Below are 52526 nucleotides of genomic sequence, written 5' to 3'. Positions count from 1 at the left end.
ACATACGCTCGATGATATTGCGCTGCCGGTACTTGGGACGATCAAACAGCCTTGGCAAGCCAGGCTTAGGTTTGCGCTTCATGCTGCGCAGGGGAATTACTGGCTGCATCCGATACCGGTCGCAGTAGCGACGTAAGGCTTCGGTGTCATAGCCTTTGTCCGCCAGCAACCATCGGCAGCGTTTGCGGGGGCGCCCGCGCAAGCTGGGGATATACGCCTCATCAAGTAACGGCTGGGCGTAAGCGATATCGCTGGCCTGTCCGCCCGACAACAAAAAATTCAGCGGGACGCCGTTGGCATCGCACAGCATGTGGATTTTGATCGTCAGGCCGCTCCGGCTGCGCCCGAGCGCATAATCTTGCGGTTCTTCAGGCCCCCTTTTTTCCCGGCGCCAGAAGAGGCTCGGGTTGCGCGTACCGCGGTGGAATCAATCATCCAGGTCTCCAAATCAATTAGCCCTTGCTCGTTGAGCTTGATATGCAGCCGCTTGAGCATTTGGTCAAACGACCCGCGATTACGCCAGTCACGAAATCGCTGATAGACCGTCGACCAGGGACCGAAGCGTTCAGGCATGTCGCGCCAAGCGGCGCCCGAACAAAGCACCCAAAGTACGCCGTTAAGCAACAAGCGATCATCTCTTCTCGGACGTCCACTACGGCGAGGTTCGTCGAAGATATCCGCAACCAAATCCCAGGCTGCGTCGGGAAGTTCGTACCATTTGGCCATCGTGGGCTCCTGCCTTTGATGGTCGCGGACTTTACTGAATCTCAACGTCCGTGGAATTCAATTTGGTTTCGGCGGATTTCGTACAGAACCTAGTTTCTGCTGGTGATTCATATCCCGTAACGACCCCACTTTTGACTGTCCCACGACATCGCCTAACTTTGGGAGGCAGCTTCGGAAAAGCTGCTTCCTCAAACGATGTCATGGAGCTTCAACTATGCGTAAAGGCTATCTCTCTTCCCTGGTATTTGCCCTGCTCACCAGTCTCTCTACTGCCGCAATCGCGGCACCCGCGGTCAAACCAGAAGCTGTCAGCGCGCCGATGAGCCAGGATATGGCGCCGAAGGCTCAGACCGGAAAAATTGATCTCAACGGTGCTGATGCACCCACGCTGCAACGTGAACTCGCGGGTGTCGGTGAAGCGAAGGCCAATGCGATTGTTGCGTATCGTGACATTAATGGACCTTTCGCATCGGTGGATGAGTTGCTCGAAGTGAAGGGTATCGGCAAGGCGATCCTGGATCGCAACCGCGAGAAGCTGGAAGTGAACTAAGCTTTCTGTTCAACGCCAAGGGGCCGGTCATTGACCGGCCTTTTTGCATGTTGGCGGACGCTAAGAAAGACGCCTCCTGTCGGGGAGCTAAAAATTACGGCTATCATATTCATGTTAAATTATGCCTATAATCAATAGGCCATTCCCCCCGACGCTTTGAATTCCAGGCGTTTGGTTTCCTCTAAAGCACTCCCCAGGAGCACACCTATGAATCCCGCCAAGTCCCAAGGTACAGCCCTCATCACCGGCGCTTCTTCCGGTATCGGCGCGGTTTACGCGCAGCGCCTTGCCTCCCGTGGTTTTAATCTGTTGCTGGTCGCTCGCGATCAACAACGACTGGACGAGGCAGCCACCAAGCTGCATGCCGAACATGGCATTCAGGTCGAAGTGCTCAAGGCTGACCTCACGCAAAAAGACGACGTGCTCAAGCTTGAGCAACGCCTGCGCACCGACTCGAGCATCAGCCTGCTGGTAAACAACGCCGGTATGGCAGCGGATGGCTTGCTGGCCAACGCTGACACCGATCAGCTTGAGCGAATGATTCAGCTGAACATCACCGCAGTCACGCGCCTGGCTTCTGCTGCCGCGGCCGGTTTTGCCAAGGCGGGCCGAGGCACGATCATCAATATTGGCTCTGTGGTGGCCCTGTTCCCTGAACGTTTCAACGCGACCTACAGTGCCAGCAAGGCATACGTTCTGAGCCTGAGCCAATCGCTGAATGCTGAACTGCAGGGCACCGGCGTCAAGGTTCAGGCCGTGTTGCCAGGCGTAACACGTACCGAGATCTGGGAACGCTCCGGTATCGATGCTTCACAGATTCCGGCGGACATGGTCATGGAAGCAGGGGAGATGGTCGACGCCGCGCTGTCGGGGCTGGATCAGGGGGAGTTGGTCACCATCCCTTCGCTTCCGGATGCCGCCGACTGGGATGCTTTCGTCGCCGCGCGTCATGTGATGGCGCCCAACCTTTCCAAAAGCAAAGCCGCCACGCGTTACAAATGAAGCGCGACAAAAGCCGAGAAGAGGTGATGCGGGATGAGTGATCGTCGTGTAGTTGTAACGGGCATGGGCCTGGTGTCTCCACTGGGCAGTGGTGTTGACGCAGTCTGGGCACGCCTGCTGGCCGGGCGCTCCGGGATCAGGAACCTGCCGGATGATGTCGTGGCCGATCTGCCGACCAAGGTCGGTGGCGCAGTGCCGACTATCGCTGATGATTCCGAAGCAGGTTTTGACCCGGACCTTGCAACAGCGCCCAAGGAACAGAAGAAGATGGATCGCTTCATTCTGTTCGCCATGGAGGCGGCCCGTCAGGCGCTGGAGCAGGCTGGCTGGCAAGCGCAGACCACTGACACCCAGGAGCGCACCGCGACCATCATCGGTTCCGGCGTCGGTGGTTTCGGGGCGATCGCCGATGCGGTGCGGACCACCGACACCCGTGGTCCACGACGTTTATCACCGTTCACCATCCCGTCTTTCCTGGTCAATCTGGCGGCCGGGCATGTGTCGATTCAGCACGGTTTCAAAGGCCCGTTGGGTGCACCGGTGACAGCCTGCGCCGCCGGGGTCCAGGCGATTGGTGATGCTGCTCGGCTGATTCGTGCCGGCGAAGCGGACATCGCGATATGCGGTGGCGCGGAGGCGGCAATCGATCGGGTCAGCCTTGCCGGGTTCGCCGCGGCTCGCGCTTTGTCCAGCGCATACAACGACACTCCGGAACGCGCTTCACGCCCCTTCGACAGTGGTCGCGATGGCTTTGTGATGGGCGAGGGCGCCGGTCTGTTGGTGATCGAATCCCTGGAACATGCCCTGGCTCGCGGTGCCAAACCCATTGCAGAGATCGTTGGTTACGGCACCAGCGCCGATGCCTATCACCTGACCGCCGGCCCCGAGGACGGCAGTGGTGCGCGCCGCGCAATGTCGCTGGCTTTGGCTCAGGCGGGTGTTACACCGCAACAGGTCCAGCATCTCAATGCCCACGCCACATCAACCCCGGTTGGGGACTTGGGGGAACTGGCGGCGATCAAATCGCTGTTCGGCGCAGATAACAAGATCGCGGTGACTTCCACCAAATCCGCCACCGGCCACTTGCTCGGTGCGGCAGGGGGGATCGAAGCGATTTTCACCCTGTTGGCGATCCGTGATCAGGTCGTGCCCGCGACGCTCAACTTCGACAACCCGGACCCAGCCGCCGAAGGCGTGGATATCGTTCACGGTCAGGCCAGGCCGATGCCCATTGAATACGCGTTATCCAATGGCTTCGGGTTTGGTGGGGTCAACGCCAGCGTGCTGTTCAAGCGCTGGGAACGTTAATCCAGGTTCTTTTTGAGTTGCTCGCGGGTGACGTCGAGGATGCGCTGGGCACAATCGGCGTCGGCGACACAGCGTGACAAAAGCAAAGCGCCGGCGAGCGCAGCCATGATGACGATGCTGCGTTCGTCGGCGTTTTCGCCTTCCAGGGTGTTCTCGATCTGATCGAGTCGCGCCTTCAATATCACATCGCTGGTTGGGCTCGGTTGGCCGCGCAGGCCCAGTTCGGAGGAAATGGTCACCAGCGGGCAGCCTTCGTGTGGCGAAGTCTGGTGCCACTCGGAAAGATAGGTGTCAATGAACGCTTCGAGCGGATGTTCCTCGGCAAACAGTTGTGCGCAAAGTCCATCCACTTGTTCGCCTGCTTCATGTAGCGCCTTTTCCACCAATTCGTCCTTGGACTTGAAGTGCGAGTAAAAGCCACCGTGAGTCAAGCCCAGCGCCTTCATCAGAGGTTGCAGGCCGGTCGCGCCGATGCCGTCACGGCGAAAGCGCTCCGATGCTTCCTTGATGATGCGTTGGTGGGTCTGGGCTTTGTGGTCCTGCGAGTAACGCATCTGATTTCTCCAGCATCAATGCGCCATATTAACCAATGAAAATTGGATGGTGACTGTACTTCTACTTCTGAAAAGCACACAGATGCGTCGAACTTGTATTAAACGCCCGTATTAGTGGCACGAATAGTGATTACTCATTGGCAGATGATTGTTGAACAATCCTTGAGGCGATGAGCATGAGCAGCGGACTGTCACTGGCCGATCACATTACTTTGGAGTTGCGTGCCGACATTATCGGCGGGCGCTTGCTGCCGGGCATGGCCCTGGTCGAAAACGATCTGGTGTCCGCCTATAACGCCTCGCGCAATACCATTCGTGAAGCCTTGCATCGGCTGGGCCAGGAGGGCCTGGCCCGCTATGTGCGCAACAAGGGCGTGATGGTGCGCCGCCTGGGTCCTGATGATGTGCGGGACCTGTTCAAGGTCCGACGCACGCTGGAACTGCAGGCCATCCATACCAGTCGCCCGCTGCGCGACTATCAATCCGACCGTATGCAGGAAGCCCTCGAAGCCACGGAGCTGGCCCGGGAGCGCGAGGATTGGCGCGCCGTCGGCACCCACAGCCTGGCCTTTCATCAACACATCGTCGGGCTGATGCACAGCCCGTTGTTCGATGAGTTCTTCACCAATGTCGTCGCGCAATTGCGTCTGGTGTTTTGCATGGCGCCTGACGAATCGCGTTTTCAGTCGCCCTGGCTGGCGCGTGATCGGCAGATACATGAACTGCTGGTCGAGGGCGACAAACACGGAGCCGAAGGAGCGCTGAGCCTTTATCTCGACGACTCCGAACATCTGTTGTTGCAAATGCTTGCCTCCACTTCGCGTCACTGAACGAGGAATCGCGCCATGTACAAAGATTATCCAGCGGCCTATCAAGTCAGCAAAGGCTCGGCCTTGCAGGTGGACAAGGCCTTCTATGAACGGGTGCGCGACGCGAAGGACGGGCGCACGCTGATCGAGTCGTTCGAAGTGCCGATCCGCAGCGGTCGAGCGTGGAAGGTGCCCGCCGGTCATGTCTTCAGGGTCACCACTCCGGTCGGCCCGCAGGTGGGCGATTTCAACGTGTGGAACGCCCATGATCCGCGTGAACGTCTGTGGGCTTCGCGCACTCGTCAACTGCAAGGCGCGCACGTCAGCACCCATGACCGGCTCTGGTCGAACCTGCCATTTCTACGCCCCTTGGTGACCATCACCGATGACAGCCTCGCCGATTACGGCATCGATGAGCATGGCGGACGTTTGCATGATCTGCTCGGCACTCGCTGCGATCCCTATGTGAACAAAATGCTCACCGGCGAGGATTTCCATCACCACTGCCATTCCAACCTGACCCGCGCTGTATTGCCTTTCGGCCTGACCGAGTTCGATGTGCATGACGTGCTGAACATCTTCCAGTGCACGGGCCTGAACCATGACGACATGTACTTCATGAAGGCCTGTCCGGCGCAGAAGGGCGACTACCTGGAGTTCTTCGCCGAGATCGATCTGCTGTGCGCGTTATCGACCTGCCCGGGCGGTGATCTGTCGTTGGCCATGTGGGGGCCGGATGCGCAGGATCCGCTGAGCGTGTGTCGCCCGTTGGGGGTGGAGATTTATCGTCTGGAGGATTCGTTGCTGGAGGGCTGGAGCCAACCGGAGCGTGCGGCGTATAACGGGTTGCATGGTTTGCATATCGCCAAGGCCGATTGGGAATAACGGATGACCTGTAGCAGCTGGCGAAGCCTGCGTCCGGCTGCGAAGCAGTCGTAAAGTCAGCGAATGCGGTGTGTCAGATAGGTCGCGTTCACCGAATTTACGACTGCTTCGCAGCCGGACGCAGGCTTCGCCAGCTGCTACAGGGGCTGCGTTTGTCTCGGGATCGTCAACGGTCCTGCGCATCCTTGGCATCCGCCTCGGCATTGCGCTCGGCAACGCGTCGGCGCTGTTCCTCCGTCAACTCGACCTTGTTGGCGGTGTCACGCAGCATCATCAATCCGCCAACGATTGAGCCAATTGCAACGATCAGTATCAACCAGGCATACCAGGGCATGGGGCTCTCCTTCAGGACAGGCCGAGTGGCGGGGGCGCCAGTCGTTGTTGCATACAGTATTGAGCAATTTGAGTTCGCAGTGGTTCCATTCTGAGCCGGATCCATGGGATTGCGTTCTGACTAATGGGCTGTCCAAGTCATCGAGTTCTCCTTCCCAAAAAATGTATAAGGCCGGTGCTTAGGTGCAGCATTTAGCTCCCATGTTGTGATCATTCCCGATCTTCATCGAGAAACGCTGAGGTGCGATAAATTACTAGAAGCCCGTAGCCATGAAGGCAGGGGCAGCTTGAGTGAAGCTCCGATCGCACCATGTCTGAAATTTCCGAATGCATCGAAATGGATGCAATGTCTCGTCACATTTAGGTTTGGCAACCTGGGAGGATGGTGTGAGTGACGTTGCCAGTTTGTTCCGGGTGTCCCTTGAGCGGAAAATGTGGCAAGATCCCACGCGGAAGGCGGCGTTCAGCTATGATCGCTAGTTGAATTTTATATCGTTTCGCAAAAAGCAAAATATCAATTAGGAGTAAGTTTGCGTGGCCGATATTAGAGATATCGTTGTTAAAGCAATTGTCGATGCAGCAGTGCCAAATGCTGGAAGCCTGCGAGACGATGTTAGCCTTACTGATCAAGGCGTGGATTCATTAGGTGTATTTACAGTTGTAATGAACATTCAAGATGCATGCGAAATTGAAATCCCTGACGGTGACCTCGATCGCTTGAAGACAATCAATGACTTTGTTGAGTATCTAACTGGAAGGCTTGCCTGACAGAGTCTATATAGGCCAGTTTAGGCTGGCTTATGTGGCGAGTGATTTGTAGGAGTGAGTCTGTGTGCGTTTTGGTGTGCTCATGCCTTATTTCGAGTTATGTTGATCTTTAACTTCGAGCATCCGAAATGCCTGCTATTTTAGCAAAGTTGTTTGTCGCAATCGCCATAGGTTTGTTTTTGGCGCTGAAGTTTGATATCAAACTCGCTGACTTGATTGCGGATTTTTCTGATTGGCGTTTTATCGCGATAGCAGCTTTGTTGCCTGTCACAGTTACTGCTTTTTTGTCCGCAAATCGATGGCAGGTTTTTCTTCGTCAAAGTGGCATAGACGAACGACTGAGTACGCTTTGGCGGATTAGCCTGATATCTCAGTTTCAAGGCTTGGTTCTACCATCATCACAAGGCGCTGATGCTTTTCGAATTTTTCACATCGAGAAACGCAATCCTCACAAGCGTGGCATTGCAGGCAGCACTGTCATAGTTGAGAGAATGATGGGCCTTCTGGTGCTCTGTTCATTTACACTAATCGCACTACCTTTTCTTCCTTCCTCAGATGATTATCTGACGCTCGTAGCAATCGTTTTGATGATTAGTGCATGCGCTGTCGCGGTGCAGTTCATCTTACTTAGTAGAGCAATTCACCGGCTTTACAATGGTGTCCAGTATCGGAGTCGCATTGTTGGGAAAGCATTGGGTTACGTCGAAAAACTGCACGCTGGTACGATTCATTTCCCTTATAAAAGTGCATTGCTTCCTTCTGTTCTTCTGATTAGTGGTTATCAGGTGTCACTTATTTTGGTGGTTTACCTGGTTTTCCGAGCGTACGGTTATGATATTCCGTTTATGCAGCATCTTGCTCTCTACCCCGTCATTTCTATACTGACTCTGATCCCGATTACCATTGCGGGCTTTGGAGTTCGAGAGGGTTTTTTTGTTTATTTTTACGCGATGATAGGGGTGCCAGCACATGTAGCGGTAGGGGTGTCCCTAGTTAACTATGCTCTCATGGCCCTTGTTCCGGCAGCATTGGGTGCGGTGGTTTACATGTCAAGTAGCTTCCGGGAAAATCCTCGGAATGAATCAAGATGACGGCGAGTGAATATGATGAGTTCTGGACACACACCTTTTCCCAAAGCGGCTTTCGAATCCTTAGCTTCATCAGAGGCCAGTCATTGGTGGTTTCGAGCAAGAAATCGCTTGATTGTGTGGGTCCTGAAGTCCCGCTCAGTCAAGTTCCGAAATTTTCTGGAAATTGGCTGTGGGACCGGGTTTGTGCTGGAGGGAATCTCTCGTAATTTTCCGGAGGCTGAGCTGTTCGGTACGGAGTATTTCGAAGAAGGTCTGGCCCATGCACGTGGACGTATTCCCACGGCGACTTTCGAGCAGATGGATGCTCGCTTGCTGAATGATGTTGAGCGCTACGACTTGATAGGCGCGTTTGATGTGATCGAGCATATCAATGAGGATGAGGCTGTAATTTCCAATATCTCACGAGCCCTTCATAAAAACGGGTGCCTGTTGCTGACCGTTCCGCAGCACCGCTGGCTGTGGTCGGAAGCGGATGAGCGTGCATGTCATGTGCGCCGTTACACCCGTGCAGAGCTCATTGGAAAGGTTAGAAAAGCAGGGCTGGAGGTCCAATACGTTACCTCTTTCGTGAGTTTGCTGGTCCCTCTTATGTGGTTATCACGCCAGCGACGTGGTCAGAAATCCGCCGAAAAAAATAGCGAGTTCGATATTTCCGATACAACCAATCGAATACTTGAGTTTGCTATGAAAGTGGAGCTCAAATTAATACAGCTAGGTTTATCTCTACCGTTTGGCGGATCTCTGCTTGTGCTGGCAAAAAAAGCGGGCTCCTAGTTTTCAAACGACGTCGCGGGCCTTCCCGACTGGGGAGCAATATCCAATCAAGCTGACTTGTTCTCGGGATGAGAGCTCAGTCTGTTTAACGAATAATCGGATAATCGAGATGAGGTCCAGCGTGGTGAATAAAGCTGTTTCCATCAGCCTCGTTGTCCCCGTTTATCGAAGCGGGAGTACACTGGCTACTTTTTATGAAAGAGCAAGCGAGGCACTGCAAAAAATTAGCAGTGATTGGGAAATGATCCTTGTAGATGATGCTAGCCCAGATGAAACCTGGTCCGCGGCATTGGCTCTACGCGAACAAGATGCGCGGGTTAAAGTTATTCGATTCGCGAAAAACAAGGGGCAGCAACATGCTACGCTTTGTGGACTGGGCTATGCTACTAAGCGATATGTGGTGACTATCGATGACGACTTGCAATGTTTTCCTGAGGATTTGCATTTATTTATTGAGCAGTTGAATGCAGGAAAGCATGTCGTTATCGGGAAAATCCTATCTGCTGAAAAAAAACACAGCGCGTGGCGCAACTTGGCGTCTCGAATAAATCAGAAATTAATCAGCAAAATAATGGGGAAACCCACAACGTTTGCGCTTTCCAGTTATCGAGCAATGAGCTTGGCGGTGGTCAGGCAACTTGTGAAGTATCAAGGTTCCCATCCCCATATCGCAGCGATGATTTTCAACTCTGTTCCGGTCACAATGATGACCAATGTCACAATTCGACATTCTGATCGCGCAGACGGTGATGTCAGTACTTACACATTTAAGAAGTTATTAAAAACAATTTCTTTTTTAATTGTGAACTACTCTTTGCTGCCTCTGCGCTACGTATCGATTTGGGGTTTTTTTGTAAGTATTTCCAGTATATTGTTTGCTGTGTTCATTATGTTGCGGACCCTGCTGACAGATCATGCTGTTCCGGGATGGGCATCGTTGGCGATATTGATATCATTTCTGGCGGGAAATATATTGTTGGCATTGGGTATTCAAGGTGAATACCTCGGTAGGCTCGTGGAAAATGCCTCGAGTCTCAGCCAATTCCCAATTATCGAAGAACACCTGGATTGACTATGATATTCACATACCGAGCGCATGATTATTTTTCGAGTGAAAACATTTTCAATCGTGGTGGCTTTTCCCATCTTGATGAAACTGACGCAATGTCCCCTGGAGCCCTTGTCTACTGTCAAAATCTGCATTATCTAGAAATTGCTCTAATGACGGATAATGTTAGCTGCATCTTATGTCCGAGTTCCCTCAGAGGTGAAAGTTTTAAAACAGAAAAAACTCTTATTTACAGCGACGACCCGCGCATGGCTTTCTTTGGTCTTTATCAAAGACTTTCGTCTGACTCTAATTTTGACAATGCGGACCGGCCAGTCATGGGCGAGAACTGTATTATCCACCCAAGTGCGGTCATTTCTCCTCGTGCATCATTGGGTAACAATGTAGAAGTCTCGGCCAATGCTGTTATCGAGCATAACGTTGTAATTGGTGACAACGTTTACATCGGCTCCAATGCCGTCATAGGGGCAGAAGGTCTTATTACGCTGCGTAACGTTGATGGAACTTTGATGACTGTTAAGCATCAAGGTGGTGTAAAGGTGGGGGCCGGCTGCCAGATATTGGCTGGCGCGGTTATTGCCAAAGCGTTGTTTCAAAAGCCCACGACGATCGAAGAGAACTGCCAAATTGGGATTATGACTAATATTGGTCACGGCGCTAATATTGGCAAAAATACTGTAATTTCCGGCAATACCGTTGTCGCTGGCCGAACTAGGGTCGGCGCAGGAGTTTGGATGGGCACATCTTGTTCGGTGGCTCAGGGATTGGATATTGGAGATGGCGCTCAAATAAAAATGGGCTCCGTCGTAATCTCCAATGTGGCAGCAGGAGCTGTCGTTTCCGGTAACTTCGCTATTAGCCATCGAGTCAATATGACCGCACATTTGAGGAAGTCACAGTGATCAACTCTACAGAACTTTCGCTCTGTCTGAGAGGCAGCAGAGAATACATTCAAGGCACTAATATGCTCGACGCTGCGATGGTGGCGATCGCTTGTGGCACGGAAGCGCGAATTGAGAATCTAAGCTTTTCGATCGGCAGGATGACGTCAAAAAATCTTTTGTGCAACTGGTGGGAAGCGGGCAGTATCGTCGCCGATCAATGCGATTCAGTTTCTACGTTTTTATTCACTTCGACAGGCGTGCCCTATGAGGGACGCCTTGTCGAGCTTGAAGAATACGTCAAGAAACGTATGCCGTTTGACGAGTCTGTAATCACTAAGTGTTGTGTATTTGCACCAGGGGAAAAGCGGGTCACGCTTGCAGAGATGCCATTGGGGGTTTCGCCGATCGAGGTTTTGGTTTCGATGAATAAGGCTTTGCATCATGAAATATACAAAATCGCCAGTAACAGTCAGTGGGTATTCTGCCGCTGGGAGAGCTCTGTGTGGCCTCTCCCGAATGAATTGGGTGGAGTTAGCCTTACCATTGAGCAGAGCTTGGGCACCCGTTTAACAAGGGCTCGGATAGAATGTAACAATAAGTTGGTCGGAAGAATGTATTTCAGTGCCAAAAATTCCGAGGCTTAAATAGAAAGGCATGGTGGGCCTTCTCGTAAGAAAAGCGCATTAACCATGCCTCAGTCGCCATCTTACAAGCTATTTTCCAAGGCGCGTGATGGATGGTGTGAGCAATCGAGTATTTTTATTCGATTGGCGGATTACTTTATGGCAGCTAACAGGCACTCAGTAATCTTTTCTTGTTGCAATTCACTCAGGCCCACCCACAGAGGCAGTCTGATCAAGCACTCTGACTGCCGGTCAGTCATGGGCAAAGATCCATGTGTCCGACCATAGCGCTGCCCGGCGGGTGAAGAGTGTAAAGGAACGTAGTGAAATACTGCGTCAATGGCGTTTTCTTTTAATTTGCGTAGCACTGTTTGCCGATCGATCTCAGAGTTGAGCAAGACATAATACATGTGAGCGTTATGTTGACATTCTGCAGGTATGATCGGACGACGCAGATCGCCTTGTGTTTCTGCAGAGGCTAGCAGTTGGTGGTAATAGTCCCAACTCGCCAAGCGTTGTGACGTGATGTCTTTCGCCTCTTCCAGTTGCGCCCAGAGAAAAGCTGCAATCAGTTCGCCCGGAAGATAAGAGGAGCCGACTTCCTGCCAAGTGTATTTGTCGACTTCCCCACGGAAAAAGCGACTTCGATCGGTTCCTTTTTCACGAATAATTTCAGCGCGTACAGCCAAAGTGGCATCATTCACCAAGAGCGCGCCGCCTTCACCAGATATGACATTTTTGGTTTCGTGAAAACTATAAGCTCCCAACTGACCTATGCTTCCCAATACCCGACCTTTATAGGTTGACATCACACCTTGCGCGGCATCCTCCACTACCATGAGGCCATGGCGGCGGGCGATATCCATGATGGTGTCCATTTCACACGCGACGCCGGCGTAATGAACCGGAACAATTGCTCTGGTTCGAGGTGTGATTGCTGCTTCAATCAGGCGTTCGTCAAGGTTCAGGGTGTCTTCGCGTATATCCACGAATACAGGAACTGCACCGCGCAATACGAATGCGTTTGCAGTCGATACGAAGGTATAGGACGGCATGATAACTTCGTCACCTGGTTGGATATTCAGCAATAGTGCTGCCATCTCAAGTGCCGCAGTACATGAGTGTGTAAGTAGTGTTTTTACGGATCCGGTTGTTTGCTCCAGCCAGGCATGACATTTTTTAGTGAAGGGACCATCTCCAGCGAGCTTGTTGCCAAGCTTCGCCTGTTCAATGTATTTAAACTCCTGACCTGTCATATATGGTCGGTTGAACTGGATTTTTTCGACGGTCACGTAATGTCTCCGGACAAATAATTTTGTGGCTTATAAGTCAGCGATTAGTTCTTGCTCTAATTTATAAACTGCTTTCAGGCGTCGATGGATGCTCCCATGCCGCCGCTCGCAGTGCCCGCTTGGTGTTGATCATATATTAAGCTCGCCTCGTACGCGCGGATGGTTGCGGCATCGACAGCAAGTGCTATGGCTTTGCCTGTTCAGAAAGACACTCCTGCAAACCTGTTTGCCAATCCGGCTGGCTAACGTCCCATTCGCGCAACAGTAGGCCGCAATCCAGGCGTGAATTGTGCGGTCGCATTGCGGGGGTTGGATACTCGTCGCTGGTGATGGGTACTAGCTCTGCACAAGCAGAGTTCTGTCGTAGTAATGCTTCTCTGATCACCTGAGCAAATTGAAACCAGGAAGTTTCACCCATGGCGGTCAGATGATACGTGCCCCATTTAGCAACGCCACCTGTTTGCCAACGTTCTATAAGCGCCAGCGTGCTGGTGGCAACCGTGCCAGCCCAGGTCGGCGCACCTATCTGATCGGAGACTACCCGCAGTTCAGGCTTCTCCCGCAACAAGCGTTGCATGGTCAGCAGAAAGTTGCGGCCATGGGTTGAATATATCCAGCCCGTTCGCAGGATCAAGTGTTTATCGCATGCCTCGGCGATGGCACGTTCTCCTGCCAGTTTGCTCTGACCATAAACACTCAGAGGGTTGGGAAGGTCATCCTCGGTGTAGGGGGTGGCCTTGCTGCCGTCGAACACATAGTCGGTGGAGTAGTGAATCAGCGGTATATCGAGTGCCAGCGCTTCTTCGGCAAAGATGCCGGGGGCGACCGCGTTGATGGCGAAGGCCGTCTGCTGCTCGCTTTCAGCCTGATCGACCGCTGTATAGGCCGCGGCATTGATGATCAGGTCGGGATGAAGGTTGCGAACGCACTTGCGAATTTGTCGGGGTAGTGCCAGGTCGAGCTGGTCGCGACCTGGTACAAGCAGTTCGTATGACGACGCAAGCCGACGCTGCAACTCACGCGACACTTGGCCATTCTGACCGCTGATAAGGATTTTCATAGTTGCACATCAGACTCGAACGTCCCGCACTCGATGATCACACTATTAAAGCTAATCGCCGGTGAACTCCTCTCCTGCCAACTTGGCAAGGTACTGACCATACCCCGTCTTGCCGAAATATCTGGAGCGCTCCAGCAACAAGTCACGGCTGATCCAGGTGTTCAGATATGCAATCTCCTCAAGGCAGGCAATTTTGAGGCCTTGGCGGTGCTCAATGGTCTGAACATATTGCGAGGCTTCAAGCAAACTGTCATGAGTACCGGTGTCCAGCCAAGCGAAACCACGCCCGAAGCGTTCTACCTTCAGATCCCCACGCTTCAAGTAGGCGTTATTGATGTCTGTGATTTCCAACTCGCCGCGAGGCGAAGGTTTGACGGACTTGGCAATCTCTATCACGTCGTTATCGTAGAAATACAGGCCGGTGACCGCATAGCTTGATTTTGGGTTTGCCGGCTTTTCTTCAATCGATAATGCACGTCCCTCGCGGTCGAAGTCGATCACACCAAAACGCTCCGGATCTTTGACCCAGTAGCCAAACACGGTGGCGCCAGACGAGCGTTTGGCAGCATTTTTTAGCTGCCCGCCAAAGTAGGAACCGTGAAAGATGTTGTCACCCAGAATCAGACACACCGAATCATTGCCGATGAAGTCTTCCCCTATGAGAAACGCTTGGGCCAGTCCATCTGGCGACGGCTGTTCGGCATAGCTGAAGTTCACGCCGAACTGACTGCCATCCCCCAGCAGGTTCTGATATTGGGGGAGATCCTGGGGAGTCGAAATCACTAAAATATCCCGAATTCCGGCTAGCATCAGCACCGAAATGGGATAGTAGATCATCGGTTTGTCGTAAACCGGCAAGAGTTGCTTTGATACACCCAGCGTGATGGGGTGCAGGCGTGTGCCGGAGCCGCCCGCTAAAACGATACCTTTCATGCGAGCATTTCCCTTGAGTCAATCGTGCCTAGTCGTTCGCCCTTGTAACTTCCATCCTGAACCCGGCGACACCAATCCATATTGTTCAAATACCATTCAACGGTCTTGCGTAGGCCGCTGGCGAATGTCTCCTGAGGAACCCACCCCAGCTCGCGTTCAATTTTGCTCGCATCAATCGCATAACGCTGATCATGCCCTGGCCGATCCTGGACGAAGGTAATCAGATCTTCGTAATGCGCAATTCCCTCAGGTTTTAGTGGTGCGAGTTCCTCAAGCAATGCACAGATACCGCGCACGACTTCGATATTTTTCTGTTCGTTGTGGCCGCCAATATTGTAGGTCTCGCCGACCTTGCCTTCGGCGACGACCTTGATCAGCGCTCGAGCGTGATCTTCGACAAACAACCAATCGCGAACTTGCAAGCCATTGCCATACACCGGCAGTGGCTTACCGGCCAACGCATTCAAAATGACCAACGGAATCAACTTTTCAGGAAAGTGGAAGGGGCCATAGTTGTTCGAGCAGTTTGTCAGTAGAACCGGAAGCCCATATGTGCGATGCCAGGCGCGCACCAGATGGTCGGACGCGGCTTTACTGGCAGAGTAGGGCGAGCTGGGAGCGTAGGGCGTCGTTTCGGTGAACAGGTCGTTGACGCCATGCAGGTCACCGTAGACTTCATCGGTGGAGATGTGATGGAAACGGAAAGCGCTTTTTTCTGGCTCGGCAAGGCTGTTCCAGTAGGCGCGGGTGGCTTCCAGAAGGCTGTAGGTGCCGACGATGTTGGTTTGTATGAAATCGGCGGGCCCATCGATGGAACGGTCGACATGGGACTCCGCTGCCAGATGCATGATCGCGTGGGGCTGAAAACGTGCGAGCACCGTGCTGACGGTCGCTTGATCGATTACATCGGCCTGGACGAATTCATAGCGGGTGTCGTTGGCAATGCTGGTCAGTGATTCGAGGTTGCCGGCATATGTCAGCTTATCCAGATTGAGAACTTCAACGCTGGAGTGTCGAATCAACTCGCGAACAAGGGCTGAGCCGATGAACCCGGCGCCGCCGGTGATGAGGATACGCATGTAAACCAGCCTTTTGAGTAAGTCGATGACACAGAAGAGGTATAGCTTGTCGGCATGGACGGGGGAGTGCAATAGAGGTGATGCTCTGTTGTTGTCTTTATCGCGTCTCAAAACCTGACGCCGATCCCTGTAGCAGCTGGCGAAGCCTGCGTCCGGCTGCGAAGCAGTCGTGAATCCATCCGCCGCGGTTTGTCAGATAAATCGGGTGTACAGGTTTCGCGACTGCTTCGCAGCCGGACGCAGGCTTCGCCAGCTGCTACATGGACTGCGGCGCCGCTGAACCCACTCTTTACACTTTCTTTATACCCCGCCCACCCCCTCGATCTCGCGCCTTTACACCCTCCCTCCCGACAATAACTCCACAAGCGGCAACAAGCCGTAACACGGAGATCTTCCATGAGCGTTCTGGACGGGGTGTCGCTGCTGTTGGCAGTGGGGCTGTTCATTTATCTGTTGGTTGCGCTGTTGCGCGCGGACCGGAGCTAGGAGCGGCTATGCACAGTTATGACTATTGGCTGATCCTCGCGTTTTTCGCGGTGGTATTGGTTCCGGCGCCGTTTCTCGGGCGCTTCTACTACAAGGTGATGGAAGGGCAGCGTACCTGGCTAACGCCGATTCTCGGGCCGGTGGAGCGTGGGTGTTATCGACTTTCCGGGGTGGATCCGCAGGCTGAGCAGAGCTGGCAGAAGTACACCCTGGCCTTGCTCGCCTTCAACCTCGCGGGCTTCCTGTTGCTGTTCGCGATTCTCCTGTTCCAGGATCACCTGCCGCTGAACCCGCAGAACCTGCCAGGGCAGGAGTGGACGCTGGCGTTCAACACCGCCATCAGTTTCATGACCAACACCAACTGGCAGGCCTACAGCGGCGAGGCGTCGCTGAGTTATCTGAGCCAGATGGTCGGCCTCACGGTGCAGAACTTTGTCAGCGCCGCCACTGGCCTGGCGGTGCTGGTTGCGTTGTGCCGTGGCATCGGGCGCAAATCCACTCAGTCCCTGGGCAACTTCTGGGTCGACATGACCCGTGCCACCCTCTATGGCCTGCTGCCGTTGTGCCTGCTGCTGGCGCTGTACCTGGTGTGGCAGGGTGTGCCGCAGACCTTCGCGCAGTACGTGAATGCGGTGACGGTGCAGGGTGTCGATCAGGTGATTCCGCTGGGCCCGGCGGCCAGTCAGATTGCGATCAAGCAGTTGGGTACCAACGGGGGGGGCTTCTTCGGCGTCAACTCGGCACATCCGTTCGAGAACCCGACCGCCTGGGCCAACCTGTTCGAGTTGGCCTCGATCATCCTGATTCCGGTGGCGCTGGTGTTCACCTTCGGCCATTACGTGAAGGACTTGCGCCAGAGCCGCGCGATCATCGCCTGCATGTTGGCGCTGTTTCTGATCGGCGGGGCGACTTCGCTGTGGGCCGAGTATCAGCCCAACCCCGCTTTGAACAACGCCGCGGTCGAGCAGACCGCGCCGCTGGAAGGCAAGGAAGCGCGTTTCGGCACCACGGCCACGGTGCTGTGGTCGGTGACCACCACGGCGGCCTCGAACGGCTCGGTCAACGGCATGCACGACAGCCTCAACCCGCTGAGCGGCATGGTCGCGCTGGTGAACATGATGGTCGGCGAGGTGATCTTCGGTGGCGTGGGTGCGGGCCTCTACGGCATGTTGCTCAACGTGCTGATCGCGGTGTTCCTCGCCGGGCTGATGATCGGCCGCACGCCGGAATACCTCGGCAAGAAGCTGCAGGCTCGGGAAGTGCAATTGCTGGTGGTGACCCTGATGGTCATGCCGATTGGCGTGCTGGTGCTCGGCGCGATTGCCGCGAGCCTGCCAGGGCCGGTGGCTTCGGTGAGCAACCCCGGCGCCCATGGTTTCAGCCAGCTGCTTTACGCCTACACCTCGGCCAGCGCCAACAACGGTTCCGCGTTCGGTGGTTTCGGTGCCAACACGCCGTTCCACAACCTGATGCTGGGCCTGGGCATGTTGATCGGGCGCTTCGGTTACATCCTCCCGGTACTGGCCCTGGCCGGCAGCCTGGCGATGAAGAAAACCGCGCCGATCGGCCAGAACAGCTTTCCGACCCACGGCCCGCTGTTCGTGACCCTGCTGACCGTGACCATTTTGCTGGTGGGTGGGCTGACTTTCCTGCCGACGCTGGCGTTGGGCCCGATTGCTGAACACCTGAGTATGGGCTTCTAAGGAATCCATCATGAATATGCATGTTCCTGCTTCAAAACCTGCGTCACAGACCAAGCCTGTCGAAGCAGCAAAAACCGCAATATCAGCCCTCTGGCGCCCGGCGCTGCGACAAGCCTTCGTCAAGCTCGACCCCCGGCAATTGCAGCGCGCGCCGGTGATGCTGGTGGTCGAGTTGACCGCGATCCTCACCACCGTGCTGTGCTTCGTGCCGGATACCGCGGTGCCGACCTTCGTCGCCGCGCAGATTGCCGTATGGCTGTGGTTCACCGTGTTGTTCGCCAACTTCGCCGAAGCCCTGGCCGAAGGTCGCGGCAAGGCTCGGGCCGACAGTCTCAAGGCCGGTAGCGAAGGCTTGAGTGCTCGTCGCAAAACCGGCAATGGCAGCTTTCAGGTGGTGCCCGCCAGCAGCCTGCGCAAGGGCGACGTGGTGCGGGTCGAAGCCGGGGAAATGATCCCCGGTGACGGCGAAGTGATCGAAGGTATCGCGGCGGTCAACGAAGCGGCGATCACCGGCGAATCGGCGCCGGTGATCCGCGAGTCCGGCGGCGACCGCTCGGCCGTCACCGGCAATACACGGCTGGTCTCCGACTGGCTGCTGGTGAAGATCACCGCCAACCCCGGTGAGTCGACGCTGGACCGCATGATCGCCCTGGTCGAAGGCGCCAAGCGCCAGAAAACCCCGAACGAAGTGGCGCTCGACATCCTGCTGATCGGCCTGACCCTGATCTTTCTGCTGGTGGTCGTGACCCTGCAGCCTTTCGCGCACTTCGCCAATGGGAGCCTGCCGCTGGTGTTCCTGGTGGCGCTGTTGGTCACGCTGATCCCGACCACCATCGGCGGCCTGTTGTCCGCCATCGGTATCGCCGGGATGGACCGTCTGGTGCGCTTGAACGTGATCGCCAAGTCCGGCCGCGCGGTGGAAGCGGCGGGGGACGTGCACGTCCTGTTGCTGGACAAGACCGGCACCATCACCTTCGGCAATCGTCGTTGCGCGGCTGTAGTGGCGGCGCCGGGCGTGACCACCCGGGAGCTTGCCGAGGGCGCCTTGTTCGCCTCGCTGGCCGACGACACGGCGGAAGGTAAATCCATCGTCGAATACCTGCGCAACACACAACCGCAGCCTGAGCCTTCCAGCGAGCTGCTGACTGCCGTGCCGTTCAGCGCCGAAACCCGCTTGTCCGGCGTCGACTATCAGGGCCGCGTGTATCGCAAGGGCGCGGTGGATTCGCTGTTGGCCTTCGTCGGCCTGAAGCGCGCCGATCTGGCGCCGGCGTTGTCCCGGGAAATCGACAAGATCGCCCAGAGCGGCGGTACCCCGTTGCTGGTCTGCGCCGACGGCAAGTTGCTTGGCGCGATTCACCTCAAGGATGTGGTCAAGCCCGGCATTCGCGAGCGTTTCGCCGAACTGCGCAAACTGGGGATTCGCACGGTCATGGTCACCGGCGACAACCCGCTGACCGCCGCGGCGATTGCCGCTGAAGCGGGTGTGGATGACGTGCTGGCCGAGGCTACGCCCGAGAAGAAGCTGGCGCGCATTCGCCACGAGCAGAACGACGGTCGGCTGGTTGCCATGTGCGGCGACGGCGCCAACGATGCCCCGGCGCTGGCCCAGGCGGACGTCGGCATGGCGATGAACGATGGTACGCAAGCGGCGCGAGAGGCGGCCAACATGGTCGACCTCGACAGCGACCCGACCAAGCTGTTGGACGTGGTGCAGATCGGCAAGGAGTTGCTAGTGACCCGTGGCGCGCTCACCACCTTCTCAATCGCCAACGACGTGGCCAAGTACTTCGCGATCCTGCCGGCGCTGTTTGCCGCGATCTATCCGCAACTGGGTGTGCTCAACGTCATGCACCTGAGCAGCCCGCAGAGTGCGATTCTCTCGGCGATCGTGTTCAACGCCCTGATCATCGTCGTGCTGATTCCCCTGGCGCTGCGCGGTGTGCGGGTGCAGGCGGCGAGTGCGGCGGCGTTGTTGCGGCGCAATCTGTTGATCTATGGGTTGGGCGGGATATTGGTGCCGTTCGTGGGCATCAAGGCCATCGACGTGTTGCTGACGGCGTTGCACTTGGTCTGATCCGACACCTTTCACTGTGGGAGCGAGCCTGCTCGCGATGGTCGTCAACGATAACGCGAACTGACTGAAACTTGACGACGCTCCTGGGCTTATCGCGAGCAGGCTTGCTCCCACAGGTTGACCCTACAGGTTACCTCTCTGAATTCGAGGATTTTGAAATGTCCACATTGATACGCCCGGCCCTGAGCCTGCTTGTGCTGATGACCCTGATCACGGGCGTCGCCTACCCCCTGGTGGTCACCGGCGTGGCCCAGGTTGCATTCCCCGATCAGGCCAACGGCAGCCTGGTTCGCGATGCCGAAGGCAAGGTTCGCGGCTCTTCTCTGATCGCCCAGGATTTCGTCGGCGACGCCTGGTTCCACCCACGGCCATCGGCCGGTGCCTTTGCCACGGTGTCGAGCAGCGCCAGCAACCTGTCGCCGAGCAACCCGGCCTTGGCCACTCGCGTGATCGACGATGCCAACAAACTGCTCGTGCCAGGGCAAGGACCGGTGCCGCTGGCGCTGGTTACCACCTCCGGCAGCGGCCTCGATCCGCACTTGCCACCGGCGGCGATTGCCTATCAACTGGCGCGTGTCGCGGCGGCGCGCAATCTGCCGGTGTCGACGTTGCAGAATCTGCTGGAGGCGCACATCGAGCAGCCGTTGGTGGGGCCGCCGGTGGTGAATGTGCTTGAGTTGAATCTGGCATTGGAAAAGCTGTAGATCAAAAGATCGCAGCCTTCGGCAGCTCCTACAGGAAGCATGCTGCCGCAGGCTGCGATCTTTTAAGCAACATCCCCACTTTCAAGTCAGACAAGGCAAAAACAAATGAGCGACTCCGGCCGCGCCGACGCGCTGTTAGCCAACCTGCCCCGCGATGGCCGTGGCCGGCTCAAGGTTTTCCTCGGCGCCGCGCCCGGTGTCGGCAAGACCTACGCCATGCTGCAAGCCGCCCACACCCAGCAGCGCCAGGGGGTGAAGCTCATTGCCGGTGTGGTCGAGACCCACGGTCGGGCCGAGACCGAAGCGCTGCTCGGTGGCTTGCCGCAGCAGCCGCTGCTGCGCTCGGAATACCGCGGCGTGATGCTCGAGGAGATGGATCTGGATGGCCTGCTCGCCGCCAAACCGAAGCTGGTGCTGGTGGACGAACTGGCCCACAGCAACGCCCCCGGCAGCCGCCATGCCAAACGCTGGCAGGACATTCAGGAACTGCTCGCCGCCGGCATCGACGTCTACACCACGGTCAACGTCCAGCACCTGGAAAGTCTCAACGATCAGGTGCGCGGCATCACTGGCGTGCAGGTGCGCGAAACCCTGCCGGACTGGGTGCTGCAGGAAGCCTTCGAGCTGCTGCTGATCGACTTGCCACCGCGCGAACTGCTCGAGCGTTTGCGCGACGGCAAGGTCTACGTGCCGGAGCAGGCGCGGGCGGCGATCGATGCGTTCTTCACCCAGACCAACCTCACCGCGTTGCGCGAGCTGGCGATGCAAACCGCGGCGGCCCAGGTCGACAACGATCTGACCCAGAACTATCGCCAGCTCGGTCAGGCGGCGCCTGCGGTGCGCGGTCGGTTGCTGGTGGGCGTCGATGGCGATCATCAGGCCGAACGGCTGGTGCGGCACGCCAGCCGCGTCGCCCAGCGCCGGCACCTGCCGTGGAGCCTGGTGCATGTGGACAACGGCAGCGGCGCAGACGAGCAGTCGCGCCTGCGCCTGCAAAGCGCTCAGCAACTGGCCGAACGCCTCGGTGGGGAAGTGGTGTTGCTGCGGGCCGGCGAGGTGGCGAAAACCCTGATCCAGCATGCCGCCGAACGTCGCGCCACGCTTGTGCTGGTCGGCCAGTCCCGACCGCGTTTGCGCCGACGTCTGTTCGGCGGAGGCCTGGCGGCGCGCTTGCTGCGCAATGCCAAGGGCCTTGAAATCAACGTTCTCGACAGCGATCACGAACAGCATCAGCCACGTCAGCGCGTGATGCAGCCGCTGGTGTGGTTCGATTACGCCCTGGCGGTGGTGGCGACGGTACTGGCCAGCGCGTTGGCCTGGGTCGTTGCCCACGCCTTGCCACTGCCGAATATCTCCCTGGTCTTCCTCGCCGCGGTGTTGCTGGTGGCCGTGCGCAGCAGCCTCGGACCTGCGTTGGCCTGCGCCGCACTCTCGTTCCTCGCCTACGATTTCCTGTTCATCCCGCCGAATTTCTCCTTCAGCATCCAGCGCGAGGAAGACGTGCTGACCTTGCTGTTCTTCCTGCTGATGGCGGCGCTCACCGGCAATCTCGCCGCGCGCCAGCGCCGGCAATTGCAGGCCCTGCGCGACACCCAGGAAGAGACCAGCGAACTGCTCGACCTGTCGCGCAAACTCACCGCCGCCACCGACCGTCAAGCCGTGGTCAGCGCCGCCGCCCAGCACCTCAATGGCTGGAGCGACCTGCAACTGTGCCTGCTCAACCGCGACGGCCCCAGCGGCTGGAAAGTCGAAACCGGTGGCCCGCTGGAATTCACCGAAGCCGAGCGCGCCGCCGCCGATTGGGCCTGGCAACACGATCAGCCGGCGGGCGCGGGCACCGGCACGCTGCCGTTCGGACGCTGGTGGTGGTGGCCGTTGTCGGTGGAGGACGGACCGCTGGCGCTGCTCGGTGTCTGTGCCCGGGAAGGCCAGACCTTGAGCGGGCAGCGTCGGCGCCTGCTGACGGCCCTGAGCCAGCCGCTGGCCCAGGCGCTGGCCCGGGCGCAATTGGCCGATGACCTGGAAGCGGCGCGGCTGCATGGCGAAACCGAGCAACTGCGCAGCGCCTTGCTGGCCTCGGTGTCCCACGATCTGCGCACGCCGCTGACCTCCATGCGCGGCAGCATCGACAGCCTGCTGGCGCTGGGCGAAGCGATCCCGCTGGAGGATCGCCGCGAGCTGCTCGAAGGCACCCGCGATGAAGCCGAGCGCCTCGACCGCTACATCCAGAACCTGCTGGACATGACCCGGCTCGGCCATGGCGCGCTGAAGCTGGCGCGGGACTGGGTCTCGCCGGCGGATATCGTCGGCAGCGCGCTCAATCGCCTGCGCGCGGTGCTGGCGCCGTTGCAGGTCAGCACCGAAGTGCCGGCGGAACTGCCGCTGCTGTTCGTCCATGCCGCGCTGATCGAGCAGGCGTTGGTCAACGTGCTGGAAAATGCCGCGCGCTTTTCCCCGTCTCACGGTCGCCTGCAATTGCGCGCCGGAGCTGATGACGCCGAGCTGTTCTTCTCGGTGAGCGATGAAGGGCCGGGGATTCCCGAGGAGGACCGGGCGAAGATTTTCGACATGTTCTACACCGCCGCCCGCGGTGATCGGGGCGGGCAGGGCACCGGGCTGGGGCTGGCGATCTGTCAGGGCATGGTCGGCGCCCATGGCGGGCGGATCAGCGTCGAGGACGGTATCGACGGGCGCGGCACCTGCATCACCCTGCACTTGCCGTTGCAGGCTCAGCCTGGCTACTCGGACGGCAATGAAAGTGAAGCCTGATCCTGCTTGCGTTACTCTTCTGCCACTTCTTCATATCGATGTGAATCCATGAGCCAGACCGCGACCATCCTGGTCATCGACGACGAACCGCAGATCCGCAAATTCCTGCGCATCAGCCTCGCTTCCCAGGGCTACAAAGTGCTGGAGGCCGGAACCGGCAGCGAAGGACTGGCCCAGGCCGCGCTGAACAAACCGGACCTGCTGGTGCTCGACCTTGGTTTGCCGGACATGGATGGCCAGCAGGTGCTGCGCGATTTTCGCGAGTGGTCGACGGTGCCGGTGCTGGTGCTCTCGGTGCGCGCCGGAGAAGGGCAGAAGGTGGAGGCGCTGGATGGCGGCGCCAACGATTACGTGACCAAGCCGTTCGGCATTCAGGAATTTCTCGCGCGCATTCGTGCGTTGCTGCGTCAGGCGCCGGTGGGCGAGGCCCAGCAAGCGGCATTGAATTTCGGCCCGCTGACGGTGGACCTGGCCTATCGCCGGGTGTTGCTCGACGGCAACGAAGTCGCCCTGACCCGCAAGGAGTACGCGGTGCTCGCGCAACTGGCGCGACATCCGGGGCGGGTCATCACCCAGCAGCAACTGCTCAAGGACATCTGGGGGCCGACCCATACCGAGGACAGCCATTACCTGCGGATCGTGGTGGGGCATTTGCGGCAGAAACTGGCGGATGATCCGATGAAGCCGCGGTTCATCGTGACCGAGGCGGGGGTGGGGTATCGGTTGTTGAGTGACCGTTAGTTTTTGCGGTGCCTGGGCTGGCGCCTTCGCGGGCAAGCCCGCTCCCACAGTTGATCGATGTCGTTCACAAATTCTGTGTTCAAAACCGAACCCTGTGGGAGCGGGCTTGCCCGCGAAGAGGCCGGAACATTCACTCGAGATCCATCAGGTTGTCACCCACGCTCATTCTCATACCGATCCAGCGTATCCCGCGCAATCTCCCGCCCCAGCGCGATCAGCTCCGGCGCCTTGTAGAACTCGAAAAACCGGCAAACCCGCTTCGGCACGTTGATCAGGATGTCCGGCGGATAGCCGGCGATCTTGTACTGCGCCAGCGAGGTCTGCATCACCTCGAAACTCTGGTTGATCAGGTCCAGCAGAGACGCCGGCCCGACGTTGTCGATGATGAATGACCCGGTGGCGGACTTCGGCGCACCGTCGCGTTCCGGAGCGGCGGCCGGTTGTTGGGCTTCGGGGTCGGCGGCCTCGGGCCAGGGGTTGATCTCGGCCGCCTCGGCCAGCAGCGCTTCCTTCTCCAGCAGCAACAACTGCTCGGCCTGTTTGCGCCGGAAAGGCAGCTTGGAACCGAGCGAGGCGATCAGGCTGTCGAAGCGGGTCTTGAACGCGGCGGGGCGCTGGATCACCGGCAACTGATAGTGGCGCTGGTTGGTGGCGTTGAGGTTGACCGCGATGATCAGGTCGCAATGGCTGGACACCACCGGCACGATCGGCAGCGGGTTGAGGATGCCGCCATCCACCAGCATGCGGCTGCCTTGCATCACCGGAGTGAACAGGCTGGGAATCGCCGCCGAGGCACGCATCGCCTGATGCAGACAGCCTTCCTGGAACCAGATTTCCTGCTGGTTGGTCAGGTCGGTGGCGATGGCCGTGTAGGGGATGCGCAGGTCTTCGATATTGATCTCGCCGACGATCTTGCGGATCTGCCCGAACACCTTTTCCCCGCGGATCGCCCCCAGGCGAAAGCTGACATCCACCAGGCGCAACACATCGAGGTAATCCAGGCTCTCGATCCAGTCGCGGTAGTCATTGAGTTTGCCGGCGGCGTAGATCCCGCCAACCACCGCCCCCATTGAGCAACCGGCAATGCAGGCAATGTCGTAGCCGCGCCGTTCGATCTCCTGGATCACGCCGATGTGGGCGTAACCCCGGGCTCCACCCGAGCCCAATACCAGTGCGACACGCTTTTTCATGAATCGCCCTCGCTTCAATGGCTCAACAATGCACCCATCGAGGGGCGCGGTTCAATCGTCGAGGTCGTACGGGACGGTGAAGGCGTCGTTTTTTCGACAGCTTATGGCGGCACTCGATTATTCTCGCCAACGCTATAGTCTACGCGTCCGATGGACGGCACTTTTCCGGCGTCAAACCGTCCTAAGTGCATGACTGTTTCTATCTTTTGAGGTGTAAGTGATGAAAGCCTGGATCTGTGTGCCACTGATTGCCCTGGCACTGGCCGGTTGCGCCGGCAAAACCGCGTATCGCGACAGTTGCGGCAACGAGCTCGATGCGGCCTGGAAGGAACTGGATCTGGCCAAGGCCGAAGGTTTCGCCGGCAACGTCAGCTATTCCAAGGCCCTGTCGCTGCTGACCGCGGCCAAGACTCAGCAGCAGTTCGAAGGTTTCGAGGGCTGCACCAAGAAGGCCGAGAAAGCGCGTTTCTATATTCGTGAGTCGAGGGCGGGGAGATAAAAGCAGCTGCAGGCTCTAAGCTACAAGCCACAAGTTGGAGCGGACCGCATTTCAACTTGCAGCTTGGAGCTTGCCGCTCACCACTGTTTACGGAGTAAACACCCCATGATTGATCGGTTGGTCGCCCATGTCTTGAGGACTGAAGTTCGGTTGCTGGCCTGTCAGGCACGCTTGAGTGCCCGCACTGATCCCGAGGCGCTGCACGATCTGCGTACCACGGTTCGGCGATTGCGCAGCCTGTTGCGGCCATTGCGCGGCTTGCCCGGTGTCGAACAACTGGAAGCGGCGGCGTCCCACGTCGGTGACCTGACCACGCCGCTGCGTGATCGCGAGGTGCTGGCGGCCTATCTGCTCGAGCATGGTCACACCGAGGCCGCGCAATGGCGCATGGCGCAGATGGCAAAGGCCTATCCTGCGGTGGCAGAGAGCATCGAGCTTGGGCAACTGCTGCTGATCCTCGAAGCCTTTCCGCGCTTTTTACGGGCAGCCCAGCGTCAGGGATTGCTCAAGGGCCTGGGCAAGCTCATCACCAAGCGCCTGGGCAAACAGTGGAAAAAACTCGACGAAGCCCTGCACGATCCTGCCCACGACCGTCACCGCCTGCGCCTGTTGATCAAGCGCGTGCGCTATGGCATCGAGGCCTACCCCGAACTGGATCGCCTGCCGAAAGCCGCGAAGCCGCGATTGAAGTCAGCCCAGGGCGCGTTGGGCGATTGGCACGACTGCGTGCAATGGCTGGCCCTGGCGGAGCAGGAGGCGGATCTGCAACCCTGCGTCGCCACCTGGAAAACCGCCATGGCCCAGGCTGAACAGAACGCCGACCGGGTTCTCGACAAGCTCGACAAGGCTTGCTTCCAGCCCTGAACTTCACACGATCCCCTGTAGCAGCAGCCTTCGGCAGCTGCTACAGGGGCTATGAACGCTTGCGGCTCATCTGCCGGTCAATTTGGCCGGAATAGGCGCTGTACAGCCTTCGCCGGCTGGTTAAGATCCCTCCATTCTTTTTATGCCCCCCGAGGTTTTCATGCGTTTTTCCGATCTGCTTGACGCTGTCCGCCGCCAGCCGCAGGACCTGTCCATCCCCGCGGGATGGGCGCAAGGGCGTGCCAGCTTCGGTGGGCTGGTGGCCGCGCTGCAATTTGAAGCCATGCGCGCGAAAGTGCCGGCCGATCGCCCGGTGCGTTCGCTGGCGATTACCTTTGTCGGGCCGGTGGAGCCGGAAGTGCCGGTGAGCTTTGAAGTCGATGTGCTGCGCGAAGGCAAGGCGGTCAGCCAGATTCTCGGTCGGGCGATGCAGAAAGGGCAGGTGGTGACCCTGATCCAGGGCAGCTTCGGCGCCTCGCGCCCGTCGGAGGTCGCGGTGCAGGCCGAGCCGGCACCGGATATGAAGCATTGGGACGACTGTCAGGAACTGCCTTTCATCGAAGGCGTGATCCCGGAATTCATGCGCCATCTGGCGATGCGCTGGAGCGTCGGCGGCCTGCCGTTCACCGGCAACACCTCGCGGCACATGGGCGGTTGGGTGCGTCTGCGGGGCGATGTGAAGGAAGAGCCGGTAAGCGAAGCGCACATCCTGGCCCTGGTGGATGCCTGGCCTCCGGCGGTGATGCCGTTTCTGAAGAAACCGGCGATGGGCAGCACCCTGACCTGGACCATCGAATTCGTTCAGCCGCTGCTCGATCTGAGCACGCTTTACTGGTGCAAATACCTGGTCGAAACCGAACATGCCGCCGATGGCTATGGCCACGCGGCCGCGAAGTTGTGGGACCCCGAAGGGCGTCTGATCGCCATGAGCCGGCAGACGGTCACTGTCTTTGCCTGATCTCTGGTTGGCAAATCAGTGACGACGGTGGCGCTCACGCCAGGCGCGCCACCAGCCGCCACTGAGGAAAAACCGCGGAAAGGTCAGAAACTGCTCGACCAGCAGGCGCGATACCGCGTCCTTGCGATCACTGAAGGGTTCGGAGGCTTGCGCTTCCAGACTGTGCCCGTGGCGCTGCAAACCCAGCGCCGCAATCACACCGACGATGCCGATGGCAAAGTTCGCCAGATTCAGGCCGAACACGCCGGAAACAATCAGCAGAAACGCCACGATGAACAGCGGGACAGCGATCAGGTGCAACACCAGATTGGTCGGGTGCTGATGATTGCCCGGGTAGGCACGCCATTGCCAGGAGGGAAGGTTGGGGTGACGTTTACCCATGATGCTGATCCTCAAGTCCATGTTGAACACATGGTTGAAGAATAGGCCCGTACAATGGCCGCAGCGAATCAAGGTTGGCTATTGGCGCCATAGGTGTAATACGTAAACAGCTCCCTGTAGGAGCTGCCGAAGGCTGCGATCTTTTGATCTTGCCTTGAAAAGATCAAAAGATCGCAGCCTCGTTGCACTCGACAGCTCCTGCAGGGGGCGTTTCCTTAAAGCTTCAACTGCCCGATCGCCTTGCTCAACTGCCCGGCCAGCTCCGCCAGCTCATGACTGGTGGTCGCCGACCCCACCGTCTGCTGCACGGTGTTCTCCGTCACGTCCCGAATGCTCACCACCGCCCGGTTCATCTCTTCCGCGACCTGACTCTGCTGCTCGGCCGCCACGGCAATCTGCGTATTGCTCTCGCGCATCTGCGCCACCGCTCCGGTGATCTGTTCCAGCGCCGTGCCGGCTTCCTGGGCCTGTTGCACGCAGTCATCGGCCTTGAACGAGCTTTCCTGCATGAAGTCCACGGCGTCGCGGGTTCCGGCCTGCAGCGCCGAGACCATCACGGTGATTTCGTCGGTGGAACTCTGCACCCGCTTGGCGAGGTTGCGCACTTCATCGGCGACCACGGCGAAACCGCGGCCCATTTCACCGGCCCGGGCCGCCTCGATCGCAGCATTCAGGGCCAGCAGGTTGGTCTGTTCGGCGATGCTGTGAATCACGTTGACCACGCCATTGATCTTCTGACTGTCTTCGGCCAGGCGCTGGATCATCTCGGCGGTCTGCTGCACCCCGGTGGACAGCCCGGAAATCGACTTCTGAACGCGCATGACCACCTCCTGCCCGCTGCCGGCCAGGGTGTCGGCCGATTGTGAGAGGTCGCGGGTGGCGCCGGCGTGTTGGGCGATGTGGTGGACGGTGGCGGTCATTTCATTGATCGCCGTGGCGGCCTGATCGGTTTCGCTCTGCTGGCCGAGCATGCCGTGACGTACCTCGTTCATGCTCGACGCCAGCCGCGCAGCACCTTCGTCCAGTTGCCGTGCAGTGCTGGCCACGGTGTTGACCACGCGCTGATAACCGGCCTGCATGGCGTTGAAGGCATTGGCCATCTGCCCGACTTCGTCGCTGCAAGCCAGCGGTACCCGGGCCGAAAGGTCGCCGGTCTTTTCCACGTGGAGCATCACGTCTTTCAGGGTATTGAGCTGGCTGAGCAGGAAACGGATCAGCAACTGCGAGGCGCCCAGCATCGCCAGCATCAGGATGAACACCGCGGCCGCGTAATTGATGAAACGCTCATCGAACACCTGACGCAGGCTCGGCCCCTGGGCAATCACCGCGACTCGCTGACCGTCGACCCGGGTGAACACTTCGGCGCCTAGCAGCAGGTTTTCACCGAACAGCGGCATGGGATTGATCTCGACCCAGCCGTTGGCGCTGGTCAGTTCGGCAATTGGCTGGCCATCGAATACCGGTGCCTGCCCGCGCTCGAACGTCAGTAGCTGGGGAGATTTTGGCAGCGGCTGCCCGGCGGGCCAGGCACCGAGCAATCGAGCCTGGGCCTGGGCCGATGCCTGGGCGGCCTGGTGGCGGGCGTGTTGCTCCAGCTGCACGGCGTACAGCACCAGCAACAGGGTAGTGACGAAGGCGACGGCGTTCACCGCCCAGAATTTGTATTTCAGCGAGATGTTGCTAAGCCAGGCACCCATGGAGGTCTTCTCTGATAGCGGAAACAGTTTTGGCAAGGTGCCATTAGTTTGCCGCTATCCATGCCATGGGTTGTTGATGTGGATCAACAGACACCACCATTCCCCTGTGGGAGCGGGCTTGCCCGCGATAGCGGTGTGTCAGGTTGAAATGATTCGACTGACACTCCGTCATCGCGGGCAAGCCCGCAGGGATGAGGTGGTTATTGAGATATTGTGGGCAACCGGTAGAACGCCCGCGCACAGGCAGTGGTATGAGCAGCCAGATCCTCGAGCGTCTCGCCCCGGTGCAACGCCACCTCACGCAACACTTCCGTCAAATACGCCGGCTCATTGCGCCCATTCTTCGGCTTGGGTCGCAGGCTGCGTGGCAGCAGATAAGGCGCATCGCTCTCCAGCATCAGACGTCCGCGCTTGATCTCCTTCACCAGCGGATGCAGATGAGTGCCCCGGCGTTCGTCGCAGATCCAGCCGGTAATGCCGATGTGCAGGTCCATGTCGAGGTAGCTGAACAGCGCCTTCTGTTCCCCGGTGAAGCAGTGCACGACCGCGGCCGGCAACCGATCGCGGTAGTCGCGCAGGATCTCCAGCAGGCGCTGGCTCGCATCACGCTCATGCAGGAAGACCGGCATCTGCAGTTCGACCGCCAGCGCCAGATGCTCTTCGAGGACTTTTTCCTGTTGCGGGCGCGGCGAGAAATCGCGGTTGAAATCCAGACCGCATTCGCCCACGGCCACCACGCTGGATTCCTTGAGCAGACCGCGCAGCTGACGGGCGCTGTCGGCGTTCCAGTCGCTAGCGCAGTGGGGGTGAATGCCGGCGGTGGCGAACAGCCGTTGCCCGCTTTCATCCAGTTGCCGACACAGCTCCAGGGCCTGTTCGCTGCCTTCGACACTGGTGCCGGTCAAGACCAATTGGCAGACACCCGCAGCGTAAGCACGGTCGAGCACCGCCTGGTGCTTGTCGTCGAAACTGGAGTTGGTCAGGTTGACGCCGATATCGATGAGTTGCATGGTGCTACCTCGGACTCAAGGCCGAAAAGCATATCAGAGCTGTAGATTTATAAGAAAAACCAAGAACTACAAGCAGTTATCGCTGTCTTTGAAACCGCACTCCAGATCTGCGTGCAAGACGGGATGGTCAGAGTGCCATCACTGTGCCAGTCTTTCGCACTTTTTTACCCGCGCCCAAGGCGCTTTTTTCTCATTAATTGCATGGGTTTCATGCAGTCGACCTGAATTCTTTCCGGAGAGTGGATGATTCGTCCCTCGGTTTTGCTACTGCTGTGCTGTTCGCTGCTGCTGCCGATCTCGGCGCAGGCGCGGCTGCCCGGGCCACTGCAAGCCGTACCGGCAGCGAAGGTGCGCGACCTCACGGAAATTCGCAGCAGCCGTGTGTTGCGCGTGCTGGTCAACCAGAGCCGCAACAGCTCCGGCGAAGTCCAGGGCCAGTCCATCGGCGTCGAATACCATCGCTTGCGCGCCTTCGAGCAATACCTCAACGGCCATGCCCGCGACGGTCAGGAAATCTCCCTCAAGATCATTCCCAAGGCCAAGGATCAACTGCTCGGCGCCTTGCAGCGCGGGGAGGGCGACCTGGTCGCGCCCGGTGAATTGCTCGATCTGCGGGCCGGCTATGCCGTCAGCACCAGCGAGCCGATTGCCCGCGACGTGCCGCTGGTGCTGGTCGGCATCAAGGGCGAACGCCGCTATACCCGCCTGGAACAGCTGTCGGGCAAAACCCTGGCACTGCCCACCGGCAGTGCCGCCGGTGATGCCGTGAGCCAGATCAATCAGAAACTCGCCCTGCACAAACTGCCGCCGGTCATCATCGAATGGGTCGATCCCAGCCTGGCGGTCGAGGATGTGCTGGAGATGGTCCAGGGTGGGATCTTTCACCTGACCATCGTCGAGCAACCGATTGCCGAGCGCTGGGGCAAGATCCTGCCCAAGCTGCGTATCGACCGGCAGGTGCAGATCAGTGATCCGGGCGAGGAATACTGGTTCGTGCGCCGCGATGCGTCGATGCTGCGGGCCAGCATCGATCGCTTCCTTACCGGCTACAAGAAACCCTCGGACCAGGACGCCGCGTTCCTGCGCATCTACCGCCGCCTCTATCAAGTGCACTATCCCCTGGCCAAGGCTGACCGCCAGCGTCTGGAAAAACTGCGCCCGGTGCTGCAGAAACACGCCGCTGCCCAGGGGATGGACTGGTTGAACCTGGCGGCGCTGGCGTTCAAGGAGTCCGGCCTGCAACCCAAGGCCCGTGGCGGCGGTCCCACCGGCCTGATGCAGATCACGCCATCCGCGGCCCAGCGGGTCGGGGTCAGCAATATTCAGGATCTCGATAACAATGTGCAGGCCGGGGCCAAGTACCTGGCGATGATCCGCAAGAAGTTCTTCGCCAGTCCCAAACTCAACGAACGCGAGCGCATGGCGTTCGTGCTGGCGGCCTACAACATCGGTCCGGAGCGGGTTCAGGGCATGCGCGCCGAAGCGCGGCGGCGTGGCCTGAATCCCAATCAGTGGTTCTTCCAGGTCGAGCGCATCGCCATGGAGCAGGTGGGGATGGGACCTGTCAGCTATGTTAATAGCGTGAACAAGTACTATCTGGCGTTCGATCGTGAGCGTGAGTCGTTGGAGCCTCAGGGGCAAAAGGTCGCCCTGCGTAAATGATCGAATAAACTGAACTGTTATAGCGGTTTTTTGCGCTTTTACTATTTTGTTTGCCGATTAATATGGCGCCCAACGAACACACACTCACAATGGATGACACAGCATGAGCACTCTGATCAACAAGGTACTGTTTACCCGCGCTGGCTACGGCCTGACCGTTCTGCGAATTTTCGTCGGCATCATCTTCGCCGCACACGGTTCGCAAAAACTCTTCGGCGCCTTCGGTGGGTACGGCCTGGCCGGGACCGCTCAATACATGGAAAGCATCGGCCTGACCCCGGGCTACCTGATGGCGACGCTGGCGGGCGGTACCGAGTTCTTCGCCGGTCTGGCCCTGATCATCGGCCTGCTGGTGCGCCCTGCGGCGCTGGGCCTGACCTTCCTTTCGCTGGTGGCGATCTTCTCGGTGCACATCAGCAACGGTCTGTTCATGGCCAACAACGGCTACGAATTCGCCCTGGCCCTGCTGGGTGGCAGCATCGCGGTGCTGATTGAAGGTGCGGGCAAGCTGTCGGTGGATCGTGCCATCGCCGGTTGATCAATCGACTTCAGCGAACGTTTTTCCCGATCGAGCCTCAAATCTTTACATCCCTTGAAGATTCGAGGCACACCATGACAGCGAATGCCAAAGGTAAAGAGACTCGACGTCCCCTGATACCGGCCTTGGTTTTTGGACTGTTGCTTTCACCCTTGGCCATGGCGGGCGATAACGGCTCCGCCGCGGTGGGCGGTGGCCTTGGCGGCGTACTCGGTAACGTCGTCGGTGGCCAGGTAGGCGGCAGTACCGGTGCCGCGGTGGGCGCCGGTGTCGGTGGCGCCGCCGGTAGTGCGGTCGGTGCCCGCAAAGGCAGCCGCACTGAAGCGGCAATCGGCGGTGGCCTGGGTGGCGCCGGCGGTTCGGTGATCGGCAACAGCCTTGGCGGTTCTACCGGTTCGGCCATCGGTGCAGGTCTTGGTGGTGCGGCCGGTGGTGCGGTCGGCAATAATCTGGGTACCGACAATGACCACCACTCCGGTGGTCACAAGCACAAGAACAAGCATCGCAACCGACATCATTGATGGTTGCTTTGATGAGGAGCCAAGGTGAGGGGCTGAACACTCCTCACCTCTGAATACTCGAGGTGTGCCATGGCTTCGAAAGCTGCGGGTAAAACACAAGACAGTCCGGTCATCGATCCGCTGATCAACGATCCGGGCAATGAGGATCCGGGTTCACTGATGGACGACGCCACGGTGCCGCTCAACGATTCGGATGATGCCGGTGATGTGGGCAATATCGAACTCGAGCATGATCACGAAGACGATGATGATTGACCGGTTGTCCGCCCGGTCGAACGTGCGCAGCGCGTAATCCTCGAAATGTCAGGGCCTGCCTTTCAGGCTCGCTGAGAGGTGCGCCATGAACGCTGAACCGAGAGACACCGACGCCGACGAAACCCCCGAATATCCCCTGCCTTCACCCACCGATCCCCTGGATCGCGACCAGCGACCACCCGACGATGACGCCGGTATCGAGCAGGTGCCCGACGAAGACATCAGGCGCACCGACGTTGAGTCTCCCCCTGACAATCCGAGCTGATAACTGCTAACGCCAAAGACCGCTTGTCGATTGAACGGCAACCTTGAAAAGCGCCTGCTGCCAACAGTCAGGTAAGCAGCTTTGAAAAGGAGTGCACCATGATCAGGTCAAAAATCACGGCCATGGCAATGGCCGGCTTGATGTCGCTGTGTTCATGGGCGGCGTTTGCCGGCAACGATGCGCCAGTCGACAAGGGTGGAATGCCGCCGTCCACGGAAATGAACGCGGGCTCAGGCCCCGAGAATGCGCTGCCCCCGGGTTCGATTGGGGGTGGCAATGGTGGGGATGCCAATGGCAGCAGCACCAGTGCGAAGAAGGACAGTGGGGTCAAGAGTGAGAAGGGGTCGGTGGATAGTGGATCCTCCAGTCAGTCCAGGGATTCGGGCAGTAGCAAAGGGAAGGGCGGCGGATAATTTCAGGGTTGTTAACCCGACCTGATGCCCATCGCGATCCATGTTCTTCGTCAGCCTTGGAATTGCCCGTTGCCCACCATCCCCATAGCTCGCTATCCTGCTGAATCCTTTAATCAGCCACCGCGCCGGCCACCCCCGCGCCGCCCCGGATGCCTTTGAAACGGATCAGATGCGATGAATGCAGCGCTGGATGAGTTCGGCCCGATCAAGGCCGTGATTTTCGATATGGACGGCTTGCTGCTGGATACCGAGGGCATCTACACCGAAGTCACCTCTCTGATTGCCGGGCGCTATGGACGCACCTTCGACTGGAGCATCAAGCAGAACATTATCGGTCGTGGCGCCGGCGACCTGGCTCGTTACGTGGTCGAAGCCCTGGACCTGCCGATCACCGCCGAAGAATTTCTGGTAATCCGCGAGCCGCTGATGCGCGAGCGTTTTCCTGCTGCGCAGGCGATGCCGGGCGCACAGGAACTGGTGCGGCATCTGAAGGCCAACAACATTCCCATCGCGGTCGGCACCAGTTCGACCAGCCATTCGTTCGGCCAGAAAACCACGTTGCACCGCGACTGGTTCGCGCTGTTCGACACCATCGTCACGGCCGACGACCCGGAAGTCGGCGCGGCGAAACCGGCGCCGGATATCTTCCTGACCGCAGCGCGGCGTCTGGGTGTCGAGCCCAAGGATTGCCTGGTGTTCGAGGATTCGCCGTTTGGCGTCACGGCGGCGAAGGCGGCGGGGATGACGGCGATCGCCATTCCGGATGCGGCGATGGCGGACGAGAAGTACGCGCATGCCGATGGGGTTCTGCGTACGTTGAAAGCGTTCAGGCCGGGTGTCTTTGGCCTGCCAACCCTCGAATGGGCCTGACATACATCCAAGTGTGTGCGGGCTTGCTTCGTGCCAGGACAAACCCCGTGTGAGCGAGGCTTGCCCGCGAAGAACGATAACGCGGTCTACCTGCTGAAACGCTCCGCCCAACCAATGATCCGCTTCGGCCGCGGCGTCGCGTAGGTCCGCACCTTCGAGGTCGACAACCCCAACCGCACCAGCGATTCGGCAATCGTCACCGCCGCCGTCACCCCATCCACCACCGGCACGCCGGTGCGCTGGCGAATCTGCTCATCCAGCCCGGCCATGCCGCCGCAGCCCAGGCAAATCACTTCGGCCTTGTCCTGAGTCACCGCCAGCTCCGCCTGATGCACGATGGCTTCCAGCGCGCGTTGCGGCTCATGTTCCAGTTCCAGCACCGCCAGGCCGCTGGCGCGCACCGAGGCACAGCGATCCCACAGCCCGGACAGTTTCAGGCGATCCTCGATCAGCGGCACGGTGCGATCCAGGGTGGTGACCACCGAATACGCGTGGCCGAGATACATCGCGGTGCTCGCCGCCGCGTCGGTGATGTCGACCACCGGCACATTGAGCAGCTCTTGCAGGCCTTCGCGGCCATGTTCGCCGTAACCGGCCTGAATCACTGCATCGAAGGGCTGGTCGTAGGACATCACCCGGTCCATCACGGCGATGGCTGCCAGGTAACTTTCGAAATTGCCTTCAACCGAGTCGGCGCCGAACTGCGGCGTCAGGCCGACGATTTCCGTACCGGGTGAAGCAACGGCCTGCGCCGAACGGGCAATGGCCTGGGTGATGGATTCGGTGGTGTTGACGTTGACCACGAGAATACGCATGGGAAGTCCTTATAGCGGGGTGCTTTTAACAGGGTGCTTTTAACTAGGTGGGGCGGCCCGACACTGCCGGGCCGCGATGGAGTCAGTGGCTGACGTTGTCGACGGCGATGGATTCACCGCTGACGTCGGCGTAGTGCGGTTCGCGCTTGGCGATGATCAGGTAGAGCATCCCGGCGATGCCGGCGCCGATCAGCCAGGAGAACGGCGAGACCAGGTGGAAGCCTGGCACCAGCGCCAGGACGATGGCGATCAGGGCCGCGGGAATGAACGCCGCCACGGCGCGCAGATTGACGCCACGGCTGTAGTAATACGCGCCGTTGGGGTCTTCGCTGTACAGCTGCGGCACGTTGACCTGGCCTTTTCGCACCAGCCAGTAGTCGACCATGATCACGCCATACAGCGGGCCGAGCAGGGCACCCAGGCCCGACAGGAAGTACACGATCACCAGCGGGCTGTTGTAGAGGTTCCACGGCAGGATCAGCACGGCGATGGTGGCGCTGATCAGGCCGGCGCGACGGAAGGTCAGGTACTTGGGCGCCAGGTTGCTGAGCACGAACGCCGGGGCGACGAAGTTGGCCATGATGTTGACCGCCACAGTAACGATCAGGAACGCCAGGCAACCGAGCACCAGGAAGAAGGTGTTGGGGATCGAGGCGATGATCTCGGTCGGGCTCTCGATGATCCGGCCATCGATCTGGAACTGCGCGCCACACAGCAGGACGGTGATCGCCGCGAACACCAGAATGTTCACCGGCAGGCCCCAGAAGTTGCCGACCTTGATCGTCTTGCGGCACGGCGAGGAACGGGCGAAGTCGCAGAAGTTGAGGATCAGCGTGCCGTAGATCGCCAGCCACAGGGCGCCACCGGCGAAGATGTTGCGCCACATCTCGCCACCGGTCAGCGGTTCGCGGATCGACCAGGCGATGGTGGCGTTGGCCTGGAAGTACATCCAGGCGGCGAGGGCGGCGACGGTCAGCAGAATCACCGGCCCGGCGAACGCTTCATAGCGCCGCACCATTTCCATGCCGTAGGCGAGGATGGCCAGCTGCACGAACCAGATCGCCACGAAGCACACCCAGCCCAGGGTCGACAGACCGAGGATCGAGTTGTGGTCGTATTCGGCAAAGCCGGGGTGGATCGCGGTCAACAGCACGCGGAATACCACCGAGGCCAGGTACGTCTGAATCCCGAACCAGGCGATGGCGATCACGGCACGGATCAACGCAGGAATCTGCGCGCCGTGGATACCGAAACTGATCCGGCTGATCACCGGAAAGGGCACGCCGGTTTTCTGCCCCATGTAGCCGGACAGGTTCATGAACATGTAGACCAGCGCCGCGCCGATGCCCAGCGAAAGCAGGATCTGCCAGCCGCCCAGGCCCAGGGCGTACAAACCGATGGCAAAGGAATAGTTGGCGATGTTGTGAACGTCGTTGGTCCACAGGGCGAAGATGCTGTACTTGCCCCAACGCCGGCCTTCGACCTTGGTCGGTGCCAGGTCCTGGTTATGCAGGCGGGGGCTGAGCACCACGGGGCATTGCTGAGTTTGATCTCGTTGAGTGGAGTGGGAGGAGGGCAGATCCAGCGCAATATTGTTGTTTGAAAGACTTGTACGCATTCCGGCAGGCTCCTGATGTTCGGGGCCGCGATGACTGTGCATGAGCGCAGGGCTCGGCAATCTTCGTCGCGGGTGGCGAGCATCATTGGTTACGGGGCATCTGCAGCCTGTACGGGATAGGGCGCTTCAGGCTTGCGGATCTAAAGTGTTTTTATGTTTTGAGATGATTGTATACAAAACATGTATGCACTTAAGCGAGTTCCATGCCAGTCCTCGAAATCGAGGCGTGGAGAGATGATTTCGTTTTGTCATCAGTGGAGGCGCGGGGCGATGAAAATCGTGGTGTGCGAGGTGGCTGATTGCGCAGGTATTTATTTTTCGGGAGGGTATTTGGGGAGGGCGGTAGCGGAGGTCGGAAAGGGAAAATGTAACCTTTCAGGGCGCAGAAACAAAAAGTGCACACATAAATGGCACCGATGGTGACATTCGTGTGTACACATTTCCGAAGCTGGCGCTGGAACCCAATGTGGGAGCGGGCTGGAGATCAGGCCTTGGACTTGCTGATGATATTCCCCGCATGCAGCCCACATTCTTTCTGGGTCGCTTCTTCCCACCACCAGCGACCTTCGCGTTCGTGCTGGTTCGGCAGGACCGGGCGGGTGCAGGGTTCGCAGCCGATGCTGATGAAGCCGCGCTCGTGCAGGCTGTTGTACGGCAGTTCGAGCATGCGGATGTAACCCCACACCTCTTCGCTGGTCATCTGCGCCAGCGGGTTGAACTTGTACAGGGTGCGTTCCGGGGTGGAGAAGGCGGTGTCGATTTCCATCACCGCCACCGCGCTGCGGGTGCCCGGGCTCTGGTCGCGGCGCTGACCGGTGGCCCAGGCCTTGACGCCGCCGAGCTTGCGACGCAGCGGCTCGATCTTGCGGATCCCGCAGCATTCGCCATGGCCGTCCTTGTAGAAGCTGAACAGGCCTTTTTCCTTCACGAAGGGTTCCAGCTTGGTGTAGTCCGGCGATACCAGTTCGATGTCGATTTTGTAGTGCTCGCGCACCTGATCGATGAAGCGGTAGGTCTCCGGGTGCAGGCGGCCGGTGTCGAGGCTGAACACCTTGATGTTCTTGTTGATCTTCCAGGCCATGTCCACCAGCACCACATCCTCGGCGCCGCTGAAAGATATCCACAAGTCATCGCCAAACTCGGCGAACGCGAGTTTCAGGATGTCCTGGGGGGATTTGTTGGCATAGGTCGTGGCGAGTTCCACGACGTCGAACGTTGGGCTCATCAGGGCGGCTTCCTACAGGTCGGTGGCGCTGGGCGCTCTATATGGGGCCGATGGTAACAAAAAGCTGCGCCGGCCGGGGCGTCCTCTGCGTTGCGCGGTGAGGGTGGAGTCGCTAGAGTTCGGCCTCGCTCGACTCAATAAACAATACAAATGGGAGTGTCTTGTGGAAATTGCATGTCTGGATCTGGAAGGTGTATTGGTCCCGGAAATCTGGATCGCCTTCGCTGAAAAAACCGGAATCGAGTCCCTCAGGGCCACCACCCGGGACATCCCCGACTACGACGTATTGATGAAGCAGCGCCTGCGGATTCTCGATGAACACGGTCTGAAGCTGGCCGACATCCAGGAAGTGATCGCCACCCTCAAGCCGCTGGACGGCGCCATCGAGTTCGTCAACTGGCTGCGCGAGCGCTTCCAGGTGGTGATCCTGTCGGACACCTTCTACGAATTCTCCCAGCCGCTGATGCGTCAGCTGGGCTTCCCGACCTTGCTCTGCCACCGCCTGATCACCGACGACAGCGGGCGCGTGACCGGCTATCAGCTGCGTCAGAAAGATCCCAAGCGTCAGTCGGTCCTGGCCTTCAAGAGCCTGTACTACCGGGTGATCGCCGCCGGCGATTCCTACAACGACACCACCATGCTGGGCGAGGCGGATGCCGGAATTCTGTTCCACGCGCCGGACAACGTGATCCGCGAATTCCCGCAATTCCCGGCGGTGCACAGTTTTGAGGATTTGAAGCAGGAGTTCATCAAGGCCTCGAACCGGACCCTGTCCCTGTAATCGTCTGGTCTGACGTCTTCGCGGGCAAGCCTCGCTCCTACAGGGTCACAACCGACCTGTAGGAGCGAGGCTTGCCCGCGAAGCTTTTAAAGCGTCTGCAAAGTCTCTAGCAGAACCTTCACCTTCGTGATCGACTCCTGATACTCCGCCTGCCACTGCGAATCGGCCACGATCCCGCCGCCGCCCCAGCAACACACCTGCCCATCCTTGACCAGCAAGCTGCGAATGGCGATGGAGCTGTCCATCTCGCCACGCACGTCCAGGTACAACAACGAACCGCAATACAAGCCACGCCGGGTCGGCTCCAGCTCGTCGATGATCTGCATCGCGCGAATCTTCGGCGCGCCGGTGATCGAGCCGCCGGGGAAGCTGCCGGCGATCAGGTCCAGGGCATCGCGATCATCCGCCAGTTCGCCGGTGACGCTGCTCACCAGGTGATGCACGTTGGGGTAGCTTTCCAGGCTGAACAGTTCCGGTACGCGGACCGAACCGGTGCGGCAGGTGCGCCCCAGGTCGTTGCGCAGCAGGTCGACGATCATCAGGTTTTCCGCGCGATCCTTGGGGCTGGCCAGCAGTTCGGCGGCGTTCGCCGCATCTTGCGCAACCGTTTCGCCGCGGGGCCGAGTGCCCTTGATCGGGCGGGTTTCCACATGACCCTCGCAGACCCGGACGAAGCGCTCCGGAGACAGACTCAGCACCGCGCCGCCGTCGGGCAGGCTCTGGAAGCCGGAAAACGGGGTCGGGCAGGCCAGGCGCAATGCGCAATAGGCGGTCCATGGATCACCTTCACAGGGGGCGCGGAAGCGCTGGGCGAAGTTGACCTGGTAGCAGTCGCCGGCCTGGATGTATTGCTGAATGCGCTCGATCGCCTGCCGGTATTGCTCGGCGCTCAGGTCGGCATTCATCGGCGCTTGCAGCTTGAAAGGCTCGAAGGCGTCAGCGGCAGGCTGGCTGAACAGCTGGATCAGACGCTGGCGCTCACTGTCGGCCACTGTCGGGTGAAACACCAGCTGGCTGGTGGCCTGCTGGTGATCGCTGATCAGGGCCCAGCCGTACAGACCGAAACGTGCATCGGGCAATTGCAGGTCATCGGTGGCCTGGCTCGGCAGGTGTTCCAGGTGACGGCCGAAGTCGTAGCTGAGGTAGCCGATCAGGCCGCCGGCGAAGGGCAATTCATAGGGGGCGGGCAGGGAAGCCTGGCCCAGTTGCGTGAGGTTTTCCCGCAGACGTTGCAGGAAATCGCCACCGCTTTCCTCGGGTGCCACGGTCAGCTGCGCCAGTGGCCAGGCACTGAGCAGATCGAAGCGCCCGCGTTCGGCGGCGGGGCGGCCGCTGTCGAGCAGCACGGCGCCGGGGGCATGGCGAATGGCCGAGAAATAATCGGCGGGGTTGGCGCGATAGGGCAGCGGGTGTACGGAACAGGTCAACATGGGCGGGTCAGCCCTCAACCGGGGGAATATGCCCAAACATCTCTTGAACGAACGCCACCCGCTCTTCAACGGTTTCCGTCACGCCGCGGGCCTTCATCTCTTCCATCCGTGCCTCCACCGCGTGGGTGCGCAGGGTCAGGCCGCAGTCGTTGGCGATCTGGATGTTCAGGCCCGGGCGGGCGTTGAGTTCGAGGATCAGCGGGCCTTTTTCCTGGTCCAGCACCATGTCGACACCGATGTAACCCAGGCCACACAGCTCGTAGCAGCCGGCGGCGAGTTTCATGAAGCCGTCCCAGTAGGGCAGTTGCACGCCGTCCACCGCGTTGGTGGTGTCCGGGTGTTTGGCGATGATGTTGTTCAGCCAGGTGCCGCGCAGGGTCAGGCCGGTGGCGAGGTCGACGCCCACGCCGATGGCGCCCTGGTGCAGGTTGGCCTTGCCGCCGGACTGGCGGGTCGGCAGGCGCAGCATCGCCATCACCGGGTAGCCCATCAACACGATAATGCGGATGTCGGGCACGCCCTCGTAGCTGATGCTCTTGAAGATCTGGTCCGGCGTGACCCGGTACTCGATCAGCGCCCGGTCGCGGTGCCCGCCAAGCGAGTACAGGCCGGTGAGGATGCTGGAGATGTGGTGCTCGATCTCTTCATGGCTGATGATCTTGCCCGACACCGTGCGATAGCGACCCTCGAAACGGTCGGCGATCACGATGATGCCGTCGCCTCCGGCGCCCTGGGCCGGCTTGATCACGAAGTCGTTGCGCCCGCCGATGATCTCGTCGAGGTTGTCGATTTCCTTCTCGGTGGAGATGATCCCGTACAGCTCCGGCACATGGATGCCGGCGGCGATGGCGCGCTCCTTGGTGAGGATCTTGTCGTCGACAATCGGGTACAGGCTGCGCTTGTTGTACTTGAGCACATAGTCCGCGTTGCGCCGATTGATCCCCATGATGCCCCGGGCTTCCAGGGCCTTCCAGGTCTTCCAGAAGCCGAACATCAGGCGTCAGCCTTCTTCAGGAAAGCCTTGAAACGCACCAGTTCGGTCAGGCGGTAACCGCGATAACGACCCATGGCCAGCATGAAGCCCACCAGGATCAGCAGGATCGCCGGGAAGGTGAACACGAAGTACACCAGCTCCGGAACGCTCATGATCAGGTGCGCCAGGGAGGCGGCGAACAGGGTGCCGATCGCCACTTTCATGGCATGGCTGGCGCCGCGTTCTTCCCAGGTGATCGACAGGCGTTCGATGGTCATGGTCAGAATCACCATCGGGAACAATGCCACCGACAGACCGCGCTCCAGACCCAGCTTGTGGCTGAGCAGGCTGATGGCCGCGATCAGTACCACCACGAACGTCAACACCACCGACAGCCTCGGCAGCATTTGCAGTTTCAGGTGCTCAAGGTAGGAACGCAGCGACAACCCCAGCGCGGTGATGATGGTGAACAGCACGATACCGAAACCCAGCTGGGTTTCGCGGAAGGCCAGGGCGATCAGTACCGGGGTGAAGGTACCCAGGGTCTGCAGGCCGATCAGGTTGCGCAGGATCAGGATCACCAGCACGCCGATCGGGATCATCACCATGATCATGAAAGTCTGCTGGGTCTGCAGCGGCAAGCCGTACAGCGAGTATTCGAGGAAATTGGCGTCGGTGTTCTCGTCGGTCAGCTTGGCCAGGCGAATGGCGTTCATTTCGCTGTTGTTCATGCTGAAGGTGACGGTGGCTTTCTTGCCGCCATCGACAGTGATCAGGTTCTCATCGCCGGTCCACCACAGCAGGCGGTCGGTCGGCAGGCCCTGTTCGCCGGTTTCCGGGTTGAAGTACAGCCAGTCGGTGCCGTTGAAGCTGCGCAGCCACAGTTCCGGGGTCTGCGGCTGATCGGCGACCAGGCGAATGGTGTGGACTTTTTCCACCGGTACGTGGGCGATGGACAGCACCAGTTCGACGATGCGGGCTTTCTGCGAAGTCGACGGATCGCCCGCCAGCAGCAGCTTCACATTGTCGTCGTTGACATTGTTGACACGTTTGATCGCTTCGCCAACGAAGGTCTCGACGTCGGCCGAGTGCTGGCGGATCGGTGCGAGCAGGGCTTCGGCGGCCACTTTCTCCGGGCCTTCCACGGCGATGCTGTCACGGAAGGTCGGGCCCTTGATCTTGGTTTTTTCCGCGCTGTAGCGCTTGGTCAGCACCAGGCGGTAGTACAGCGTCTGGTTGCCCTTGGCCCGGCGTGCCGACCAGGTGACCTTGCGGTTGCCGTCGACCCGGTTGACCGCCACCCCGTAGTTGTTGGAGATGAAGCTTTCATTGAGGCTGACGTAGTCGCGGCTCAGTGGCGGTACGAACATCTGGATCTTGACCGGATCCTTGGCACTGGCGACGAACTCGACCTTGGCGTCGATGTTCCACAAGTCGTCGGTGGCGTCTTCGGTCACGGGAATGCCCAGCACGAAGATCTGGTAGGCCGTGACTGAAATGCCCAGCACCACCAGGATGGCGATCAGCATTTTCAGATGGAGGGTAAGAGAGCGCATTGGAATTACTCTGCGGTATGAGCGTCGGTGGCGCAGGCGGGTTTGCCGGCAGCGTATTTAAGACTGGGGTCGACCAGCGCATCGAAGCGCTTGAGCGCCTCGGAGCCAATCAAAAGCGGGTATTGGAACGCACTTCGGTCGGTCAGGTTCACTTCTATGCTGCGAAGGGCCGAACCCATGCAGATATCCAGTTCGATCACCGGGCGCGCGGTGTACTTCTTGCCTTCTTCCGGATCGTAGTCGCCGGCGCGGCGCTTGATCTTGCTGACCCGGGCCAGCGGCCTTTCGATCGGGTGCGAATGAGCGGCGTCGATCGCCAGGTAGAAACGTACCCAGGATTCGCCATTGCGTTTGAAGCGCTTGATGTCGCGGGCACTCAATGAAGCGGTCTTGGCCCCGGTATCGAGTTTGGCCGCCACTTCCAGGTCGATGCCGCCCAGCGATGCGTACTCATTGAGGCCATACACAGTCTTTTCCCCCGCGACGGCAAGCCCGGGCAGGCACAGTACATAAAGGAAGGCGGGGAGCAGCTTGAGTCTCATAAATCCTGGTGCGCAGCGGTCCGTGTTTCGATTCAAGACCCTGGCATTGCTGCGCAAGCTCCCTGTAGGCCTATCAGAGTTTTATGACAGACAGTGCAGATGGGACAACCAAATGCGGGCGGCATTCTAGCACGGTGGTTTTATGGCGCCAGCGCTGGCCGGCACCTCAAAGTCGATAAAGCGCTTCGTTATGGTGCAAGTGGTTATTAGACGATTGTCGACAATTTCCATTTATCCTTTGACTGCGATGGCTGAATTCGTTAGTTTTTGCCGCATCAGCTTTCAAGGTGTCGACAATATGTTGGATCAACTCGATCCCCCGATCACTGCCTCAGACGATACGGAAACGCTTTCCGAGAACGTCTTCCGCCGCATTCAGGCAGCCATCGTCAAAGGTGACATTGCGCCGGGCAGCAAAATCTCCGAGCCGGAGCTGGCCCGTACCTACGGCATCAGCCGCGGCCCGCTGCGCGAGGCGATCCACCGCCTGGAAGGCCAGCGCCTGCTGGTGCGCGTGCCGCACGTCGGTGCGCGGGTGGTGTCGCTCAATCATGCCGAGTTGCTGGAACTCTACGAAATCCGCGAGTCCCTCGAAGGCATGGCCTGCCGCCTGGCGGCCGAGCGCATGAGCGTCGAAGAGATCGACGAGCTGCGCCGCGTCCTCGAGACCCACGAGCGCGACGAGGCTTTCCAGGCTGGTCGCGGCTATTACCAGCAGGAAGGCGATTTCGACTTCCACTACCGGATCATCCAGGGCAGCGGTAACCGCACCCTCACGCAAATGCTCTGCGGCGAGCTGTATCAACTGGTGCGCATGTACCGCATCCAGTTCTCCACCACGCCCAATCGCCCGCACCAGGCCTTTGCCGAACACCACCGAATTCTCGATGCCATCGCCGACCGTGACGGTGAGCTGGCCGAGCTATTGATGCGTCGTCACATCGGCGCCTCTAAACGCAACATCGCCCGTCATTACCAGGACGGCGCCAACCCGACAGCCAAACGAGGTGAGTCATGAGTTTCAACAAGAGCACTCCAGGCCAGCGTTTCCGCGATGCGGTCGCCAGCGAGCATCCATTGCAAGTGGTCGGCGCGATCAACGCCAACCACGCACTTTTGGCCAAGCGTGCCGGTTTCAAAGCCATCTACCTGTCCGGTGGCGGCGTGGCAGCCGGTTCCCTCGGCGTGCCTGACCTGGGCATCACCGGTCTGGACGACGTGCTGACCGACGTGCGTCGCATCACCGACGTCTGCGACCTGCCGCTGCTGGTGGACGTGGACACCGGTTTCGGTTCCTCGGCGTTCAACGTGGCGCGTACCGTCAAGTCGATGATCAAGTTCGGCGCGGCGGCGATTCACATCGAAGACCAGGTCGGCGCCAAGCGTTGCGGCCACCGCCCTAACAAGGAAATCGTTTCGCAGCAGGAAATGGTCGACCGCATCAAGGCCGCCGTCGATGCCCGTACCGATGACAGCTTCGTGATCATGGCCCGTACCGACGCCCTGGCGGTGGAAGGTCTGGAGTCCGCCCTGGATCGCGCGGCCGCCTGCATCGAGGCCGGCGCCGACATGGTGTTCCCGGAAGCCATCACCGAGCTTGAAATGTACAAGCTGTTCGCCAACCGCGTGAAAGCGCCGATCCTGGCCAACATCACCGAATTCGGCGCGACCCCGCTGTACACCACCGAGCAGCTGGCCGGTGCCGACGTATCGCTGGTGCTGTACCCGCTGTCGGCCTTCCGCGCGATGAACAAGGCCGCGGAAAACGTCTACACCGCCATCCGCCGCGACGGCACGCAGCAGAACGTCATCGACACCATGCAGACCCGCATGGAACTTTACGATCGCATCGACTACCACACCTTCGAGCAGAAGCTTGATGCGTTGTTTGCCGCGAAGAAATGAAGATCAAGAGATCGCAGCTTTCGGCAGCTCCTACATGGATCGGCTTTTAATGTAGGAGCTGCCGAGTGAAACGAGGCTGCGATCTTTTCGGCATCCCCGAATAACCCGATAAATCACAAATTGCCGATTCCCTAATAAATTCAAGAAGACTGGAGACAGCAAATGGCCGAAGCAAAAGTACTCAGTGGCGCCGGGCTCCGTGGCCAGGTTGCCGGGCAAACCGCACTGTCCACCGTGGGCCAGGCGGGCGCAGGCCTGACCTATCGCGGCTACGACGTTCGCGAACTGGCGGCTGACGCGCAATTCGAAGAAGTCGCTTACCTGCTGCTGTACGGCGAGCTGCCGAGCAAGGCGCAACTGGCCGCCTACGTCGCCAAGCTGAGCAAGCTGCGCGACCTGCCGCAAGCGCTGAAAGAAGTGCTGGAGCGCATTCCTGCCGACGCCCACCCGATGGACGTGATGCGCACCGGTTGCTCGTTCCTGGGCAACATCGAGCCGGAGAACGACTTCTCCGAGCAGCGCGACAAGACCGACCGTCTGCTGGCCGCCTTCCCGGCGATCATGACCTACTGGTATCGCTTCAGCCACGAAGGCAAGCGCATCGAATGCGTGAGCGACGAGCAGTCCATCGGCGGCCACTTCCTGCACCTGCTGCACGGCAAGAAGCCGAGCGAGCTGCACGTCAAGGTGATGAACGTTTCACTGATCCTCTACGCGGAGCACGAATTCAACGCGTCGACCTTCACCGCTCGCGTGTGCGCCTCGACCCTGTCCGACCTGTTCTCCTGCGTCACCGCGGCCATCGGCTCGCTGCGCGGCCCGCTGCACGGCGGCGCCAACGAGGCGGCGATGGAAATGATCGAGCGCTTCTCGTCGCCTGAAGACGCGATCAAGGGCACCCTGGGCATGCTGGAGCGCAAGGACAAGATCATGGGCTTCGGCCACGCGATCTATAAGGACAGCGATCCACGTAACGAAGTGATCAAGGGCTGGTCGAAGAAGCTCGCCGACGAAGTGGGCGACAAGGTGCTGTTCCCGGTTTCCGAGGCCATCGACAAGACCATGTGGGAGCAGAAGAAGCTGTTCCCGAACGCCGACTTCTACCATGCCTCGGCGTACCACTTCATGGGCATCCCGACCAAGTTGTTCACCCCGATCTTCGTCTGCTCGCGCCTGACCGGCTGGGCCGCACACGTGTTCGAACAACGCGCCAACAACCGCATCATCCGCCCGAGCGCCGAGTACACCGGCGTCGAACAGCGCAAGTTCGTGCCAATCGAACAACGCTGAATGGTGGGGGCTTTGACGCAGGGATTTGAACGTAACGCAAATCCCTGTGGGAGCGGGCTTGCCCGCGATAGCGGTGGGTCATTCGACATCTTTGTCGGATGTGACTCAGTCATCGCGGGCAAGCCCGCTCCCACAGTGGATGGTGTGAACTTCAACTCCGGCACCAGGCCCCACCCTTTGTAATAACCGTGACCGAGTCCCGACTGATGAACACAGAATTCCGTAAAACGCTGCCCGGCAGCCATCTGGATTACTTCGATGTCCGCGCGGCGGTCGAGGCTATCCAGCCTGGCGCCTACGACACCCTGCCGTACACCTCCCGCGTGCTGGCGGAAAACCTTGTGCGTCGCTGCGACCCGGCCACGCTCACCGAATCGTTGAAGCAGTTCATCGAGCGCAAGCGCGACCTCGACTTCCCATGGTTCCCGGCCCGCGTGGTGTGCCACGACATTCTCGGCCAGACCGCCCTGGTGGACCTCGCCGGCCTGCGTGACGCCATCGCCCAGCAGGGCGGTGACCCGGCGCAAGTGAACCCGGTGGTGCCGACCCAACTGATCGTCGACCACTCCCTGGCCGTCGAGCGCGGTGGTTTCGATCCGGAGGCGTTCGAGAAGAACCGCGCCATCGAAGACCGTCGCAACGAAGACCGTTTCCACTTCATCAACTGGACCAAGAAGGCGTTCAAGAACGTCGACGTGATCCCGCCCGGCAACGGCATCATGCACCAGATCAACCTGGAGAAAATGTCTCCGGTGATCCAGGTCCGTGACGGTGTAGCGTTCCCCGACACCTGCGTCGGCACCGACAGCCACACCCCGCACGTCGATGCGCTGGGCGTGATCGCCATCGGTGTTGGTGGCCTGGAAGCGGAAAGCGTGATGCTCGGCCGCGCCTCCTGGATGCGCCTGCCGGAAAGCGTCGGCGTCGAACTGACCGGAAAGCTGCAACCGGGCATCACCGCCACCGACATGGTGCTGGCGCTCACCGAGTTCCTGCGCAAGCAGAAGGTGGTCGGTGCATGGCTGGAGTTCTTCGGCGAAGGCGCCTCGGCGCTGACCCTGGGCGACCGTGCGACCATCTCCAACATGGCTCCCGAGTACGGCGCCACCGCCGCGATGTTCTACATCGATCAGCAGACCATCGACTACCTCAAGCTCACCGGTCGTGATGACGAGCAGGTGCAACTGGTCGAGCAATACGCCAAGCAGATCGGCCTGTGGGCGGACAGCCTCAAGGGCGCGCAATACGAGCGCGGCCTGACGTTCGATCTGTCCTCGGTCGTGCGCAATATGGCAGGCCCGAGCAACCCGCACGCCCGTGTCGCGGTGTCGGATCTAGCGGCCAAGGGCATTTCCGGCCAGTGGGAAGACGTCCCGGGCCAGATGCCGGACGGCGCGGTGATCATCGCCGCCATCACCAGTTGCACCAACACCAGCAACCCGCGCAACGTGATCGCCGCCGGCCTGCTGGCGCGCAACGCCAACAAGCTGGGCCTGACCCGCAAGCCTTGGGTCAAGTCGTCCCTGGCCCCGGGCTCGAAAACCGTGGCCCTGTACCTGGACGAAGCCGGCCTGACCGATGAACTCGAACAGCTCGGTTTCGGTGTCGTGGCCTTCGCCTGCACCACCTGCAACGGCATGTCCGGTGCACTGGACCCTGTCATCCAGCAGGAAATCATCGACCGCGACCTGTACGCCACCGCCGTACTGTCCGGCAACCGCAACTTCGACGGGCGGATTCACCCGTACGCCAAGCAGGCGTTCCTCGCCTCGCCACCGCTGGTGGTCGCCTACGCCATCGCCGGGACCATCCGTTTCGACATCGAAAAAGACGTGTTGGGCGTGGTCGATGGCAAGGAAATCCGCCTGAAGGACATCTGGCCGAGCGATGAAGAAGTCGACGCCGTCGTGAAGGCTTCCGTGAAGCCTGAGCAGTTCCGTCAGGTCTACATCCCGATGTTCGCCATCCACGAAGACAACGGCCCGAAAGTCGCACCGCTGTACGACTGGCGCGAGATGAGCACCTACATCCGCCGTCCGCCGTACTGGGAAGGTGCACTGGCCGGCGCCCGTCCGCTCAAGGGCATGCGCCCACTGGCGGTACTGCCGGACAACATCACCACCGACCACCTGTCGCCGTCCAACGCGATCATGATGGACAGCGCCGCCGGCGAATACCTGGCGAAAATGGGCCTGCCGGAAGAGGACTTCAACTCTTACGCGACGCACCGTGGCGACCACCTGACCGCGCAGCGCGCCACCTTCGCCAACCCGAAACTGTTCAATGAAATGGTTCAGGAAAACGGCAAGGTCAAGCAGGGCTCCCTGGCCCGCGTCGAGCCGGAAGGCAAAGTGATGCGCATGTGGGAAGCCATCGAGACCTACATGGATCGCAAGCAGTCGCTGATCATCATCGCCGGTGCCGACTACGGTCAGGGCTCGTCCCGCGACTGGGCCGCCAAGGGCGTGCGTCTGGCGGGTGTCGAGGCGATCGTCGCCGAAGGCTTCGAGCGCATCCACCGCACCAACCTGGTGGGCATGGGCGTGCTGCCGCTGGAGTTCAAGCCGGGCACCGACCGCCATACCCTGGCCATCGACGGCACCGAAGTCTATGACGTGATTGGCGAGCGCACGCCGCGCGCCGATTTGACCCTGGTGATCCATCGCAAGAACGGCGAACACGTCGAGGTGCCGGTGACCTGCCGTCTCGACACCGCCGAAGAAGTGTCGATCTACGAGGCCGGCGGCGTGTTGCAGCGCTTCGCCCAGGACTTCCTCGAAGAATCGGCGGTAGCCGTCTAAACACAGGCAGTACAGACACGGGGCTTTCGAGTCCCGTGTCTGTTTTAAGGAGTAACGAGCACCATGGCTCATCCAGCTCAAATCAAGATTCCCGCCACCTACATGCGCGGCGGCACCAGCAAGGGCGTGTTCTTCAGCCTGCAGGATCTGCCGGAAGTGGCCCAGGTTCCGGGGCCGGCCCGCGATGCCCTGCTGCTGCGCGTGATCGGCAGCCCCGATCCGTACGACAAGCAGATCGACGGCATGGGCGGCGCGACGTCCAGCACCAGCAAGACCGTGATTCTGTCGAAAAGCATCAAGGCCGATCACGACGTCGACTACCTGTTCGGTCAGGTCTCCATCGACAAGCCCTTCGTGGACTGGAGCGGCAACTGCGGCAACCTGACCGCAGCGGTCGGTTCGTTCGCCATCAGCAACGGTCTGGTGGATGCCAGCCGCATCCCGCACAACGGCGTGGCCGTGGTGCGCGTGTGGCAGGCCAACATCGGCAAGACCATCATCGCTCACGTACCGATCACCAACGGTGAAGTGCAGGAAACCGGCGATTTCGAACTCGACGGCGTGACCTTCCCGGCGGCTGAAGTTCAGGTCGAGTTCCTCGATCCGGCGGCGGAAGAAGAGGGCGCGGGCGGTTCGATGTTCCCCACCGGCAACCTGGTCGACGACCTGGAAGTCCCGGGCGTCGGCACCTTCAAGGCGACCATGATCAACGCCGGCATCCCGACCATCTTCGTCAATGCCGAAGACATCGGTTACAAGGGCACCGAGTTGCAAGGCGCGATCAATGGCGACCCGAAAGCGCTGCTGATGTTCGAGACCATCCGCGCCTACGGCGCCGTGCGCATGGGCCTGATCGCGAACGTCGACGAAGCGGCCAAGCGTCAGCACACGCCGAAAGTGGCGTTCGTCGCCAAGCCTGCCGACTATGTTTCCTCCAGCGGCAAGGCGATTGCGGCCGGTGATGTCGACCTGCTGGTGCGTGCGCTGTCCATGGGCAAGCTGCACCACGCGATGATGGGCACCGCGGCAGTGGCAATCGGCACGGCGGCGGCGATTACCGGCACCCTGGTGAACCTCGCGGCCGGTGGCATCGAGCGTAATGCGGTGCGTTTCGGGCATCCGTCCGGGACCTTGCGCGTGGGCGCCGAGGCCAGCCTGGTCAACGGCGAGTGGACCGTGAACAAGGCCATCATGAGCCGCAGTGCGCGGGTGTTGATGGAAGGCTACGTTCGCGTGCCGGGCGATTCCTTCTAAGCTCGCAACAAAACCCTGTGTAGGCGCTGCCGAAGGCTGCGATCCTTTGATCTTGATCTTCAAAAAACAAAATCAAAAGATCGCAGCCTTCGGCAGCTCCTGCACGGGGATTGCGTTTCAGAACAAGAATGTTGTCATCCGCCGTGATCGCCCGAACCGAGGTCCCATCAACGAACCACCTCACGAGTGAATCGAACATGAGCGCCAACGTTGACCTGAACAATCGCCCGGACTACGACCAGGTCCTGCAGGACATTGCCGACTACGTCCTCGATTTCCGCATCGAATCCGAAGAAGCCCTGAACACCGCCCGCAACTGCCTGATGGACACCCTGGGCTGTGGCTTGCTGGCGCTGCGTTTTCCCGAGTGCACCAAGCATCTGGGGCCGGTTGTCGAAGGCTCGGTCGTGCCGTTCGGTGCGCGGGTGCCGGGGACCTCCTATCGGCTGGACCCGGTCAAGGCGGCGTGGGACATCGGTTGCACCGTGCGCTGGCTCGATTACAACGACACCTGGCTGGCCGCGGAGTGGGGCCATCCGTCGGATAACCTCGGCGGCATCCTCGCGGTGGCTGACCATTTATCACAAAAGCGCCTGGCCGGTGGCGATGCGCCGCTGACCCTGCGTACAGTGCTCGACGCGATGATCATGGCCCACGAGATTCAGGGCGTGATTGCCCTGGAAAACTCCTTCAATCGGGTCGGTCTCGATCACGTGATTCTGGTGAAAGTCGCCTCGACCGCGGTCACCGCCAAATTGATGGGGGCCAACCGCGAGCAGCTGTTGTCCGCGTTGTCCCATGCGTTCGCCGACGGTCAGGCACTGCGTACTTATCGCCATGCGCCGAACGCCGGATCACGCAAGTCCTGGGCGGCGGGGGATGCTTCCAGCCGGGGCGTGCGTCTGGCGGACATCGCCATGCGCGGTGAGATGGGCATTCCCGGTGTGCTGAGCGCGAAACAGTGGGAGCAGCTGCAAGCTTTGAGCCTCAAGC

At 59.6% G+C, this 52526-nt stretch carries 50 protein-coding genes and 2 pseudogenes; 34 read left to right on the top strand and 18 right to left on the bottom strand.

Annotated features, from left to right (window positions below):
* Nucleotides 1-726: pseudogene (locus tag HNO86_RS20155) on the bottom strand (IS5 family transposase); the annotation flags it as partial.
* Nucleotides 727-940: 214 nt separating this feature from the next.
* On the opposite strand from HNO86_RS20155, the gene HNO86_RS20150 reads away from it, so the two are divergent.
* The 3 genes from HNO86_RS20150 to fabF all read left to right on the top strand — a co-directional run bounded on the left by HNO86_RS20150 (nucleotide 941) and on the right by fabF (nucleotide 3586).
* Nucleotides 941-1276, top strand: coding sequence for a helix-hairpin-helix domain-containing protein (locus tag HNO86_RS20150; protein WP_175378682.1), 336 nt, complete (start codon nucleotides 941-943; stop codon nucleotides 1274-1276).
* A 207-nt stretch (nucleotides 1277-1483) separates the two neighbouring features.
* Complete coding sequence (locus HNO86_RS20145; RefSeq protein WP_175378681.1) at nucleotides 1484-2278, top strand: SDR family oxidoreductase; 795 nt, start codon at nucleotides 1484-1486, stop codon at nucleotides 2276-2278.
* A 33-nt stretch (nucleotides 2279-2311) separates the two neighbouring features.
* Nucleotides 2312-3586 carry a beta-ketoacyl-ACP synthase II gene (fabF, locus tag HNO86_RS20140; RefSeq protein WP_175378680.1) on the top strand — a complete coding sequence of 425 codons (1275 nt, stop codon included), beginning with the start codon at nucleotides 2312-2314 and terminating at the stop codon, nucleotides 3584-3586.
* Here the strand turns inward: fabF and HNO86_RS20135 are convergent.
* Nucleotides 3583-4140 carry a TetR/AcrR family transcriptional regulator gene (locus HNO86_RS20135; RefSeq protein WP_175378679.1) on the bottom strand — a complete coding sequence of 186 codons (558 nt, stop codon included), beginning with the start codon at nucleotides 4138-4140 and terminating at the stop codon, nucleotides 3583-3585. The genes fabF and HNO86_RS20135 overlap by 4 nt on opposite strands.
* 176 nt (nucleotides 4141-4316) lie before the next feature.
* Here HNO86_RS20135 and HNO86_RS20130 point away from each other — a divergent pair, with 176 nt between their 5' ends.
* A complete protein-coding gene (locus HNO86_RS20130) occupies nucleotides 4317-4970 on the top strand; it encodes a GntR family transcriptional regulator (RefSeq protein WP_175378678.1) in 654 nt (217 codons plus the stop codon).
* A gap of 15 nt (nucleotides 4971-4985) precedes the next feature.
* Nucleotides 4986-5834, top strand: a complete 849-nt coding sequence (locus HNO86_RS20125) for a DUF1989 domain-containing protein (protein WP_175378677.1) — start codon at nucleotides 4986-4988, stop codon at nucleotides 5832-5834.
* A gap of 166 nt (nucleotides 5835-6000) precedes the next feature.
* Here HNO86_RS20125 and HNO86_RS20120 read toward each other — a convergent pair whose 3' ends face one another.
* Nucleotides 6001-6168, bottom strand: coding sequence for a DUF2897 family protein (locus HNO86_RS20120; RefSeq protein WP_175378676.1), 168 nt, complete (start codon nucleotides 6166-6168; stop codon nucleotides 6001-6003).
* A 533-nt stretch (nucleotides 6169-6701) separates the two neighbouring features.
* Here HNO86_RS20120 and HNO86_RS20115 point away from each other — a divergent pair.
* From HNO86_RS20115 to HNO86_RS20090, 6 genes are all read left to right on the top strand, one after another.
* Entirely contained in the window at nucleotides 6702-6935 is a 234-nt protein-coding gene (locus HNO86_RS20115) for a phosphopantetheine-binding protein (protein WP_175378675.1), read from the top strand.
* Between the two features lie 128 nt (nucleotides 6936-7063).
* On the top strand, nucleotides 7064-8026 hold the full coding sequence (locus HNO86_RS20110) for a lysylphosphatidylglycerol synthase transmembrane domain-containing protein (RefSeq protein ID WP_175378674.1): 963 nt from the start codon (nucleotides 7064-7066) through the stop codon (nucleotides 8024-8026).
* A 12-nt stretch (nucleotides 8027-8038) separates the two neighbouring features.
* Entirely contained in the window at nucleotides 8039-8800 is a 762-nt protein-coding gene (locus HNO86_RS20105; RefSeq protein WP_256672695.1) for a trans-aconitate 2-methyltransferase, read from the top strand.
* A gap of 124 nt (nucleotides 8801-8924) precedes the next feature.
* Nucleotides 8925-9872 (top strand): glycosyltransferase family 2 protein, encoded by a 948-nt coding sequence (locus HNO86_RS20100; RefSeq protein ID WP_175378673.1) that lies wholly within the window; start codon nucleotides 8925-8927, stop codon nucleotides 9870-9872.
* Between the two features lie 2 nt (nucleotides 9873-9874).
* The gene (locus HNO86_RS20095; RefSeq protein ID WP_175378672.1) at nucleotides 9875-10771 is read left to right on the top strand and encodes a DapH/DapD/GlmU-related protein; all 897 of its coding nucleotides are present in this window, start codon (nucleotides 9875-9877) and stop codon (nucleotides 10769-10771) included.
* Entirely contained in the window at nucleotides 10768-11397 is a 630-nt protein-coding gene (locus HNO86_RS20090) for a hypothetical protein (protein ID WP_175378671.1), read from the top strand. The genes HNO86_RS20095 and HNO86_RS20090 overlap by 4 nt, the downstream gene beginning before the upstream one ends.
* Before the next feature lie 131 nt (nucleotides 11398-11528).
* Here the strand turns inward: HNO86_RS20090 and rffA are convergent, their stop codons facing one another.
* From rffA to rfbB, 4 genes are all read right to left on the bottom strand, one after another.
* Nucleotides 11529-12668, bottom strand: coding sequence for a dTDP-4-amino-4,6-dideoxygalactose transaminase (rffA, locus tag HNO86_RS20085; protein WP_175378670.1), 1140 nt, complete (start codon nucleotides 12666-12668; stop codon nucleotides 11529-11531).
* A 184-nt stretch (nucleotides 12669-12852) separates the two neighbouring features.
* The gene (rfbD, locus tag HNO86_RS20080) at nucleotides 12853-13728 is read right to left on the bottom strand and encodes a dTDP-4-dehydrorhamnose reductase (RefSeq protein WP_175378669.1); all 876 of its coding nucleotides are present in this window, start codon (nucleotides 13726-13728) and stop codon (nucleotides 12853-12855) included.
* A gap of 51 nt (nucleotides 13729-13779) precedes the next feature.
* Nucleotides 13780-14661 (bottom strand): glucose-1-phosphate thymidylyltransferase RfbA, encoded by an 882-nt coding sequence (rfbA, locus tag HNO86_RS20075; RefSeq protein WP_175378668.1) that lies wholly within the window; start codon nucleotides 14659-14661, stop codon nucleotides 13780-13782.
* Nucleotides 14658-15740, bottom strand: a complete 1083-nt coding sequence (gene rfbB, locus HNO86_RS20070; protein WP_175378667.1) for a dTDP-glucose 4,6-dehydratase — start codon at nucleotides 15738-15740, stop codon at nucleotides 14658-14660. Before rfbB ends, rfbA begins: the two co-directional genes overlap by 4 nt.
* A gap of 396 nt (nucleotides 15741-16136) precedes the next feature.
* Here rfbB and kdpF point away from each other — a divergent pair, with 396 nt between their 5' ends.
* The 6 genes from kdpF to HNO86_RS20040 all read left to right on the top strand — a co-directional run bounded on the left by kdpF (nucleotide 16137) and on the right by HNO86_RS20040 (nucleotide 24220).
* Nucleotides 16137-16226: a K(+)-transporting ATPase subunit F gene (gene kdpF / locus HNO86_RS20065; protein WP_032830911.1), complete on the top strand. Its 90-nt coding sequence runs from the start codon at nucleotides 16137-16139 to the stop codon at nucleotides 16224-16226.
* A gap of 8 nt (nucleotides 16227-16234) precedes the next feature.
* Nucleotides 16235-17929 carry a potassium-transporting ATPase subunit KdpA gene (gene kdpA, locus HNO86_RS20060; protein ID WP_175378666.1) on the top strand — a complete coding sequence of 565 codons (1695 nt, stop codon included), beginning with the start codon at nucleotides 16235-16237 and terminating at the stop codon, nucleotides 17927-17929.
* A gap of 10 nt (nucleotides 17930-17939) precedes the next feature.
* On the top strand, nucleotides 17940-20006 hold the full coding sequence (gene kdpB / locus HNO86_RS20055) for a potassium-transporting ATPase subunit KdpB (protein WP_372242548.1): 2067 nt from the start codon (nucleotides 17940-17942) through the stop codon (nucleotides 20004-20006).
* A gap of 158 nt (nucleotides 20007-20164) precedes the next feature.
* Nucleotides 20165-20710: a potassium-transporting ATPase subunit KdpC gene (gene kdpC / locus HNO86_RS20050; protein ID WP_175378665.1), complete on the top strand. Its 546-nt coding sequence runs from the start codon at nucleotides 20165-20167 to the stop codon at nucleotides 20708-20710.
* Between the two features lie 105 nt (nucleotides 20711-20815).
* Nucleotides 20816-23479 carry a sensor histidine kinase KdpD gene (locus HNO86_RS20045; protein ID WP_175378664.1) on the top strand — a complete coding sequence of 888 codons (2664 nt, stop codon included), beginning with the start codon at nucleotides 20816-20818 and terminating at the stop codon, nucleotides 23477-23479.
* A 48-nt stretch (nucleotides 23480-23527) separates the two neighbouring features.
* On the top strand, nucleotides 23528-24220 hold the full coding sequence (locus tag HNO86_RS20040; RefSeq protein ID WP_175378663.1) for a response regulator: 693 nt from the start codon (nucleotides 23528-23530) through the stop codon (nucleotides 24218-24220).
* A gap of 152 nt (nucleotides 24221-24372) precedes the next feature.
* Here the strand turns inward: HNO86_RS20040 and HNO86_RS20035 are convergent, their stop codons facing one another.
* Nucleotides 24373-25410: a patatin-like phospholipase family protein gene (locus HNO86_RS20035; RefSeq protein WP_175378662.1), complete on the bottom strand. Its 1038-nt coding sequence runs from the start codon at nucleotides 25408-25410 to the stop codon at nucleotides 24373-24375.
* A 220-nt stretch (nucleotides 25411-25630) separates the two neighbouring features.
* Here HNO86_RS20035 and HNO86_RS20030 point away from each other — a divergent pair, with 220 nt between their 5' ends.
* From HNO86_RS20030 to HNO86_RS20020, 3 genes are all read left to right on the top strand, one after another.
* Entirely contained in the window at nucleotides 25631-25909 is a 279-nt protein-coding gene (locus HNO86_RS20030; protein WP_175378661.1) for a hypothetical protein, read from the top strand.
* A 105-nt stretch (nucleotides 25910-26014) separates the two neighbouring features.
* Nucleotides 26015-26773, top strand: a complete 759-nt coding sequence (locus HNO86_RS20025; RefSeq protein WP_175378660.1) for a CHAD domain-containing protein — start codon at nucleotides 26015-26017, stop codon at nucleotides 26771-26773.
* Nucleotides 26774-26933: 160 nt separating this feature from the next.
* The gene (locus HNO86_RS20020) at nucleotides 26934-27731 is read left to right on the top strand and encodes an acyl-CoA thioesterase II (protein ID WP_175378659.1); all 798 of its coding nucleotides are present in this window, start codon (nucleotides 26934-26936) and stop codon (nucleotides 27729-27731) included.
* A 15-nt stretch (nucleotides 27732-27746) separates the two neighbouring features.
* Here the strand turns inward: HNO86_RS20020 and HNO86_RS20015 are convergent, their stop codons facing one another.
* The 3 genes from HNO86_RS20015 to HNO86_RS20005 form a co-directional block, all read right to left on the bottom strand.
* Nucleotides 27747-28112 (bottom strand): Mpo1-like protein, encoded by a 366-nt coding sequence (locus tag HNO86_RS20015; RefSeq protein WP_175378658.1) that lies wholly within the window; start codon nucleotides 28110-28112, stop codon nucleotides 27747-27749.
* Between the two features lie 215 nt (nucleotides 28113-28327).
* Nucleotides 28328-29809 (bottom strand): methyl-accepting chemotaxis protein, encoded by a 1482-nt coding sequence (locus HNO86_RS20010; RefSeq protein WP_175378657.1) that lies wholly within the window; start codon nucleotides 29807-29809, stop codon nucleotides 28328-28330.
* 200 nt (nucleotides 29810-30009) lie between these two features.
* Nucleotides 30010-30819 (bottom strand): TatD family hydrolase, encoded by an 810-nt coding sequence (locus tag HNO86_RS20005; RefSeq protein WP_175378656.1) that lies wholly within the window; start codon nucleotides 30817-30819, stop codon nucleotides 30010-30012.
* A 243-nt stretch (nucleotides 30820-31062) separates the two neighbouring features.
* Between HNO86_RS20005 and HNO86_RS20000 the strand changes: the two genes are divergently transcribed.
* The 7 genes from HNO86_RS20000 (at nucleotide 31063) to HNO86_RS19970 (ending at nucleotide 35343) form a co-directional block, all read left to right on the top strand.
* Entirely contained in the window at nucleotides 31063-32481 is a 1419-nt protein-coding gene (locus HNO86_RS20000) for a transglycosylase SLT domain-containing protein (RefSeq protein WP_175378655.1), read from the top strand.
* Between the two features lie 103 nt (nucleotides 32482-32584).
* Nucleotides 32585-33019 (top strand): DoxX family protein, encoded by a 435-nt coding sequence (locus HNO86_RS19995; RefSeq protein WP_175378654.1) that lies wholly within the window; start codon nucleotides 32585-32587, stop codon nucleotides 33017-33019.
* Between the two features lie 74 nt (nucleotides 33020-33093).
* Complete coding sequence (locus HNO86_RS19990) at nucleotides 33094-33540, top strand: glycine zipper domain-containing protein (protein WP_175378653.1); 447 nt, start codon at nucleotides 33094-33096, stop codon at nucleotides 33538-33540.
* Between the two features lie 69 nt (nucleotides 33541-33609).
* Entirely contained in the window at nucleotides 33610-33795 is a 186-nt protein-coding gene (locus HNO86_RS19985) for a hypothetical protein (protein ID WP_175378652.1), read from the top strand.
* A gap of 85 nt (nucleotides 33796-33880) precedes the next feature.
* Nucleotides 33881-34060, top strand: coding sequence for a hypothetical protein (locus HNO86_RS19980; RefSeq protein ID WP_175378651.1), 180 nt, complete (start codon nucleotides 33881-33883; stop codon nucleotides 34058-34060).
* Between the two features lie 98 nt (nucleotides 34061-34158).
* Nucleotides 34159-34473: a hypothetical protein gene (locus HNO86_RS19975; RefSeq protein ID WP_175378650.1), complete on the top strand. Its 315-nt coding sequence runs from the start codon at nucleotides 34159-34161 to the stop codon at nucleotides 34471-34473.
* Nucleotides 34474-34647: 174 nt separating this feature from the next.
* A complete protein-coding gene (locus tag HNO86_RS19970) occupies nucleotides 34648-35343 on the top strand; it encodes an HAD-IA family hydrolase (protein ID WP_175378649.1) in 696 nt (231 codons plus the stop codon).
* A gap of 86 nt (nucleotides 35344-35429) precedes the next feature.
* Here HNO86_RS19970 and HNO86_RS19965 read toward each other — a convergent pair whose 3' ends face one another.
* The 3 genes from HNO86_RS19965 to HNO86_RS19955 all read right to left on the bottom strand — a co-directional run bounded on the left by HNO86_RS19965 (nucleotide 35430) and on the right by HNO86_RS19955 (nucleotide 39001).
* Nucleotides 35430-36158 (bottom strand): aspartate/glutamate racemase family protein, encoded by a 729-nt coding sequence (locus tag HNO86_RS19965; RefSeq protein WP_175378648.1) that lies wholly within the window; start codon nucleotides 36156-36158, stop codon nucleotides 35430-35432.
* 82 nt (nucleotides 36159-36240) lie between these two features.
* Complete coding sequence (locus HNO86_RS19960; RefSeq protein WP_175378647.1) at nucleotides 36241-37776, bottom strand: NCS1 family nucleobase:cation symporter-1; 1536 nt, start codon at nucleotides 37774-37776, stop codon at nucleotides 36241-36243.
* A gap of 484 nt (nucleotides 37777-38260) precedes the next feature.
* Nucleotides 38261-39001, bottom strand: coding sequence for a phosphoadenylyl-sulfate reductase (locus HNO86_RS19955; RefSeq protein ID WP_175378646.1), 741 nt, complete (start codon nucleotides 38999-39001; stop codon nucleotides 38261-38263).
* A 163-nt stretch (nucleotides 39002-39164) separates the two neighbouring features.
* Here HNO86_RS19955 and thrH point away from each other — a divergent pair, with 163 nt between their 5' ends.
* Entirely contained in the window at nucleotides 39165-39782 is a 618-nt protein-coding gene (thrH, locus tag HNO86_RS19950; RefSeq protein ID WP_175378645.1) for a bifunctional phosphoserine phosphatase/homoserine phosphotransferase ThrH, read from the top strand.
* Nucleotides 39783-39868: 86 nt separating this feature from the next.
* Here thrH and pabB read toward each other — a convergent pair whose 3' ends face one another.
* The 4 genes from pabB to HNO86_RS19930 are packed head-to-tail and all read right to left on the bottom strand — an operon-like array spanning nucleotide 39869 to nucleotide 44283.
* Complete coding sequence (pabB, locus tag HNO86_RS19945) at nucleotides 39869-41212, bottom strand: aminodeoxychorismate synthase component I (protein WP_175378644.1); 1344 nt, start codon at nucleotides 41210-41212, stop codon at nucleotides 39869-39871.
* A 7-nt stretch (nucleotides 41213-41219) separates the two neighbouring features.
* Complete coding sequence (locus HNO86_RS19940; protein ID WP_175378643.1) at nucleotides 41220-42206, bottom strand: alpha-L-glutamate ligase-like protein; 987 nt, start codon at nucleotides 42204-42206, stop codon at nucleotides 41220-41222.
* Nucleotides 42206-43741: an inactive transglutaminase family protein gene (locus HNO86_RS19935; protein WP_175378642.1), complete on the bottom strand. Its 1536-nt coding sequence runs from the start codon at nucleotides 43739-43741 to the stop codon at nucleotides 42206-42208. Before HNO86_RS19935 ends, HNO86_RS19940 begins: the two co-directional genes overlap by 1 nt.
* A 5-nt stretch (nucleotides 43742-43746) precedes the next feature.
* Nucleotides 43747-44283, bottom strand: a complete 537-nt coding sequence (locus HNO86_RS19930; protein ID WP_175378641.1) for an ATP-dependent zinc protease — start codon at nucleotides 44281-44283, stop codon at nucleotides 43747-43749.
* Between the two features lie 298 nt (nucleotides 44284-44581).
* On the opposite strand from HNO86_RS19930, the gene HNO86_RS19925 reads away from it, so the two are divergent.
* The 6 genes and pseudogenes from HNO86_RS19925 to prpD form a co-directional block, all read left to right on the top strand.
* Nucleotides 44582-45301 carry a GntR family transcriptional regulator gene (locus HNO86_RS19925; protein WP_372242547.1) on the top strand — a complete coding sequence of 240 codons (720 nt, stop codon included), beginning with the start codon at nucleotides 44582-44584 and terminating at the stop codon, nucleotides 45299-45301.
* Nucleotides 45298-46188, top strand: a complete 891-nt coding sequence (gene prpB, locus HNO86_RS19920; RefSeq protein WP_175378640.1) for a methylisocitrate lyase — start codon at nucleotides 45298-45300, stop codon at nucleotides 46186-46188. The genes HNO86_RS19925 and prpB overlap by 4 nt, the downstream gene beginning before the upstream one ends.
* A 162-nt stretch (nucleotides 46189-46350) precedes the next feature.
* Nucleotides 46351-47478, top strand: a complete 1128-nt coding sequence (prpC, locus tag HNO86_RS19915; protein WP_175378639.1) for a 2-methylcitrate synthase — start codon at nucleotides 46351-46353, stop codon at nucleotides 47476-47478.
* Between the two features lie 206 nt (nucleotides 47479-47684).
* Nucleotides 47685-50279: a Fe/S-dependent 2-methylisocitrate dehydratase AcnD gene (acnD, locus tag HNO86_RS19910; protein WP_175378638.1), complete on the top strand. Its 2595-nt coding sequence runs from the start codon at nucleotides 47685-47687 to the stop codon at nucleotides 50277-50279.
* A 63-nt stretch (nucleotides 50280-50342) separates the two neighbouring features.
* Nucleotides 50343-51533: a 2-methylaconitate cis-trans isomerase PrpF gene (prpF, locus tag HNO86_RS19905; RefSeq protein ID WP_175378637.1), complete on the top strand. Its 1191-nt coding sequence runs from the start codon at nucleotides 50343-50345 to the stop codon at nucleotides 51531-51533.
* A 197-nt stretch (nucleotides 51534-51730) separates the two neighbouring features.
* A pseudogene (gene prpD / locus HNO86_RS19900) lies at nucleotides 51731-52513 on the top strand (2-methylcitrate dehydratase); the annotation flags it as partial.
* Nucleotides 52514-52526: the final 13 nt, after the last annotated feature.

Source organism: Pseudomonas sp. C1C7 (genome assembly GCF_013359595.1).
Taxonomy (GTDB): domain Bacteria; phylum Pseudomonadota; class Gammaproteobacteria; order Pseudomonadales; family Pseudomonadaceae; genus Aquipseudomonas.
Note: the sequence above shows the minus strand (reverse complement) of the source record. Positions and strands in the feature narration are given on the sequence as shown.

What these genes read in the sequence shown, in the direction of transcription:
- HNO86_RS20150 (WP_175378682.1), top strand. Translation starts at nt 941, where the DNA reads ATGCGTAAAGGCTATCTCTCTTCCCTGGTATTTGCCCTGCTCACCAGT.
- HNO86_RS20145 (WP_175378681.1), top strand. Translation starts at nt 1,484, where the DNA reads ATGAATCCCGCCAAGTCCCAAGGTACAGCCCTCATCACCGGCGCTTCT.
- fabF (WP_175378680.1), top strand. Translation starts at nt 2,312, where the DNA reads ATGAGTGATCGTCGTGTAGTTGTAACGGGCATGGGCCTGGTGTCTCCA.
- HNO86_RS20135 (WP_175378679.1), bottom strand. Translation starts at nt 4,140, where the DNA reads ATGCGTTACTCGCAGGACCACAAAGCCCAGACCCACCAACGCATCATC.
- HNO86_RS20130 (WP_175378678.1), top strand. Translation starts at nt 4,317, where the DNA reads ATGAGCAGCGGACTGTCACTGGCCGATCACATTACTTTGGAGTTGCGT.
- HNO86_RS20125 (WP_175378677.1), top strand. Translation starts at nt 4,986, where the DNA reads ATGTACAAAGATTATCCAGCGGCCTATCAAGTCAGCAAAGGCTCGGCC.
- HNO86_RS20120 (WP_175378676.1), bottom strand. Translation starts at nt 6,168, where the DNA reads ATGCCCTGGTATGCCTGGTTGATACTGATCGTTGCAATTGGCTCAATC.
- HNO86_RS20110 (WP_175378674.1), top strand. Translation starts at nt 7,064, where the DNA reads ATGCCTGCTATTTTAGCAAAGTTGTTTGTCGCAATCGCCATAGGTTTG.
- HNO86_RS20105 (WP_256672695.1), top strand. Translation starts at nt 8,039, where the DNA reads ATGATGAGTTCTGGACACACACCTTTTCCCAAAGCGGCTTTCGAATCC.
- HNO86_RS20095 (WP_175378672.1), top strand. Translation starts at nt 9,875, where the DNA reads ATGATATTCACATACCGAGCGCATGATTATTTTTCGAGTGAAAACATT.
- rfbD (WP_175378669.1), bottom strand. Translation starts at nt 13,728, where the DNA reads ATGAAAATCCTTATCAGCGGTCAGAATGGCCAAGTGTCGCGTGAGTTG.
- rfbA (WP_175378668.1), bottom strand. Translation starts at nt 14,661, where the DNA reads ATGAAAGGTATCGTTTTAGCGGGCGGCTCCGGCACACGCCTGCACCCC.
- rfbB (WP_175378667.1), bottom strand. Translation starts at nt 15,740, where the DNA reads ATGCGTATCCTCATCACCGGCGGCGCCGGGTTCATCGGCTCAGCCCTT.
- kdpF (WP_032830911.1), top strand. Translation starts at nt 16,137, where the DNA reads ATGAGCGTTCTGGACGGGGTGTCGCTGCTGTTGGCAGTGGGGCTGTTC.
- kdpA (WP_175378666.1), top strand. Translation starts at nt 16,235, where the DNA reads ATGCACAGTTATGACTATTGGCTGATCCTCGCGTTTTTCGCGGTGGTA.
- kdpB (WP_372242548.1), top strand. Translation starts at nt 17,940, where the DNA reads ATGAATATGCATGTTCCTGCTTCAAAACCTGCGTCACAGACCAAGCCT.
- kdpC (WP_175378665.1), top strand. Translation starts at nt 20,165, where the DNA reads ATGTCCACATTGATACGCCCGGCCCTGAGCCTGCTTGTGCTGATGACC.
- HNO86_RS20045 (WP_175378664.1), top strand. Translation starts at nt 20,816, where the DNA reads ATGAGCGACTCCGGCCGCGCCGACGCGCTGTTAGCCAACCTGCCCCGC.
- HNO86_RS20040 (WP_175378663.1), top strand. Translation starts at nt 23,528, where the DNA reads ATGAGCCAGACCGCGACCATCCTGGTCATCGACGACGAACCGCAGATC.
- HNO86_RS20035 (WP_175378662.1), bottom strand. Translation starts at nt 25,410, where the DNA reads ATGAAAAAGCGTGTCGCACTGGTATTGGGCTCGGGTGGAGCCCGGGGT.
- HNO86_RS20030 (WP_175378661.1), top strand. Translation starts at nt 25,631, where the DNA reads ATGAAAGCCTGGATCTGTGTGCCACTGATTGCCCTGGCACTGGCCGGT.
- HNO86_RS20025 (WP_175378660.1), top strand. Translation starts at nt 26,015, where the DNA reads ATGATTGATCGGTTGGTCGCCCATGTCTTGAGGACTGAAGTTCGGTTG.
- HNO86_RS20020 (WP_175378659.1), top strand. Translation starts at nt 26,934, where the DNA reads ATGCGTTTTTCCGATCTGCTTGACGCTGTCCGCCGCCAGCCGCAGGAC.
- HNO86_RS20015 (WP_175378658.1), bottom strand. Translation starts at nt 28,112, where the DNA reads ATGGGTAAACGTCACCCCAACCTTCCCTCCTGGCAATGGCGTGCCTAC.
- HNO86_RS20010 (WP_175378657.1), bottom strand. Translation starts at nt 29,809, where the DNA reads ATGGGTGCCTGGCTTAGCAACATCTCGCTGAAATACAAATTCTGGGCG.
- HNO86_RS20005 (WP_175378656.1), bottom strand. Translation starts at nt 30,819, where the DNA reads ATGCAACTCATCGATATCGGCGTCAACCTGACCAACTCCAGTTTCGAC.
- HNO86_RS20000 (WP_175378655.1), top strand. Translation starts at nt 31,063, where the DNA reads ATGATTCGTCCCTCGGTTTTGCTACTGCTGTGCTGTTCGCTGCTGCTG.
- HNO86_RS19995 (WP_175378654.1), top strand. Translation starts at nt 32,585, where the DNA reads ATGAGCACTCTGATCAACAAGGTACTGTTTACCCGCGCTGGCTACGGC.
- HNO86_RS19990 (WP_175378653.1), top strand. Translation starts at nt 33,094, where the DNA reads ATGACAGCGAATGCCAAAGGTAAAGAGACTCGACGTCCCCTGATACCG.
- HNO86_RS19985 (WP_175378652.1), top strand. Translation starts at nt 33,610, where the DNA reads ATGGCTTCGAAAGCTGCGGGTAAAACACAAGACAGTCCGGTCATCGAT.
- HNO86_RS19980 (WP_175378651.1), top strand. Translation starts at nt 33,881, where the DNA reads ATGAACGCTGAACCGAGAGACACCGACGCCGACGAAACCCCCGAATAT.
- HNO86_RS19975 (WP_175378650.1), top strand. Translation starts at nt 34,159, where the DNA reads ATGATCAGGTCAAAAATCACGGCCATGGCAATGGCCGGCTTGATGTCG.
- HNO86_RS19970 (WP_175378649.1), top strand. Translation starts at nt 34,648, where the DNA reads ATGAATGCAGCGCTGGATGAGTTCGGCCCGATCAAGGCCGTGATTTTC.
- HNO86_RS19965 (WP_175378648.1), bottom strand. Translation starts at nt 36,158, where the DNA reads ATGCGTATTCTCGTGGTCAACGTCAACACCACCGAATCCATCACCCAG.
- HNO86_RS19960 (WP_175378647.1), bottom strand. Translation starts at nt 37,776, where the DNA reads ATGCGTACAAGTCTTTCAAACAACAATATTGCGCTGGATCTGCCCTCC.
- HNO86_RS19955 (WP_175378646.1), bottom strand. Translation starts at nt 39,001, where the DNA reads ATGAGCCCAACGTTCGACGTCGTGGAACTCGCCACGACCTATGCCAAC.
- pabB (WP_175378644.1), bottom strand. Translation starts at nt 41,212, where the DNA reads ATGTTGACCTGTTCCGTACACCCGCTGCCCTATCGCGCCAACCCCGCC.
- HNO86_RS19940 (WP_175378643.1), bottom strand. Translation starts at nt 42,206, where the DNA reads ATGTTCGGCTTCTGGAAGACCTGGAAGGCCCTGGAAGCCCGGGGCATC.
- HNO86_RS19935 (WP_175378642.1), bottom strand. Translation starts at nt 43,741, where the DNA reads ATGCGCTCTCTTACCCTCCATCTGAAAATGCTGATCGCCATCCTGGTG.
- HNO86_RS19930 (WP_175378641.1), bottom strand. Translation starts at nt 44,283, where the DNA reads ATGAGACTCAAGCTGCTCCCCGCCTTCCTTTATGTACTGTGCCTGCCC.
- HNO86_RS19925 (WP_372242547.1), top strand. Translation starts at nt 44,582, where the DNA reads ATGTTGGATCAACTCGATCCCCCGATCACTGCCTCAGACGATACGGAA.
- prpB (WP_175378640.1), top strand. Translation starts at nt 45,298, where the DNA reads ATGAGTTTCAACAAGAGCACTCCAGGCCAGCGTTTCCGCGATGCGGTC.
- prpC (WP_175378639.1), top strand. Translation starts at nt 46,351, where the DNA reads ATGGCCGAAGCAAAAGTACTCAGTGGCGCCGGGCTCCGTGGCCAGGTT.
- acnD (WP_175378638.1), top strand. Translation starts at nt 47,685, where the DNA reads ATGAACACAGAATTCCGTAAAACGCTGCCCGGCAGCCATCTGGATTAC.
- prpF (WP_175378637.1), top strand. Translation starts at nt 50,343, where the DNA reads ATGGCTCATCCAGCTCAAATCAAGATTCCCGCCACCTACATGCGCGGC.